We start from the raw sequence: 43,598 nt of genomic DNA, 5'->3' as shown, positions 1-43,598 counted from the left end.
GAAATGGCGCAAACTCGACGGTCAAAACCGCCTCCCCGAGATCATCCAAGGGGTTGAGTTCCGGGATGGGATCCGCCAACTTCAAACCGCCGCCTGATCAAGCGTCACCAACTTTTGCCCATATCTCTGCGTGGAGACAAGACGGCGCAAGAGATTGCAGCCAAGCACAAGATCCACCCAACGCAGGGGATAACATGGAAACGGCAGGCGATTGACGGCCTGACGGGTAAGTTTTTGGTAAAGCTAGGTAGGTTGAGTCCGGCGATGCCGACGTCAAAGAACTCCACGCCACGATCGGCAATCTGGCGGTCGCAAACGGTACGGATGCTTGCGTGGCCCCCCCTGGGGCCACAGTCCCCCTAGCTTTGTCACACGGGCTGAAGCGATGAGCCCGGCCAAACAGTGCTATTTGCGGAAGACCAACCGGTCATCATTGTATTCCACGCCGGTCGGGATGGACGCTGAAACGCAGAAGCTGATGAACGCAATCGACCGGGTGTTCACCAAATACCCGGTCTTCGGTCACCGCCAGATCGCAGCATACCTGCCTAGGAGCGGTGTCCATGCGGACCGCCACCGGGTGCGGCGGCGGTCCGCAGGCCATCTACAAAGGCCCTAACACCAGTGAAAAACACCCCCAGCAGCTGATCTATTCTCACCAGCTGAGGAAGCGCCGATCACACGCTCAAACCACGTCTGGTGTAGCGACATGACCTACAACTCGGTGTGGCGTGGCGGCGATCCAACAGGTCTGCATAAAGCCGCTTTGGTGCCGAGGGCCATGGCGGACGGACGCGCGCTTTTGCGTTGAGGCGTTGAACGAAGCCATCGCCAAATACGGCGCACCCGAGGGTATGACTGCCGATAGAAATAGTGTGAGGGCCGGCGTCACACCGTTGCCCCGAGCACTTGCCAAATTGGGTCAACAGGCCCTAACCGGGATACATCTTAGCTGAGCCGCAAACCTGCCCAGAAAAGCAAGACCAGTTCAGGCTGAGATTGCCACATAGACACAACCGCTAGGCTCCGGCCACAAAGTCTCGGCTGTAAGGGCCGACCCAACGCATCACAAACTGTCGTCGCTGATCCATTCTCCTTATCGCTTCTTCGCTGCACGGGCGGCATTCCTGCAATTCGTCAAAATCATCGGCGACCGGCCCTCAAATGCAGGTCCTTCCACCGACACATTGACGCCTATCACCTTGCAGACCATTCTCACATTGGGCGACAAGCGTTTATTAAAGCTCAGAGGTCCTCTTCATGTTCTCCACTTTCGTACTTGTGGTCGCCGGACTGTTGGCAGGCGGCGTGAACGCTATCGCTGGGGGCGGAACGCTGCTCAGTTTTCCGGCGTTGGTCTGGCTTGGCGTGCCGCCCATCATGGCCAACGCCACAGCAACGCTAACGGCCCTGCCGGGCTATATTGGAAGTGCATGGGCATACCGGGACGACATCAAAGCAGAGGGGGCCTTGCGTCTTCGGACGATCGTGGCGGTCGCGGCTGGTGGCGGGTTGATCGGTGCGGGGCTTCTTCTGGCTACGCCCGGGGATGCGTTCATCGGCATCGTGCCTTGGCTTCTGCTTTTGGCAACGGCACTGTTCGCGCTTGGGCCTCGACTGATCGCGCATTTGCGCGCCAAGGGGGGCGGAGTTGCCGGGCCGGTTCTTTCGGCTGTCGGTATTGCCATTGTGGCGGCCTACGGCGGCTACTTCAACGGTGGCCTTGGCATCATGCTGCTGGCGGTCTTCGGATTGATCGGCTTCCGGGATCTGCATGGCATGAATGGCTTAAAGAACCTGCTTTCCGCAGTCTTGTCACTCGTGTCCGTGACCACTTATGCAACCGCCGGATTGATCGCATGGGAGTCAGCAGCCGTGCTCGCTGTTTCAACAACAATCGGCGGCTATATCGGCGCAAAATATGCCCGGAAGATCAAGCGCACCGAGCCCTTACGGGTAGCAATCATCATCGTGGGTGCTGTTTTGACCGTGGTCTTCTTTCTTCAGTGACGGGCTGAACGCTCAAAGCTTTACCTTTGCGTCGAGGTCGAATGATCCCGGCGGCATCGTCTTTTCGCCTTATTCCGTCTGCTCAATTCAATCCGTCTGCGGGTGAAGCCTTCCGTCCACCGCGCTTAGAACGCTGATGAAAGTTGCGAAATGTCCGTAATATCACATTTCGAATTTGATCCGCGGGGCCGATCAAACCGCAAAAATGGCGGCGTAATCTGTCCAACGCCAGAACCTAAAAGCCGCGATCAACAATTTGGCGATATCTTTGGGACAGCAAAATTGGATCATTTCGCACGTGAAAAGCGACTGGAACCAAATCTAAGTTGTCGATAAGAAATAACGATGCTTCTGCCCACGCTGTTTTCTGTCGGGCTTTGCTGCGATAATTAATGACGATCGTCGGGGACTTCAATGCGGGTGCGATGAAACACGGTCCCATCGAGCCAAAGCCAAAACAACTCGAACAGCTAGGAATCACAGAATGAACGAGATTACCGGGAAATGGGCCGAATTTACGGCCTCCCCCTATTTCTGGGATTTTATCACCCTAGGCTGCGGGTTCGTATCGGTGCTGGGGGGATTGTGGCTGGTCGTTTTGGTCCTCGGACTGCCGGGCAGGATTGCCATCGCGCGCAACCATCCGGACGCTGAAGCGATCTATGCCATGGGCTGGGTCGGATTTGCGGCGATTGTCCCGTGGATTCAGGCGCTGATTTGGGCGTTCAAGCCGACGGACAAGGTCGATATCCGGTACTTTCCGCAGGCCGAACGGGTCTCGGAACAACAATCCATGGAGCATCTCACTGCCTATGCATATGGCAAGAAAAGGCGGCCCCCCGAACGAGACGCCGCAATTGATGCGGCCATCGATCGCGAGGCGGGATTGGCGCGGGCGACAGAGGCCGCTCCGACGCAACACGAGCCAAATTCAGCCCCACGCACCCCTGATGCGGACCCAACCAAGCAAGGGCGCGAATAGATGCTTTTTGTTGTCGTTGTAACGGTCGTCTACGCCATTTTTGTTCGGTTGGTGTTCTTCAAGTTCAAGTTGTTGCGCTTAACGCCGGCATGGGGCGTCGTCACCGGCTTTGTGTTCCTGCATCTCGTGCTGGTGCCGCTGGTGGGATCCCGGTTCATCGCGCCGATTTCTGAGGAACTTATGGTCGTGCGCCCGACCGTCCAGTTGATCCCGCGCTTGCCAGAGCCGACCTTGGTCGAGCAAGTCGTCGTGAAGCAGAACGTGCCGGTGAAAAAGGGCGATCCGCTGTTTGTGTTCGACAAGCGCCTTTACCAGTATCAGGTGAACCAAGCCCAAGCGTCATTGGCCGCCGCCGTACAGAATGTGGCGATCCTTGAAGCCGATGTCGAAGTCGCCGCCCAATCGGTCAACCGCGCCAAGGCCGCCCTCGCGTTTGACAAGGTTCAGGAAACGCGCTTTGTCGGCCTTGCCGCCAAACGCGCCGCGCCGCAAGAAGAGGCGCAGGAATGGACCGCGAAGGTGGTCGAAGGTGACGCCGCTGTTTCAGCCGCCGTCGCGGAATGGAACCGCGCCAAGATCGCCTTCAACTCGCAAATCGACGGCGTGAACACCTCGGTTGCAGAAGCACAGGCGCAACTGGATCAGGCGCAGTATTACCTCGACCAGACGGTGATCACCGCACCCGGAGACGGCATGATCATCAACTTGCAGGTCGAAGAAGGCATGGTCACGGGCATTATTCGCGCCGGCGCAATCGCCAGCTTCATTCTGGACGATCCCTATATCCTGGCGACCTATCGACAAGAGAACCTGAAATTCGTCGAGGCCGGTCAGCCGGTGGTCGTCGCGCTGAATAAATATCCCGGCAAGACCTTTAGCGGCAAGGTGGATGACATCTGGTGGGCCAGCGGCAAAGGTCAGTTCTTGCCATCCGGGGACCTGCCGATTTTTCCCGACGGTCCGTCACCCGAAGTGCGGTTCCCGGTACGGATCAGCCTAGATGACGCGTCGGTCCATTTGCCAATCGGGGCCGAAGGGGCGGTGCTGATCGCGACGACCGAAGACAGCCCGTATACATGGGTCAGCCAAATTGCGCTTCGCGCCTATACATGGGGCCGTTGGCTCTATCCGCTTCCATTCTGAGGTACCTGCATGGATGATCAACCGATGGGTTCGGGCTTACGCTTTCAGCGTCTCGCTATTGTGGTGGTCGCCATCGCGCTGACCGGCTGCGCGCTGGCGACGCCTCCCGAGGACGCAGCCCTGATCGACGCGGCGCTGCCAGCAGGGACCGAAATCCCCGCAGCGTGGTCATCTGACGGGGCGCCAACAAGTGTGGTTGGCGGCCCTTGGGTCGCAAGCTTTCGGGACCCCAACATGACCAGCTTGGTCAACGAAGCCTTGCGCAACAACGCGGACCTGAAGGCTGCGGCCGCGCAGGTGGATGCGGCATTGCAGGTGGTGACAATCGCAGGCGCGCCGATCTTGCCAACCGTAGGTGCCACCGCAGGTGGCCAGCAAATGCGCGATTTGACCGACAGCCGGACCTCCCGCGCAAGTGGCGCCGAGTTGATGGTGTCATGGGAGGTCGATCTCTGGGGACAGTTGCGATCAGGTCAAGCCAGTGCCGCCGCCAGCGCGGCCGCGGTGGCGAACCAAGCCGCATTCGCCAATCAATCCATTGCAGCCACCGTCGCGCGCACTTGGGTGTCCAGCATCGAGATTGCCAAACTCATCTCTGTGGCGCAGCAAACGGCCGCGTTTTACGAGACCCTTTTGGTGCTTGCCAAAGATAAAGAGGCCGCGGGCCAAGTTTCGGATTTCGACGTGGTGCAGGCGCAGGCCCGGCTCAGTGGGGCACGCGCCGCCATCCCGCAACTGCGGATTCGTGCCAATGAGGCCACCGCCGCTTTGGAAGTTCTCGTGGGCCGTTATCCCAACCTCAAACTGAAATCCGGGACCAGCTTTCCGCGTATGCCGGGACGCGTTTCCGCAGGCCAGCCCCTGTCGCTTCTTGACCGGCGTCCTGACATTATTGCCGCCCGCAATCAGGTGATCGCTGCCTTCTACAATGTCGAGGTGGCCAAACTTGCGCGACTGCCTGGGGTCTCGCTCGCGGCGAGCGGCGGAAGATTGTTTGACCCGAACATCGCACTGCTTGGCGCAAATCCAGATTTCTTGCGCGCCGGTATCGGGCTGTTGCAGCCGATCTTCGACGGTGGGGCGCTGAACGCCCAAGTGATCCAAATGACCGCCAGTCAGGCTGCGGCGACATCGCTTTACGGTCAAACGGTTCTAGAAGCCTATGCCGAGGTTGAAACCCGCATGGCCAACGAAAAGCTGTTACGTGAAAGCCTTGCCAGTCTTCAGGCTGCGCTGGCGGATGCCGAAGCCGTGGTCGCCCTCGGTCAGGAAAACTATGTCGCCGGGGTGATGGACATGACCCAATTGTTGACGCTGCAACAGTTCGTCAACGGCGCGAAAGTCGAAGTGGTGCAAAGTCAGGCCGCGCTTCTGACCAACCGCATCGCGCTGTACCTCGCGTTAGGCGAGCCGACCTGAACAGGCCTTTGCCCCACTCAAGAGGATAGTGTTCCTGTGCCCCGGATGGGCCTGGCAAAGACGGACCCGTTGTTAAACCGAAGCGACTGACGAGGGACAGAAGTGGTCGTAGGAATTTGGGCCAGTCGCTAGGATTTCGTGACGGCATTGCTAGGGTGTTCGGTCGTCTTTTGACATCAGAAGTCTGTAACTGGACCCGGTCACCCTCGCAGATGTTTTAGGATCGACGCTTGGCTTGCGACCAACGAGCCCACCCCAGATGTCACAATCATGGTTAGACCGATAAGCGAGTACGCGTCTGGCAAGTCGCCAAAAACCAACACCCCAAAGACCGTTGCCGGTATAAGTTGACTGTAAATAAGTGGCGCAACAAGGCTTGCTTCTGCTGTTTTGCTTGCAACAACCAGTAAGTAATTCCCGACCGCTGATCCGGCTGCGCTGATGATCACGAGACCAGACAGGTTAAGGTTCATGTTTGGAAATTCTGAACTGAAGCCTAACGGCGTCAAAATCACTGTGCCGATCAACAGTTGCGAAATCAGAAGAAAGCGGGGCCGAAACTCGCCAGCCACCGTTCGCGTGGCGACGAGGAACGTGCCGTGAAAGACTCCTGCCGCCAGCGCAAATACCAATCCTATGGACATATCAAAGCTTGGCTTCACCACCAGCATGACGCCAAGAAAACTCACGGCCAGCAATGCACTGCGTAAGCGCGATGGGTGTTCATTCAAAAAGATGATTGCCAGCACGTAGGACACGATGGGGCCGATAAAAAACGCACCAAAAGCATCTGCCATAGGGGCGGTCTTTAGGGCTGTCAAAATACAGATGACGCCACCGACGACGCAAACGGCCCGGAAAAAGATCCGCCGATCAAGCAGATTAGGCAGTTCTTGACGTTTTAACCCGCTGAACGGAACGAGTATAAGGGCTGCCAAGGCAAATCTTAGCCATGCCACTAGATAGGGGCTGACGCCCCCAGCGGTCAGAAGTTTTCCCGCCACATCGCCGATCGTCAAACACGTCACAGCCGTAAAAACGACCGCGACCAACCGCAGCAAGCCAGCTTTTTGCATGTGCAGTGGGCCTTCGGTGAAAAATAGCGTCAGGAATTGGCTCCATATACGTGATGTGAAACGAGTAAAAGATTGATTTTTACTCGAGATTTTTTCAAACGCGTGAAGCGACTGCGCACTGAGTTCAGAGGTGGCTCGGTTGATCTGAACAGGTTTGCGGTTCAGCTAAGATGCATCCCAGTTAGATTTCATGCCGCTGGGTTCATCTGTCTCGGGTCAAAGTCCGCGTCGTCGGGCGGTCGTTTATCGAAGGCGGTGTGCGGCCTCTCGGCGTTGTAAAATCCGATTTAACTGTCGATGGAGCGCTTGGCTTGAATGCCGGCGGATCCAATCGTTCGCTCAAAGGGCAGAGCAAACAGCGCTGCCCCTTGGCATGTTGTAGGCTAAATCAAGCCGTCTTCATGATTACAGGAACAGATCCGCCACGAACGCTGAACCAACATAGGTGCCGGTCATCACCAGCAGGGCGACGATGAAAATTTTCCAGCCCGAAGTTTTGGCGATTTCGATCTCGTGCCGGGCTATCGCAATGCCCGCATAGGCCAGACAGGGCGTTGCAAGCGTCAGAAAATTCACATGCTTGACCTGTTCCAGAATCCAACCGCTGCCCGGTGTCCACGGCAGAGTGGCAATAATTCCGACCAGCGAAATCCAAGCAACCGACGGCAATTTCAGCGGCACGTGGCGGGTCAGGGCGACCCCGATCATGCAGATGACGTAGATGACGATCAGGCCGACAAAGCCTTCGGCCAAGGTGTTGTCGGTTGCGACGGTATTGCCGATAAGACCGATGAAGCAAATGATGATCAGCACCAAGGCGTGGTCACGCAGGCTCAGATGGCGCTGTTCGGTGGGGTCGGTATAGGTTTCGGTGTTGCTCATGATCATTCCCCGGCTTTCACGGTAGTGTCCTTGCGGCCCAGCAGGTCGTAAAGTTTCTCGGTCACCGGAAGGGCAACGAAGATGCACAGATACATGCCGGTGGCATACGTCAGCACGTTCGATGCGGCGGCCAATGCCAGAATCTGATCCTGCATGTCCGGCACAGAATGGGCCAGCGCGCCCGAACAGGCCGCCATCATCGATCCCGAGCCGATGCCACACGCCATTGCCAGTGCTTCGATCGAAAATATTCCGGTGTTTGCCAAGACCGAGGCAAGGATCGCGAAGATAAAGGTGCCGAACAGGGTGCCGATCACATAGACCCCCATGACGCCGGTGCCTTCATCGCTTTTCAGGCCGTATTTGTCGGCGATAATGGCGATGTTTGGTTCGCGGGCGACCGAGAAACACGCCCCGATGGATTCGCGCCCCATGCGCAGGACCAGAACCGCGATGGGAAAGGCGATAACGATCGTGCCCAGGTTGCCCAATTCTTGCAAGATCAGCGCGGGGCCCGCATCGATGATTTGCTGTATGGACGGCCCAATGATGGTCCCGAACTTGGCGATGAATGGCATGATCGCAATGACGATCAGCGGCGAGGCGGCGCGCACGTCGCGGTCTTTCAGCCACCCACCGGCTTTTTTAATGACGTTCGGGTTGATCAGTAGGCCCATCACGAAGGCGTAGAGCAGCGGCAAAAGCAGGATCGATCCGATCCCGATTGGGATGGCGATCACGCCGATCATCTCGCATAGAATGGTGATGACAAGCACACTCAGATGCAGTCGCCAGTCAAGGATCAGATCCTTTATGTCTTGCATTGGTTTCCCTCTCTGTTGTGGTGCCTCATGGCACCCGGATGGCCACGGATTTTTGTGATGTGGCCTTATGACGTAAAAGCTGGGGTAGGGCGATACCGCCCCGCACAAAGATCAGCCCGGGGCATAACCAAAGCCGATTGCAGGGGTCTCGGCGGTTTCGACCCAGACGGATTTGGTCTGGGTATAGGCGGCCAAGGCCTCGCGGCCTGACGAGCGGCCATAGCCCGACCGCCCAAAACCGCCGAAGGGCGACATCACGTTGATTGTCTTATAGCTGTTAACCCAGAAGGTGCCCGCCCGGACCTGCGCCGCCATGCGGTGCGCACGACCAACATCCTGTGTCCAGACCGCCCCTGCCAGCCCATAGGGGGTGGCGTTGGCAATCGCCACCGCTTCGGCTTCGTCGTCGAAGGTTAACACAGACAGAACCGGGCCGAAGACCTCGTCGCGGGCGATGGTCATGTCTTGGCGGACGTGATCCAGAACGGTGGGGGCAAAGAAGAAGCCGCCACTGTCGGACAAGGCATCGGGTTTGCCGCCGCCTGTGGTAAGGACGGCGCCCTGATCCACGGCATCGCGCACCATCGCGTCGATCTTGGTCCATTGCGCCTGATTGTTAACCGGACCGATCTGGGTCGTGGGGTCCATTGGCATTCCGACCGGAATACGCGCGCTGGCCGTGGCCAATTTCTCGACCACTTCCGCGTGGACCGAGCGATGCACCAACAGGCGTGATCCGGCGACGCAGCTTTGGCCGCAACTGGCGAAAATCGCGGCCTGCGCCCCAATCACCGCGCGGTCGATATCCGCGTCTGGGAAGATGATATTGGCAGATTTCCCACCAAGTTCCAGAACCGATGGCATCGGCTTTAGTGCCGCACGCGCGGCAATCGCGCTGCCTGCTGCGGCGGAACCGACGAAGACGACCAAACCGGTTGCAGGGTGATCGACCATCGCTTGGCCGGTGGTCGGACCTGCGCCAGCCAAGACGTTGACCAGACCGCGCGGCACACCCGCTTTTTCGCACAGAACCCCGATCACGATTGAGCTGAGGGGGGTCAGTTCCGACGGCTTCAAGATGACCGCGTTGCCCGCGCAAATCGCAGGGGCCACTTGCCAGCAGCAGGTGAACAACGGTGCATTCCAAGGCGTGATTTGTGCCACAACGCCGATGGGTTCGTGGCGGGTATAGTTCAGATGCGTGCTTGGCACCGGAATGACGTCGCCGGTGATCTTGTCGCACCAGCCCGCGTAATATTCGAACATCTCGGCCATGCGGGCTGGCTCGCCCCCTGCATCGCGGATCGGTCGCCCGGTCGAAAGCGCTTCGAGTTGCGAGAGCGGTTCGGCATGGGCGCGAATTTGGCGGCCGATTTCGAACATGATGCGGCCACGCTCGGACGCGGTTTTAGCCCACCATTCCTTCTGCGCAGCCTCGGCGGCTTGGCCTGCCTGCGCCACGACGTCGGGGCCGGCATCGCTGTATTGCGCGAAAACCTTGCCCGTTGCCGGGTCGGTCAGATCAAGCGATTGGCCCGCGCCGGACACGAACGCGCCGCCGACATAGCTTTGGACGGCCTGCGTGCCCAGAAGGGTTTGCAAAAGGTCGGTGACGCGGTCCGAAACGTCACCCCGTGGTGCTGCACCATCAGCCATTGGTTGTCTCCTTCGTCGTAAAGCGCGCCGCTTGCGGGTCGCCCATCAGCATGAAATCGTCGCTGTCTGTCAACTCAGACCGCGGTTCGGACCACATCTCGGCCACAAGGTCGGCAACCGGCATTTCGCAGCCAAGTTGCGCGGCCAGTTCACGGGCGAGGCGGACATCTTTGCGCATCAGGCCTGCCGAAAAGCCGCTGTCAAAGCTGCGCGGAAGCACCCAGTTCGGGAAATGAATTTCGCTGATGGCGCTGCGTCCGGTGGCGGAATTCACCACCCGCAGGGCATCTGCTGCGCTGACGCCAGCGGCCTCGGCCAAGCGAACGGCTTCGAGCGTGGTTATCATGTGGCTGGCCACCAGCATATTGTTCACCAGTTTGGCGACATTGCCCGCGCCGCTGGGTCCGACAAAGATAATCTTGGCGGCGATCGCTTCGAGCACCGGCAGCGCCATGGTGAAATAGGTCTCATCCCCGCCAACCATGGTGGCCAGCGTGCCTGCCGCGGCGCCGGATGGTCCACCGCTGACCGGCGCATCCAGAAAGCCGTGGCCGGTCACATCCAAACGCGCAGCCAGACTGCGGCTGACCTCGACCTCCGATGTGGACGTATCAATCACGACCTTGGGCGGCACGCCTTTGGCAAGATGTCCGGCCTCTTGCGCCTCGGTCATCACCGCTTGAACGTGCTGTGCCGCCGGAAGCGACAGGACGACGACGTCAGAGACGGCAAAGACGTCGGCCGCGCTGGGTGTGATGGACGCCCCCCCATCTTCGGCTTTGGCCAAGGCGGCGCCCGACAGATCAAAGGCGGCGACGCTGAACCCTTTTGACGCTAGGACAAGCGCCATCCCCAGTCCCATAGACCCAAGCCCGACGACCCCGACCTTGATCTTTTGCGCTGCTGACATAGTGCCCTCATTCTTCCAGAAGTGTTGCTGACGTCAGTATCGGCGGCAACACGTCACGCAAATAGTGGGGGATTGTTGCACACCGCGTTGCCTGACGGGCAACACCTAGCCGCTGAAGGCAACCATGCGGTCGGACAGGAAGCTTGCCGTCAGGTCCACCGATTTTGGCAACCGTCTGCGGGCGCGGATCATCAGGTGGGCGCTGACTTGCTGCAAGGACGGCTCGTCGATGGGCACGATGGCCAGTTCGCCCCGCGCGGCTTGAACGGCGGCGGCAAAGCGCGGCAGGAACGTCACCCCCATTCCCGCACAGACATAGCGGATCAGCAGCATGATCGACGCGGTTTCCACATGCGGGCGCAGGGCCAGCCCGTGATCGCTGGCGGCCCGAGCGACAAGCAGGCGGATCGCGTGGCGGGCATCAAGCATCGCAACGGGATGACGCAGCACCTCGGCCAGCGTGACCGAGGCTTCGCCGGCAAGGTCGGAGGCAACAGGAACAATGGCGCAGAGCGGCTGACGCCCAACGGCAAGCGAGCGAGTGGCCTCGGTGACAATCGGATTATAGGCGATGCCGATATCTGCCTCACCTTCAATCACGCGGCGCTGCAATTCGTCGGTGCCCGCCTGATCGATGCTGAACTGAAGATGGGGTTGCAGCTTGCACAAATCCGCCAGACCATTTTGCATCAGATCGGCGGTAAACCCTTCGCCCACCGCGATCCGCACCAGATGGTTGCCGCTATCGCGGAACTGCCCGATCTGGTCTAGCACGAAGGTCTGCTCGTCCTGCATATGCATCGCGTGGGCACAGACCAGTTTGCCCGCCTCGGTTGGACGAACCCCTTGGGTGCTGCGGTCCAGCAGCGGGACACCCAGCCGGTTTTCCATCGCCGTGATTTTGCGGCTGATGGCCGAGGGCACGACGCCCAACCGTTGCGCCGCCCGCCGGATCGAGCCCTCTTGCGCGACACATAGAAACTCACGCAAAAATCGGGCGTCGAGTGCGTCCATCGCCCCTACAGCACCCGTTCCGCCAGCCGGACCCAGAATTCCGCGCCCACCGGTAGAACCGCGTCGTTGAAGTCGAAGGTCGCGGCGTGGAGGCCCGGATTGTTCCCGTCCCGCCCGGCGCCCAGCCAGATATAGGCGCCCGGAACCTGTTCCAGCATGAATGAGAAGTCCTCCGACGCCATGCTGGGGGCGGCGTCCGCTACATCAAGGCCCATGGCGGCGCCGACATCGCGGGCCAAGGCGGCCTCGGTGGCGGTGTTGATTGTGGCGGGATAGCGGCGTTGATAATCGACCCGGGCTTGGCATGCTTGCGACGCGGCGATGCCGGTGGCAATCTGGTTCAGGCGGGTTTCCAGCACATCGCCTGCTGCGGGGGCGAACCATCGCGCCGTGCCGCGCAGGACGGCGGAATCGGGGCAAATATTGTAGGCCGAGCCGGTGTGGATCTGCGTCACTGACATGACGCCAGTATCCAGCGGCGACAGGCTGCGCGCGGGAACTTCTTGCAAACCCGATGCGATGCGGGCGGCTGCGGCGACCACGCCGTCACTTTGTTCAGGCATCGCGCCGTGGCCGCCTTTGCCGGTGATTTCGATGTCGAAGACGGCGAACGCGGCCATCATCTGATCGTCGCGCGCGACCAACCGGCCCGGTGCCAGCCCCGGCCAGTTATGAATCCCATAGACCGTGTCGCACGGAAATTGCCGGAACAGGCCGTCATCGACCATCACCTTGGCGCCGCCCTCGCTTTCTTCGGCCGGTTGGAAAATCAGCCGGAGACTGCCGCCGCGCACACCGCGCTTGGCGATTTCACGCGCCGCCAGAAGCAGCATCGCCGTGTGTCCGTCGTGGCCGCAGGCATGCATCTTGCCCGCAATGGTCGACGCATAGTCTAGCCCGGTTGCCTCGTGGATCGGCAGCGCGTCAATATCGGCACGCAGCCCCAAACGCGGGCCGCTGCCATCGCCCAAGGTCGCGACCACCCCGGTTGTCGCCATCCCCTGATGGACGTTCCAGCCCCAGTCTTGCAACAGGCCTGCAATCATTGCCGAGGTTCTGACTTCCTCAAACGCCAGTTCGGGGTGACGGTGCAGGTCGTGGCGCCAAGCGATGGCCTGTGCCAAATGCGCGGTGTCGAACATCGCAGTGTCTTTCTTTCAAAGGGCTGTGCAGAAGGAAAGAAAGACCCCGCACAGCCTGTCGGTTTCGGTCAGAACGATTGTGCTGTCGACGGTCCGCTGGCCACATCCGCCCAAGGCGAGGGTCGGGCGGATGTGGTCTGCATCGTCAATTCTGAGGCCCAAAGATAGGACACTGGGCGCGGCCAGTGCAACCAAGGATATGGGCAAAGGCCAGCGTCATCCGGCCAATAGACACCAGTGCTAGCCCACAGATTTTGCGACAGGCCCCCCGACCTGTTCGGCGTGATGGCACATGACGTGGTGTCCGTCGCCGATCGAGCGCCAGAGGGGAACCTCGGCCTGACAGCGCGCCGTCGCCAAGGGGCAGCGGGTGTGGAAATGACACCCGGGCGGTGGCGCAAGCGGGCTGGGAATATCGGCCTGCTCGACGGGTTCGCGGGCGAGGTCGGGCACCTTGGATTTGCGAAGGCGGGGCGACGAGGCCAAGAGAAGCCGGGTGTATGGGTGCCGCGAGCGGTTGAAAATCGTCTCGCTATCCGCAAGTTCGACCATCCGACCCAAATACATCACCCCCACCCGATCCGATACATGACGCACCACTTGCAGGTCATGGGCGACAAACAGAACCGTCAGTCCAAGATCCCGTTGCAAGTCCTGCAGCAGATTGACGATCTGGGCTTGAATAGACAGGTCCAAAGCCGAAACAGGTTCGTCGCAGACGAGGAATTTTGGATGTAGCGCCAAGGCCCGCGCGATTCCGATCCGTTGCCGCTGGCCGCCCGAGAACTGGTGTGGATACCGCTTGGCGTGTTCGGCAGATAACCCCACAAGGCCAAGCAATTCGGCCACCCGCGCCTTGCGCTGCGCGGCGGTCATTGAGGTTGATGTGATCAGCGGTTCGGCAATCACCTGTTCGGCTGTCATGCGCGGATTGAGGGACCCGAACGGGTCTTGGAAGACGATCTGCACATCATGGCGAAAATCAAACAGCGCGGACCCTTGGCGGGGCAACAGCGGCGCGCCGTCATAGTCGACCTCGCCCGAGGTTGCGTTGAGCAACCGGATCAAAAGACGGCTAGTGGTTGTCTTGCCACAGCCGCTTTCGCCGACAAGGCCAAGGGTTTCGCCCCTGTGGATGTCGAAGGTCAACTTGTCGACCGCCCGCACAACCTTTGGTGGTCCGCTAAAGGGCAGGGTTCGTTTCGCAGTGAAATGCTTGCTCAGGCCGCGGACTGAGAACAAAATGTCATGGGCGGCAGGTTGGGCTGTCATCACGAAGTCACCGTCTGGAAATGAGTGTGCCGAAAACAGGCGGATAGGTGATCGTCGCCAACGGGTATTTTGGGCGGGACCAAATTATGACACATGTCCCGAACATGGCTGCAACGGGTGGAAAACCGGCAGCCTTTCGGAAAGTGAGATGGGCTTGGGACACGGCCTTCGATGGTCGGCAACCGGGTGACATCGTCCTCCAACCCAAAGGCGCAGTGCATCAGGCCTTCGGTGTAGGGGTGGTTTGGGGCATTGAAGACCAGATCGGTCGGTCCGGTTTCCGCCAGTCGACCAGCATACATCACTTGAATCCGCTCCGCGAAGCTTGCCACAAGTGCCAAGTCATGGCTGATGAAAACCACCGCGACGCCGGTTTCGGCCCGCAACCGCACCAAGACATTCATGATTTGAAGCTGGATCGTCGCATCCAGCGCCGTGGTTGGTTCGTCCGCGATGATCAGCTTGGGTTTGCAGGCCAGCGCCATTGCGATCATCACCCGCTGTCGCATCCCGCCAGACATCTGATGCGGATAATCGTTGAACCGCTCGGCGGGGGAGGGGATGCCGACTTGGCGAAACAATTCGATTGTCCGGTCTCGGGCCTCGGATTTGGACATGCGGGTGTGCCGCTGTAAAACCTCGACCAACTGGGCGCCCGTGGTGAAAACCGGGTTCAAAGCGGTAGAGGGCTCTTGAAAGATCATCCCGATCTCGGCCCCGCGCAAACGCCGCATTTCGGCTTTGCTTAAGGCTTGGATTTCGCGTCCTTCGAAACGGATTGTCCCGCGGGTGATTTTCAGGGCTTTCGGGAGGAGGCCCATGATCGCCAAGGCGATCATGCTTTTGCCGCTGCCGGATTCACCGACGATCCCGATCGGCTCATTCGCGCCAACCGTGAAACTGACGCCATCGACAATGTCGACACGCGACGCCCCGGAACCGAGTGAGATGGTGAGGTCTTCGACCTCTAGAAGTGGCTGTGTCATGGATCAATCCAATCTCTTGAGGCGCGGATCAAGTTGATCGCGCAGGCCGTCGCCAACCAAATTCAACGACAGAACCGTGAAGAAGATCGCCAGACCAGGAAACAGCGAAATCCAAGGGGCGGAGAAAAGATAGCTTCTGCCATCTGCGATGATATTTCCCCACGTCGGCGAGGGCGGCGGCGGGCCAACGCCAATGAAACTTAGTGCGGCTTCGGCCAGAACGGCGTCTGCAAAAACAAAAGTCATTTGAACGATCACCGGGGCCAATGCATTGGGGATCAGGTGTTTTGCAATGATCCTCAGGTGGCTGGCGTTGCTGGCGCGCGCCGCTTCGACGAACTGCTGCTGGGACAAGATCAGAACTGACGCGCGCACAATCCGTGCGGTGCGCGGGGTATAGGCAATGCCCAAGGCCAGCACGACATTGACAACACCTGGGCCAAGCACAGCGGCCAATGCGATGGCCAAAAGCAGGGTTGGAAAGGCTTCTCCGGCGTCCATCACCCGCATGATGATATTGTCGAGTTTGGGAAAGTAGCCGGCAATCGCGCCGATCACGATGCCGAGCGACATCGTAATGATCACGACAGAAAGGCCAATCGACAGCGATATATGGGCGCCATCGATCACCCGGGTCATCACGTCCCGCCCAAACGCGTCAGTCCCGGCAAGGTGCGCCACACTGGGCGCTTTGAAGCGGTCCATTAGCGATGTGTCTTCGGGACCATACGGCATCACGAACGGCCCGATTACGGTTATCAAAACGATGCAGGCCAAAATGGCGCCGCCAATCGTGAGTGGAAGGTTCCCCCGCAGAAGAAGTTGCATCTGACGGGCCTTGGAAGCGGTTGCGGGAAAAGAGGATTCAGTCATAGCGCACCCGTGGATCCAGCCAAGAATATAGGATGTCCACCAGCAGATTGATGAACACGAACGAAAAGGCGATGACCACCAAGCCACCTTGCAGCACCGGATAGTCGCGGCGGGTGACGGCATGCAGCATCAAGCGGCCAAGACCGTTCAGGGAGAAGACAGATTCAATGACGATCGCCCCGGCCATAGTCAGCGAAAAGGTGATGCCGATGACGGTTAAAATCGGGATCATGGCGTTCTTCAACGCGTGCTTTCCGATGACTTGCCGGGCCAACAGGCCTTTCGCTTCGGCAGTGCGGACATAATCCTGCCCCAGTTGCTCTAGCATGACAGAGCGCGTGAACCGGGAAATCAGGCCCATCGTGCCGGTGCCAAGCGTGATTGCCGGCAGGGCCATGGACTGCAACCAGCCCGTGATCGACTCGGACGGTGGGACAAACCCGCCGCTTGGGAACCAGCCCAGACCGACGGAAAAGACCAGGATTGCGACCAGGCCAAACCAGAAATTTGGAACGGAAACCCCGACCAGTGACAGGCTCATCACGCTCGCATCGATCCATGTGCGATGAAACACGGCGGCAAGTGTCCCGATCAGAACCCCGAAGACGGATGCGAAGGCGATCGACAGAAACGCCAACGACAGGGTGACAGGCAACCGTTCGAGGATCGCCGACGCAACCGGACGCTTAAGCATGTAGGAATAGCCCAGATCGCCATGTAACAGACCGGTCATCCAGCCGCCCAACCGCAGCGGCCATGGCTCATTGAGGCCCATCTGATTGCGGACAAATTCGATTTCTTCAATGGAGGCGTCCTGCCCCGCAATGACCGAGGCCCCGTCGCCGGGGACCAGTTGGATGATCACAAAGGCGATGACGCTGACGATCAGCAAGACCGGGATCGCACTGAGCAATCGTTTCAGAATATACAAAATCACTTCGTCACCTTTTGCGCACGCCCCTCGGGGCGCGGTTCAAACTGCTCGGGGTTTCGGTCGCTTGAAATGCTGCGCGCCACGTCCATGATGAACTGCATTCCCGGCACCACCCGATTTTTGCGCCAGATCATTCCGGTGCCACGCGGCCGCTGAATCCGCTGCCCCGAGACGAGGACAACATCACCGTTCGTCAATGCCGGGGAATGAACCGGTTCGAACGCAAGCAAGTCGGTGTTGCGGATGAGTTCGACCATCAGATGTTTCTGATGGGTTTCCAGAACCACTTTCGGCAATGGGCACCCCAGTTTCTTGGTCGCGTCCTGAAGCCAAGTATAGGCCAAGTCTGTCTGGATTTTTTCGCCGATGATCCAGCCGTATTCCAGCATCTCTTCTATGGTGCAGGGCCGTCCCAATTGGGTGAGGGGATGGTCCGGGCGCGCGATCACGCTGAGTTGGTCCCGTAGCAATTCTTCACTGCAAAGGTCGTCGGACAGCGGGACGGTCATCGACACAAAGGCAAGGTCGATGCGACCGGCGAGCAGTTCGTCGACCAATCCCGGAACTGATCCGGTCACAACACTGAGCGAGAGATTAGGCCGCGCACAATGGACCTGCTGGATGATGGCTGGCATCAGGTTGTGGATCCATGACTGACCTGCGCCGATACGGAAATGACCGCTTTCGCCTTTGCGCATCGCCAGCGCAGCCGAGGCAAGGTCCCGTGTTTCCCGTTCGATGACTTCGGCATATTCAAGGAAAAGATGGCCGAACGGGGCCAAGCTGGTTCCTTGCGGGCCGCGTGTGAACAGCGGAACGCCAAATTCGTCTTCGACCCTTTGAACGATTTTTGTAAGGGCCGGTTGGCCCAGTCCGAGGCGCTCTGCCGCTAGCGAAAATCGTCCGGTTTCCGCAATGACTCGCACCATTCGGGCGTGTCGTGTCTCCATCCGTCTAACCCTCCCGTTGACTTCAAGTTACCGGACGCTAGCAGCCGCTATTATTCCAATCAACCGAGATAAGGGCCTTCTGTTATTCCGAAATGGAATGCTTTGGGTCGTGCCTTCGTATTGCGGAACCGGCTGACAAATGCGGTGATGGGCATAGAAAAATGCACTTGGGAGGACACCATGCATCACAATTTTCCATTCGGCGTCACGCTTGTCGCCGCCATCGGTCTGCTGGGCGCAAGTGGCAGTATCGCCATTGCGCAGGACCCCGTGATCGGGGGGGAGTTGATCATCGCAAGCGCCAGCAACCTTGGCGAGCTGGACCCACAGGCTTCGACCAGCGGCGAGACGCGGGACATTGCCTCGAACATCTTCGAGGGTGTCATCACGGTGGGGGAGACGGGCAATATCATTCCCCAGCTTGCGGAAAGTTTCGAGGTGGCGCCCGATGCGATGAGCTACACCTTTCATATCCGCGACGGTGTGCCGTTTCATAACGGCGACATTATGGATGTGGATGATGTGATCGCTTCTTGGACCCGGATGAAAGAAACTGGGATTGATCGCGAAATTATGGGGCCGGTGGCCTCGTTCGAACGGGTCGATGATACGACCATCGTCGTCCACATGTCGCAGCCCTATCCGACCTTTCTTGAAAACCTCAGTTCGCCGCGGGTCATCGTCGGCATTCTACCGGCCGAGATCGCCGTCAAGTCGCGGGATGAATTTGAACCGATTGGCACGGGGCCGTTCAAGTTCGTGGAATGGGTGCCCGATAGCCACATCACGCTGGAGCGGTTCGCCGATTATGCCCCAAGCCCCGGATTTGACGGGCCGGACGGCTTCGGCGGCAAGCGCACAGCCTATGTGGACAGCGTGACCTTTCGCAATGTGCCAGAGCAAGGTGCCAGACTGGCCGGGATGCTGACCGGTGAGTATCATGTCGCCAATCAGATCGCCGCAACCGACGTGCCGCAACTGAACGCCAGCGGTGTTGCCACCGCTGAAAAGCTTCTGCCTTGGATGATGCTGCACCAGACCTTCAATGTCTCACGTGCTCCGGGCGACAACTTGGATTTCCGCCGGGCGGTGCAGGTGGGGTTGGACTATGGCATTCTGCTTGATTTCGCCACGGGCGGGAACTTTGAGCTTGGCCATGGCTGGCAGTACGAAGGCTACCCTTACTACTCGGATGCTGGGAAAGAGTTTTATAATCTCAACGATGTGGACCGTGCCAAGGACCTGTTGGCCAAAAGCGGCTACGCGGGCGAAGACCTGACCATTCTGGTCACTGGTGATCAGCAAGTTCCGCGTGATTATTCCATTGCTCTGCAAGATCAGCTGAAAAAACTAGGGGTCAATACGACCATTAATGCGGTGGACACCGCGACCTGGACCGCGATGCTGGGTCAAAAGGACAAGTGGGACATCCTCATCGGTGGCTTCGGTCTGGCCCCGTCAATCGGTCCGTTCGGGATGCTGCGCCACTTCGCCGGTGCCAACAATCTGCAAGGCTATATCGACCCCGAACTGGAAGACGCTGCCGAACGCACCCGGACCGGCTTGACCTTTGCCGACCGCAAACAGGGCTTCGAGGATTATCAGGCTGGCGTGTTGAACAATGCCTATTCGATCCGTGTTGGTGCGACCGGTCTTTATCTGGCGGTGCGCAACGAGGTTCACGACTTCAAACCCTACCGGGTGTTCCGCGCTTGGGATGTTTGGGTCGATCCAAAAAGCTGATCCCACCCAATTTTCCGGTGCTGTCAACGTGTGGCGGCACCGGTGCACGCCAATTTTCAAAGTGAGAGACCCATGAGTCAGCAACCCGATTTAATCCTGATTGTCGGAAACCATCATCGGGGCGACTTCCTGCAATGTGTTGGAAACGCGCTTATCAAGACGCCGCATCTGGATGGATTGGCAGCGGCTGGCGCACGGTTTGACCGGGCCGTAACCGTATTTCCCGACGCCGGACCGGCAGGTGCCGCGCTGTTGTCCGGCACCTATCCCGACGAGGGCGCTGCCGGCATCCCGCCCTTCAACGACAGTCCGTTGGGCAAAGCCCTTGTCGCCGTTGGCTATGCCTTAGAGCAGGTGGTCCCGGATGGGGGGCTGGCCCAGACAACGCAGGCTGCCGTCGAGATCCTTGAGAAACCCACCCCTGCACCGCGGGCTGTGCTGATCCAGATGCCGTCGATCTGGGATTTCGATGACATCCATGTTGACCACCTGAAGCCATATCGCGGCAATGGCGTCCCGCTTGCCAGCTATTTTGCCGCGATCACTGCCTATGACGCCGCCGTCGGGCAGATGATTGCCGCGTTGGATAACAGCGGTCGCCGGGACCAAACGGTTCTGGCCTATACGTCGCTCAGCGGTGAGACCTTTCGCTATCGCGATTTCGTTAATCATGCCAACAGTTGCCACGATGAAAGCGTCCGCGTGCCGCTGTTGATCTCGGCACCGGGGCGGATTGAAGCGGGGCGGATTTGTGATGCGCTGGTCGGGCTGCACGACCTTGCCCCGACACTGGCACGATTTGCAGGTGCCGCCATTCCGGCAATTCAGGGACGTGATCTGACGCCGTTGTTGCAGAGCGAGGTTGATGACGCGCAGTGGCGCGACCGCATCTATCTGCACAACATCTACCGTCGCCATATCGACGTCACCTTTAAGGACGGCCTCGCACCGTTTGCCGTGTTCCCCGACTGGGCGCAGCGGGCAATTTGGGACGGACGGCATAAGCTGATCCTCAGTGCCGATGGTGGGGAATGCCGCCTGTATGATCTGCGGATCGACCCAGAGGAAGAGTTCAACCTGTTCAACCTGCCAAGCCCGTCACCGCAGGGGCTGGTCGATCAATTCGCAAGCCGACGAGATCGGGTGGTGGCCATGGCCGCACAACTGAAAGAGTCCGCTCACGACTTGGGCGACACTTTGGGTCAGCATCTGGCCGATCTGGTCATCGCCGATGCCACCTATGGGACCCAACCCCAAGGCGAGTTGATCTGAGACCAGCCTCTGCTGTTAATCTAAAATGAATTGGAGACGAAAATGGGCAAGCGGCCGAATATTCTGCTGTTGTTCAGCGATCAACAACGTGCCGACACATTGCCATTTTATGGCAACGACTTCGTCGATGCGCCTTATCTCGAAGGGATGGCGGGCCAAGGCACGGTGTTTTCCGAGTGCCGGACCGTCTTTCCGGTCTGCACACCGGCGCGGACATCGATGTGGACTGGAGTCTATCCCCATACCCACAATGTGATCCGCAATGCCTATGGTGTTGATGACCTGTTGTCAGACGCGGGCCTTTTGGAACAATCAGTCTTTTCGTTGATGAAATCCGGCGGCTATCAATGCGCGTATTACGGCAAATGGCATCTGGGAACCCGCAATCCGGGGCCGTTCGATGTGTTCAACGCCTTCAACTCGTGGGGCGGCCATTGGGTTGATAGCAAGCAGAACATGCAAGGCGGGACATGGGTGCCGGACCGGGACACCGATGACATGATCGACTGGATCCGTACCCGTGATCGGGAGACATCGTTCTTCTCGGTCATGTCGTGGTATCCGCCCCATGATCCGTTCTCGTCCCCGCTGGATACGATGGATCACTATCGCCGCATGAAGGTGCCGTTTCCGGGCTATTACGGTTCGGTCACGGCCTTGGACCGCTGTGTTGGCCGGGTGTTCGCAGCGCTTGAGGAATGCGGAGAGTTGGAGAATACCATCGTCATCTATTACTCGGATCACGGCGAAAACTTTCACTTGCGCGACGGCACGACCAGCAAATTCATGTGCACCGAAGAAAGCGTCCATGTGCCTTTCGTCATTTCAGGGCCGGGGATTCCATCGGGCGAAACCTGCGATGCGTTCATCGGCATTCAGGATCTGATGCCGACGGTTCTGGACTATGCGGGTGTCGAGGCCCCCGATCATTTGCAAGGTCGCAGCATTCGTGGCCTTCTGGAAGGGACAGCACAGGATTGGCGCGATTGCTATTATATCGAAAATGAAACCTACGATGTTCTGACCACAAGCGATGCCGAGCTGAGCCCGCGCCTGCACGAACGCGGCCTCAGAACGCGCACACATAAACTGATCCTCTCCGAGGGTGGCGTGAACCCACGGCTATTCGATCTGACGACCGATCCTGAAGAGCGGTTGAACCTGATGGCTGGGGCAGGGGGCTCAGAACATCCGGATATATTCAGTGATCTTGTGGCGTGTCTGGAGGCAGAGGCCACTGCCCTGTCCGATCACATGGGACTGCAAATCGTGCAGGCAAATCAAACGGCCCCCAATGTGTCTCGGTCCGAGACATCTGTCGAAGCATTCGCTTAACGCGGACCTTTTTCACGACGAAGACGTGCCAGTGTGACCCCGAGAAACGGTTGTCTCGGTGGCACCTTGGGCGTGCCTGACACACTCTGACCACTCTATACAGGAAATTAACATGAGCCGCATTGAAGGCATCGAAACATTCGTCATCCGCGTCGGCACGCGCAACCAAATGTTGGTGCGGGTCCAGACCGAAGATGGCGTGGTGGGGTGGGGCGAATCCGGCCTGTCGTCGCGTGAAACTGCGGTGGCCGCGGCGATTGACTGTTTCTCCAAGGTCCTGATCGGACAAGATTCCCGCCGGATCGGGCGCATCTGGCAAGAGCTTTATCGCAGCCAGTATTTCGAAGGCGGCCGGGTTCTGACGGCGGCGCAATCGGCGTTGGATATCGCGCTGCATGACATCCTTGGCCAATCGTTGGGGGTGCCGGTCTATCAACTTTTGGGCGGGCGCCATCGTGACCATGTGCCAAGCTTCGCCAGCGCGCCCGGCGCGACCATCGACGACTCCTTGGCCGAGGTCCAATCCCTGATTGCGGCGGGTTGGGACTGTGTCCGGGTTGTGCCCAGCTATGAAGAGTCACATGGGGTGTTTTCGCCGCGGATGTCGATTGCCCGCACCGCCCAGACCTTGATCGCATTGCGGGCCGAAATCGGCCCCGAACCGGTTCTGGGGATCGACTATCATCATCGTCTGTCGGTGGCAGAGACCGCCAGCTTCTGTAATATGTTGCCTCCCGGCACGCTGGACTTCCTTGAAGAACCGATCCGCTGCGAAGACCCGTCGGCCTATAAGGCCTTGCGCGGCATGACCGATATTCCCTTTGCCGTCGGCGAAGAATTTGCCTCAAAATGGCAGGCGGCCCCCTATGTTGAACAGGGGCTGACGCAGTATATGCGGCTAGATATTTGCAATATCGGCGGCTTCACCGAAGCGATGAAAATCGCGGGCTGGTGCGAGCTGCACTATGTGGACCTGATGCCGCATAACCCATTGGGGCCGGTCTGTACGGCGGCGACGGCGCATTTGGCCATGGCTGTGCCGAACCTGAGCTGGGTGGAAACCCGGCAGGCCCCAACTGAGGCGCTTGGGTTTCACTGCCCCAAGTTGTTTCCGGGGCAGGTTGACCTGCAAGGGGCGAATTATATCGTCACCGAAGCACCGGGGTTGGGCATCGTCGTCGACGAGGACGCGATCCGTGCCGCCGATGGGGCCGACCCGATCGAATGCCCGCATCTGACGCGCGCGGACGGGTCCGTGACAAATTGGTGATCCACCTGAGGGTGGGGATGTCGCTTTTGTCAACGCTGTTGGGCCGCGTTGAATGGGCCGACAGCGCGATGACCCTGTTTTAGTTCCGCACGCAGGCAAACCTTGATCCCAGACCGGGCCATGTCGTCTGACACGATGGACCCCAAAGGAAATTCTCCATGACCAACCGTCACACGCCGCAGAACCTGCTGTTTATTCTCTCGGACGAACACAACCGTAAGGTCTCGGGATGCTACGGGCACAGGCTGGTGCAGACCCCGAACCTTGACGCCCTTGCGGCGCGTGGGACCCGCTTTACCAACGCTTACTGCAATAGCCCGATTTGCGTCCCGTCGCGTGGATCGCTGGCAACGGGCCTCTATCCGCATCAGATCGGGTGTTGGGACAATGCAACCCCGTACACGGGGGCAGAGCCAAGTTGGCACCATATGCTGCGGGACGCTGGGGTCGATGTGGTGTCGATTGGCAAGCTGCATTATCGGGGCGACGACGACTATGGCTTTACCGAAGAGTTGATCCCGCTGCATGTGGTGGACGGCAAGGGCGATCTGAAAGGCTTGTTCCGGTCCGATCCGTTGCCGAAGGCCGGTCTGGATGACATAGCCGTCACGGCGGGTCCCGGTGACAGCAGCTATGGCCGGTACGATCACCGCATCGCCGACACTGCCACCGAGTGGCTGAAACGGCGCGGCGCAGATCCTGAAGGCCGGCGATTTGCGTTGTTCCTCAGCTTTGTGATGCCGCATTTCCCGATGATCGCGCCACAAGCGGATTACGATCTGTATGCCGATTACGGGTTGGACCAACTGCGCGAAGGGCTGACCAGCCCGTCGCCGGATCATCCGGCCCTAAACTGGACGCGCACCCAAATGAATTACGATCGTCACTTTGACGATGCCCAACGCGCCGTTGCTCTGCGGGCCTATATGGGGATGATCACTTGTCTGGATCGCCTGATCGGTCAGGTTCTGACCGCCCTTGAGGATACTGGACTGTCGGGTTCGACCCGGGTCATTTACACGTCGGACCATGGCGACAATCTGGGCAACCGCCAGTTGTGGGGCAAATCGGTGATGTATGAGGATTCCCTAGGTGTGCCGATGATCATCGCCGGTCAGGGCGTGCCAGAGGGCAAGGTGTCCGATTGCCCGGTGTCGCTGATTGATATCGCGCCGACGGCCCTTGCTGCCACCGGCGTTGCCACGGCAACCAGCCTGCCCGGTGCGTCATTGATCGATTTGGCCAACGGCGCGCAGGACCGTGCCGTTTTCGCGGAATACCATGCCATTGGGTCCAATTGCGGCGTGTTCGCGCTGCGGAAGGGGCCGTGGAAATACGTCGAATATGTCGGCACGCAGCCACAGCTGTTCAATTTGGACACCGACCCGAATGAAGAGTGCGACCTTGGCACCGACCCGAATTATGCGGTGGTTCGATCCGACCTTGCCGCCTGTTTGCGTCAAGTCTGCGATCCGGATACGGTGAACGCGCAGGCATTTGCCGCGCAAGCCGAGGTGATCGCCGCCAATGGGGGGCGATCCGTTATTGCCGGGGCCAGTGATATCCCCTTCACGCCGGCGCCGGTTTAATGTGCCCGCGCCGCCTGCTTTCCTAAATAGCGGCAGAAATATGACCGGATGGGTGCGCCCATGATTGGTCGGACTACAACCGTCGAAGACGAAAGCCGGCACCGGAGGACGGTGTGTGGTGAACGCAGCATGTCGGAGACGAATTGCTGAAGAAAGCCCTTGGAACCCGTATGGTTCGTCCCGCTATTGCAAGGTTCTCGCGGAAGACGCTTTAACCTGCGCCGACGAACCCGACCTCTGATCTGTCCGTTGCTTTTGTCGACCAGTGCTTTGGCGCAACCCTTCGCGGCCTAGCACTGTTTGGGGGAAGCGCGATCTCGTCCACGTCGGACATTCACCGCAGAGCCCTTCCTACTTAACGATATGCGGTCTCAGGCGGGTTGCGAATGCACGCATTTTGTATGCAAGCTGTCTTTAGGTATTTGATGCCATGAGCCATAGTGTTCCTGCCAGAGCCGCGGCCCGATTACGTCTCGGCGGTGCCACTACAGTTAGAAGGGTTTTCAACGTGCAAGAGGTCGATCCGGTCGTTGAGGGTGGTACGATTGTGACGGCCTCTGACAGCGTCGTCTGCGATTTATGTCTCTGCGATGGAACGATTGCGGCGCTGGTCACCGATCTCACCAAAGATGACAAGACTGAGAAGATTCACGATGCCAATCTTCGTGACGGCGCCGACTATTCCCCTTACGAGGGACTGGAGATTAAAGGCTGGCCCGTCAGCAATAATCTCCGACGTAATATTGTGATCCGCGACGGGGTGCACAAGGCCGCTGGGCCTGCTGACGCCTATATCCGGCGCGTCTAAGGAAGACATTTTTAAGCGATGCCTATTCAAAAAGATTCCAAACCTGCCGGCGCTCTTTCGGATCGTGCCCACCGCCAGATCACCGAGTTGATCCAAAAACGAGAGCTTCGGGGCGGTGAGACGATTCTGGAACAGCGACTGGCTGAAAAACTGGGGATCTCGCGCACGCCCTTGCGCGAGGCGCTGCAGCGACTGGAGGGGCAGGGCATGATTTCCCGGTCCTCGGGGCGATCCTATTTGGTGCGTCGCGTCGAGATGACGGAATACCTCCGAAGTTTGAAAGTGCGCTATCTGTTGGAGCCCGAAGCCGCCGCCAACGCAGTGGGCCGGTTGGACCGCGCCGCAATTCAGGCCGCGCGGGACGAGATCGCAGACCTGCGGCGTCTGCCCCGTGTTCAAACTGACGCCCATTGGCAGTCCGATGATACGGTGCATCAGTTATACGGCAATTCAGACGGCAACGACGTGATGTTCGGAATCATCGAAACGCTTCGCGTCACAACGCGGCTGTTCGAAATCGCCGGACTTGAAGCCCGGGTCGAGGCGGATTTCGAAGAGCACGATGCTATTCTGGATGCCTTGGAAGCAAATGATGCGTCCCTCGCGCGCAAGGCGGTCAGGACGCATCTTCGAAGCCTGATGACCTATTCTCTAAAACTGTTACGCTGACCCGCCGTCCAGCGGATCACGGTTCCAGTTTTTGTAGATCAAATATCGCGCATTTTCGCGACCGATCGCGCCGAACCATTGCGGGCAAAACGGCCCCATCCAAATGGCATCATCGGCTTCAACCGAATACCACTGATCGCCCAACCGGTAGATTCCGCCACCGTTCAGCATGACAAGGCCATGCTCCATAAAATGGGTTTCGACGTAGGGCAGCGAGGCGCCCGGAGCGAAATCCATGATGTTGAGTTCCATGTCGAACTCTGGACCGCCCGGCAGGAGTTTTTGCAGTTGTAAGCGTTCATCGCCTTTCATGGCGGTCTTTGGCAGTTTGGATATGGACGACACCACAACTTTCGGCGTGCCACCGGTCGGGGCCGGGCGATAGGGCCGCTCTAGAACGATCAAGTTCGCCTCTGCTGACGCGCGCAATTGGTGCGGGACACCAGCGGGGAGATAGGCGTAACCGTCCGCATCCAAGGTATGCGACTGACCGTCGACCGTCAGGTCAATCCGACCGCTGCGCACCAGCACAACCCGTTCGGCGTGGTGGGGCGGTTCGTCCGCAGACAGCCCGCCTGTCGATGTGACCAGAAACAACGAAAAACGCGCCCCGGCCTGCGGTGTGATCAGAAAGATCGTCTCTGCGCCGGACCAATGGGGCAGCGTTGTGCGTTCGTGGCTATCCGGGCTTACGAGGGCATGATCGCGGGCATAGCGTGACCGGCTTTCGCCAAGGGATTGTCGCATGTTCAGATCCGTTCTTTTAACATCAGGCCGGCCGCTTCAAGGACCGCTTGTAGGCGGGATACTTCGTCGGCGCGAAGCGGGCGGATCGGCGCTTTCGTGGTGTCATGGCCGATCCGACCCAGCAATTTCAGGCAGGTTTTCAGGCGCGCGGTCGCCAAATATCCCGGTCTATCGCGGTAGATCGCCGTCGACAGGGGGTAGAGAACGTCGTGCAATTGACGCGCCTTTGCCCAATCACTTGCCTCTGCCGTGTTGAAAAGGGCGGTGATCGTATCGGGGATGATCGCTGCCAGTGAGACTTGGCTGCCATCGCTGCCGATCATATAGGAGGTCAGAAGGTGCTCATCGCCTGAGCCCATCACGGAAATGTCTGGCCGCGCGACTTTCACATGCCGCCACAATTCTTCGTAGGCCGCGACTTCCCAACTTCCTTCTTTGATGCCAGCGACCGCATCAATCTCTAGCAATTTTTCCATGACGGCCATGTCATAGGACAAATGCCCGGAAATCGGAGCGCGGTAGAGCACCAGTGGCAGACCCGACGCGTTCGCGATTGCCCGATGATGCGCGGTGACAATCGCGGCGTCGCAGCCCCCAGCCCAGTGGTTCGGCTGAAAGACAAGCACTGCATCTGCACCCGCCTTTGCGGCGTCTTCGGCCTCAATGCAGGCCGCAGCAGTGCTTTCCGACGTAATTCCGGCGGTCAGGACGCAATCGGACGGTGTGCAGGCGCGCGCGGCTGAAAGGACTAGATTGCGTTCCTCGCGGGTCAGAAGGTGGCCTTCGCCCGCGTGACCATTCAACAAAAGGCCGCGTATGCCGTCTGCATGGGAAATATCATTCAGATGCTGGGTCAGTTCGCTCTCGACGATCTGACCGTCGGCGTCCATCGGGCAAATGGTGGCCGCGTGGATGCCAGTTAGTGCTTGGGCGGCCGGAGACAGGAAACTGTTCAATGGGTGCTCCTTTGAGGATCCCGCAACGGGGCGGTGAGAAGTCGATCGATAGGGAATAGCGGCATGTCGGGTTCACCCCCGAGAATAGCCTGTGTGAGGCAGTGTGCCGTGTAGGGGGCGCTGGTATAGCCGGAATGCACGGCGCCGCATATCCATGCGCCCTCGAAGCCTGGGATCGGACCAAGTGCAGGAAGGGCGTCGGCGGTTTCGGATTCAAACCCGGTCCAACTGCGGACGATTCTGGTTTGACGCAAACGTGGAATGGCATGTACGGCCAGCCGGACGTTTCCGATCATACTTTCTGTGGTTGCGCGGTGACTGTTGGTGTCACGGTCGCCCGTGCCTTGCCATCCTCCGCCAATGACGACGGTGCCATGTGGAAACTGCTTCAAAGATAGCAGCCCGCTTGCGATGCACACGACAGTGCGCATGAGGGGGGCAGCGCGCTCTGTCACGGCCAACTGGTTCACCAGTGTTTTGATCGCCAGTCGGAGGCCGAGCATTTCCATCATCGGCTCAAGCCAAACGCCACCCGCAAGGACGATTTGGCGCGCGCTGGCCTTGCCGTCCCGCAGTTTCAGATCATAACCTTGGCCGGTCGGCTCCAGTCCGATGACAGGCGTATATTCTCGGATCGTGACGCCTGCCTCCAGCAGGGCGCGGCGAAAGGCGATGCCGGTGAGATAGGCGTTGGCGTACCCATCAATCGCACAATGGCTGGCCATGCGAATTCCCGGGTTTGCATTGGGTTCAATCTTCAACGTCTCTTCCGGCGTGATCAGCCGGATCGGTGCGCCCGCAGCGCCCCGCGCCGTCGCGCGGTCGGACAAGATTTGCTCTTCGCGCTCGGTAAAGGCCAAAGACAGCCCCTCGCACGCAACAACGCCGACGTCATGGCCAAGCCAGCGCGACGCATCGGTCCACATTTTGTGGGCCTCCATCGCGTACGGGATAAGCGCGGCACGGGTCATTTGCATGGTCAGCGTCCCGGCATTGGTCCCCGATGCGGCGCGGCACAAGGCATCCGCGTCAAACAGGGTGACACGCAGTCCTGCCCGTGCGGCAAACAACGCTACGCTTGCGCCATGCACGCCGCCGCCAATGACGGCCAGATCACAGGTTTCGGTGCTCATAGCGGTGCCGGTTTCGGAATAGGGATGTCAGAATAGCCAAACTCGCCAATCAATTGCGCTGTCTCCAGTGGGCGGATTGGTCCGCGCGGGGTCAGACGTGTGGAATTGACTGCGGCACCGGTTTCCTGACGGATGATCTCTGCCGCGTTGACCGCGCAGATACGGCCCTGACACGGTCCCATCCCTAGTCTGGTAAAGTGTTTAAGTTGATTGATATCGACCGCCCCCTGGTTGATGGCCTTGCGGATGTCGCCAGCGCGGACATCTTCGCACCGGCAAATGATGGTGTCGTCGGGCGCCGCCGCGACCCGCTGCCCTGACAGGCGCATCAAGCGGCAGGACGCATCCGCAAAGGGCTGCAATTGCGTCAGCGCGCGCGACGACGACGCGAGTGCGGCGCTAAGCGCGGCACCGGAGAGGGCACCCGCATCATGGGCCGCAGCAAGGCCTGCGATCCGTCCCTGATGCAGGGCGGGAAGGGCCCCGCGGATACCAGCGGCGTCGCCCGCAGCATAAAGACCCGGAACAGAGCAGCGCCCCAATTCATCGCAAACGACGCGCTGTGTCCCGCTGATCGGGCAAGGCTCTTGATCGGCACCAAGCAGGCGGAACACCTCATCGGCAGGTGTCAGTCCGTTGCCGACAAAGAGTGTGTCAACGTCGATAGTGCGCGTTTCCCCGCTTTTCAAAGAGCGGAGGGTCACGCCTGCCAAGCTGTCCGCGCCGGTTGCTGAGGACACTTCATGTTGTCGATAGTACGGCACGCGGGCGCGGGTCAGTTGCGCCATCCATCTCATGCCGCGTGCCAGCTGTCGTGGCTGACGGGCATATCCTGCGAGGCTCTTTGCCCAATCCGCTCGACTGGCGGCGTCAACGATCGCAACGGGCCGAAGTCCAAGGGCCACCGCCTGCGCCGCGACCGCGATCAGCAACGGCCCTTGGCCCGCCACGATGATCCGGCGCCCGGGCAGGGTTTTCTCGGCCTTCAGCAGTGCAGTTGCCGCCGCCAACCCGAACACGCCCGGAATGGTCCAGCCGGGGAATGGCAGAATGCGTTCGTACGCACCGGGGGCGGCGATCAGCCTGGGCGCACGCAGGAACACAGTGCCAGCCTCACCGATCGTCCCAACTTCGAACCCTTCGGGCTGCCGGTCCGCCGACCAGACCTGCGTATCCGTCAAGATGTGGATGTTGGCGGAAACCAGTTGCTGACGCAGGGCATCGCCCATCTTGCGGTCAATGTCTTTGACCGGCGATTGCTTTGCTTTGGCGGTGATAGGTGCGCGCCAGACTTGCCCGCCTGGTTGGGCCGCTTCATCGACCAGCACAACTTTTAGCCCCGCATTATGGGCGGCAAGGGCGGCGTTCGCGCCGGCAGGGCCTGCGCCGATCACAATGAGATCTGCGATTTCAGTGCGGGGCGTCATGCCGAGGCCCCTTTGAGGCAAACGCGCATCCCTTCGGCCACTTCCGTTTGGCAGGCGCGTCGAATTGATCCGTCAATTAAGATCGCGCATTCCTGACACGCGCCCATCATGCAGAACGGGCCGCGCGGCAGGTGGTCATTCGGGCTCGTGCGGAAGCGATAGATTCCCTGCGCCAATAACGCGGAGGCGACGCTCTGGCCTGGCTCACATCCGATGGTTTTGCCGTCCACTTGGATCGACAATTCCCGGGCCGCCATTTTTCTGTGCATTGCGCCGTCCTTACTGCCAACTCGCTGTGCGTCTTTAAGATAGACGCTGATTTCTTGCTTGCTTTGTGTAACTTTTGTATACAAATTATAGACACGTCGGCAACAGGAAATTGAATGACAGCCACAGTACTGGCCGTCGCAATAGAGGAGCCGAAATGTTCGGAATTGCTTGCAAGTCAAAGACGTTATCCCTGGCCACACCTATTGAATCCCACGGTGTCCTTTCGTGGAATGCGCCTGAATTGCGCGAGTGTTTTCGTGCCTAAGCTGACGATTCACCGGCAGTATCTGGCGCGAGTCCAAAGAGTTTCTCCGGTTGCGAGTTCGATGGTCAAGCCGAGCGGAACAGCCGGAGGGGCCAATAAAATTTCGGATACTGCCGAGAAATAGTCATGAAGCGTGAGGTCCTGCTGAAGCCGCAGGCCCACAATTCCAAAGAAGGTGACCTAAACTTTGATTCGAATATGCTCCCGCGTCCTGACGTTCATCCGTACAATCGTGAATATGTCGGCCGTTCTGCTCATCACGCTGATGATGGCATTGATTTTTGCGCAGATTTTAGGACGCTATGTCTTTAATTTCTCGATCGCTTGGTCCGAAGAAATGGCCACGTTTGCGCAGGTCTGGCTGGTAATGCTGGGCGCAGGTATCGCGATGCGGCGCGGGCAGCACGTCGGCATTGACATGATGATCCTGTACTTTCCGATGTGGGCGCAGCGACTGGTGAAGGTTGCAGCATTCGCCCTGGTCGTCTGGTTCCTTGGGGTCGTGATTGTCGGCAGCACCGGGTTGATTGCCATCGGTTATATCGTGAAATCGACCGCACTGCAGGTTCCGATGGCAGCCGTCTATTATGCGCTGCCGATCGGAATGAGCTACTTTTTGCTGGAATTCGCGATCGCGACGTTGCCGCAAATCTTTGGATCACAGTCTAGCGATACGGAGGCGGCGACATGAGTGTTGTCTTTGGTGGATTTGTGCTTCTCGTCTTCTCGGGAATGCCCATCGTGTTTGCTTTGGGTGTCGGGGGCTTGCTTGCCATCCAGTTGATGACCGATGTGCCGCTTTCGATTGTGGCACAGCGCATCTATGGAGGGGTGAATTCCTTTACGCTTATGGCGATCCCGTTCTTTGTCACTGCTGGCGTGGTGATGGAAGCGGGGGGGATCGCGCGCCGGTTTGTCGACCTTGCAGCCGCGTTGGTTGGCTGGATTACAGGCAGCCTTTACCTCGTTGGCATCGTCACCGGGACGGGCCTTGCGGCGATTTCCGGCTCAGGTTCGGCAGATACAGCGGCGGTGGGGTCAATCTTGATGCCGGAAATGAAGCGCCGGGGGTATGACGTCGATCTTGCCGCTTCGATCATCGCCGCCTCCGGAGCATTGGCCCCGATTATCCCGCCAAGCATCATCATGATTATCGTTGCCGTCACGGCCAATGAATCGATCGGCGCAATGTTCCTAGGGGGCGTGGTCCCTGGCCTGATGATTGCTGTGGCGATGGGGGTCACCTGCTGGCTGATTGCCCGTCGGGGTGGCGAAGCCTACCGTGATCACACCGCATTTTCCGGACGCGCGCTGTGGCAGGCCTTTATGTCGGCCTTGCCGGCACTCACCCTGCCGGTCATCATCGTCGGCGGCATTGTGGGCGGAATTTTCACCGCAACCGAGGCTGCCTGCATCGCGCTAATCGTAACCCTGTTGGTGTCGCTGCTCATCTATCGCGAAATTCGATTGGTTGATCTTCCCGCACTCTTTGTAAAATCCGTCGGTCTGTCTGCCGCCGTCCTGATGATTGTTTCTACGGCAAGTGTGTTTTCGTGGATCATCGCGACCTTGGGCGCACCTGAGATGTTGGACACGTGGATGCGTAGCATCACCAGTTCGCCGATCATCTTCCTGTTAATCGTCAATATTTTCCTGCTGATCATCGGCATGTTCATGGAAAGCATTTCTGCGATCCTGATCATTGTTCCGGTCCTTATGCCGATCGCGGTCAGTTTCGGTATTGATCCAGTTCAGTTTGGCGTGATGACCACACTTAACCTCTCAATCGGACTGATAACCCCCCCCTATGGTATCTGCCTGTTCGTTTCAGCCGTTGTCGCTGAGCGCAGGATTGAACAGGTCTCAAGGCGCGTATGGATCCCGTTGATCCCAATGCTGATTGTCCTTGGTCTCGTCGCTTATGTTCCCGAAGTTGTGCTGACGCTGCCACGGATGTTCTTTCCATGAACGTCACTCCGGGGGCCACTTTCTCGACCCGAACAACACTCACCTCAACCCTTCTTGATAGGAAATTCCAAAAATGAAAAACCTAATGAAAGCCACGGTAGTTTCGGTTTTGGCGATCGCGCTTCCGACTGTATCGATGGCCGCGGACATCGTCATTAAGGCTGGGCATACCAATGTCGTCGATTCCATTCAGGCACAGGGTCTGCAAAAACTTCGCGACCTGTTAGAAGAAAAGACCGATGGCCAAGCGACAATCGAAATCTTCCCGAACGGGCAGATTGGCGATGAGGCACAATTGGTTGAAGGCGTCATTCTTGGCACCGTCGATATGGCGCAGGTTTCCAACTCCACGTTGAGTAACTTTGTCCAAGATCTGCGCGTGCTTGATATGCCGTTCCTGTTTTCGGACATCCCATCTCTCAGCGTCGCACTTGATGGACCGGCCAAAGAGTTGATGCAGCAATCGGCCCAAGGGTCTGGCTTTGAATTGATTGGCAGCTATTCCTCTGGAATTCGCCACCTGATGACCAAGAAAGACATCAACACGATTGACGACCTCGCCAATCTGAAAATCCGCACGATGCAACAGCCAATGCACGTTGAAGCATTCCGGGCCTATGGCGCCAACCCAACCCCGATGGCCTATTCGGAACTCTATGGCGCGCTTCAAAGTGGGGTCGTCGACGGCGCAGAGGGTGCCACCTCTGACTATAACGCGCAGAAATTCTATGAAGTTGCCGACCACTTCTCTTTGGTTGGATGGCTGAACCTCACCTCGCAAATTGTCATGAAGCAGTCCAAATTTGACGCGCTGCCTGAGGATGTCCAAGTGGCCCTTCTTGAGGCTGGCACTGAATCGGCCACTTGGCAGCGTCAGTACGTGGTCGAACAGGAAGAGCCGCTTCTGCAAGAGTTGGCTGACAAGGGTATCTCGGTTGTGAAGCCTGACACCTCGGGTTTTCGCGCAGCGTCCAAGCCGCTCTATGACGGTTTTATCGAAACGGATTCGCAGCGTGTGCTTTTCGAAGCCCTGACAAACTAATCAACCTCATGTGCCGGGGCGGCGATCACGTCTGGCCCCGGCGCGTTATTTCGACGACATTATCCTAAGGGCGAAACATGCCGACCACACTGCCCACTGAGAGAAACCATCCCCGCGAAGTCACAATTCCGGGCCAATCCATGCTGGTGGGAGCTGTCGACAGTCACGTTCATTGCTGCCCGCATATCAACCGTCGAACCGTCTCGCTGTTCGATGCGGTTTATCAGGCCGCAGAACACGGGCTTGTAGGTCTCGGCCTCATGGACGTGTTCGCAAATACATCCGGCCTTGCGGCTTTGGCGAACCGGGAACTGGGCCATCTGGGGGTCGATGTGTTCGGCGGCGTCATCCTAGAGCCTTACGCTGGCGGGCTTTCAGAGCGTGTGGTGCAAACCGCTTTGAAAATGGGCTACGCCGAGGGTGATGGCGCAAGGTTCATCTCGCTTCCCTGTCATCACACCGCCTTTGTGGCAAAGTCCGAAGGACGCAGCCCAGCCTATATCGAAACCTGTCTGGCTATTCCCGAGACCGGACCGCTGCCGGATCCGCTGCCCGCCATCATCGACGCGTGTGTCGAAGCCGACGTGGTGTTCAACCTTGGCCACCTGTCTGGGGGGGAACACGTCAGAGTTGCTGAGTTTGCGGCACAACGCGGGTGCACACGAATGTTGTGTCCCGCTGGCTATCTTGATCAAGACGAAGCGCAGGCCATTGCGGCAACCGGCGCAAAATTAGAATACTCTTTTTTCGTCTTCAGCCATGCAACGGATATCCCGCAGACCATGGTCGATCGCGAGCGGCATAAATTTGCCCGTGCGGACTTTGGTCGTGCTGTTTCTATTCTTCAACACATTGGCGCGGACAGTTTCGTGCTGTCCAGTGACAGCGGTGCATTGGTGTTGCCGCCTCCCGTCGAGGCATTCCGCGGATTTATCGCGATGTTTGCCAGTTGCGGCGTGTCGGACGCGGACCTCCGCAAGATGACGGTGGACAATCCAATTGATCTCTTCAAAGTGGGGCTCCGGTAATTCGGACGGAAAAAATGGTCGTAAAAATAGGACTTGCAGCCTGCGTGCTTCATAGCCTTGAGATCCTTTCGGTGGCACGCGCCAGCGGGTTCGATTTTCTGGTTCTCGATATGGAGCATACCCATGTGACCCTCGAAGAGGTCGCACAAATGTCGATTGCGGGGCTTGAAAGCGGATTTCCGATCCAAATCCGGGTTCCCCATCCCCGATCCGAGGCGCTGACGCGGGCCGTGGATTGCGGTGCGCAGACGTTGATTGTTCCCCATGTCGATAGCGTGGAAGACGCCCTTTGGGTTGCCGACAAGGTTCGGTTTCCGCCGGTGGGCCGACGGTCCATTCCCAGTCCGGTGGCTGTGACCGGCTTCCGCCCGGTGCCGGTCGGCGATCTGACCGCCCGGTCTGAGGCGCATTTGAAGGTCACCGTCATGATCGAAAGCAAAGAGGCGCTATCGGCTATTTCGGAAATCGCGGCGGTCGACGGGATAGATACGCTGATGATCGGTATGAATGATTTCCTTGCCTCCATTGGCCACCTCACGGCACCGCGACACCCAGACGTTCGTGCCGCATTTGCCCGGGTTGCACAGGCAGCGCATGCGCACGGCAAGACCTTTGCCGTAATCGGGGTGCCAGAAGATTTAATCGGCCCATACGCCCTTGCAAACGGCGCGGCTGAGATCGTCGTCACGAACGAAATTAACTTGCTCTTTGATGCAAGTGTTCGGTGCGTAAACAACACGCGCAGCTTGATCGCAGGAGCAGGCGTGGCGCATAGCGGTTGATCCGAAAAAGGTCTTGCCGCAGGGATCGTCCTGCCGCGGCTGTGTCGCACATGTCTTGGGGGAAAATATTTCCCCTTTTGTAATGGGACGCAGCCGTGGGTTTTATGCGGCCAGTTTCAATGTTATTGCGGGTGCCCAGCCCCCCACGCGAGCAGTCGAACGCTCGTTGCCGTAGCAATGCCATAATCGGAGTTGATCCGATTGTGCGATGGCGTAAGTTAACCCGGTGACCGGAGGACTTCGCCATGCGTTGCGGGACACGAATTGAACTGGGAGGACTGACATGAAAAGCATCGTTATGGGCGCGGTGGCCATGGCCACGACGGCGCTGGTGCCGCTATCGGCGGCTGCGCAGACTGAAATCGAGCTTTGGCACGCGTTCAGCGGCCGCTTGGCCGAACTGGTTGACGCACAGGTTGCGGATTTCAACGCAAGTCAGTCCGACTATTCTGTCGTCGCCACCAGCAAGGGTAACTACTCCGAGACGCTGAATGCTGGCATTGCCGCGTTCCGCGCCGGCGAACAGCCCGACATCCTGATGGTGTTCGAGGTTGGCACGGCCACGATGATGGCTGCGAAGGGGGCAACCAAGCCAGTTTTCGAATTGATGGCGGATGCGGGCGTCGACTTTGACCCAGACGCCTATATCGGCGCGGTGAAGGGATACTACACCACCACCGACGGCCAGATGCTGTCATTGCCGTTCAACTCGTCCACGCCAGTTCTATACGTGAATCGCGATGCGTTCACGAAGGCGGGCCTTGACCCCGACATGGACCTGTCGACGTGGCAGAACGTCGATGCGGCCCTGAGCCAGTTGCAGGACGGGGGCCAAGATTGTGGCATCACGACCGCGTGGCAAAGCTGGGTTCAGCTTGAGAACCTGTCCGCCTATCACAACGTGCCGTTCGCCACGCAGGAAAACGGGTTCGCCGGTTTTGATACGGAACTGGCCTTCAATGGACCGCTCCAAGTCAAACATATCGATATGATGGGCCAATGGGCCAAGGACGGCAAATTCCTGTATGCTGGTCGCCGCAACGAAGGCGGTGCCAACTTCCGGGCGGGCGACTGCGCCTTGTTCACCGAAAGCTCTGCCGGTTACGCGGGCGTGAAGGCCGAGGCGCAGTTTGACTTCGACATCCGCGCATTGCCCTATTACGCCGATGCCGAAGGTGCGCCGCAGAACACCATCATCGGCGGGGCATCCCTGTGGGTCATGGCGGGTCAAACCGATGAAGAATATGTCGGCGTCGCCCAGTTCCTGAATTACCTGTCCTCGCCCGAGGTTCAGGCGCAGTGGCATCAGGACACCGGCTATCTGCCCATCACCACGGCGGCTGCGGACCTGACCCGCGAGCAAGGCTTCTATGACGAGAATCCGGGCACGGATGTCGCTGTGGTGCAGATGACGATGAACGCGCCGACCGCGAATTCCAAGGGCATCCGTTTAGGGTCGTTCGACCAGATCCGCACCGTCATCGACGAGGAGTTGGAGGCGGTCTGGGCCGGTGACAAGGACGCGCAAGCCGCCCTCGACAGCGCTGTGTCGCGCGGCAACGAGTTGCTGCGCCGTTTCGAGCAGACCGCACGCTAAACACCAGTTCGCGCCCTGACCTTTGCGGGGAAGGGCGCGCATCTGCCGGGGGGCACTGTGGAAAAACGGGTGACGTTCAAGGGCTGGATATTGCCGCTGCTGCTGATCGCGCCGCAGGTGCTGATCTCTGCCGTGTTCTTTTTCTATCCGGCCGGGCAGGCGATCTGGCAGTCGCTTTTTATTCCGGACCCGTTCGGTCTGTCCATGCAATGGGTGGGCCTAGGGAATTTCGAATACCTACTGGGGAACAAATACTATCTTGCGTCCTTTTGGACGACGGCGGTGTTTTCCACGCTTGTCACTGTCACCTCCATGGTGCCCGCCCTGTTTCTCGCCGTGATTGCGGATCGGCTGATCAAGGGGGCCGGAACCTACCGCACGCTGCTGATCTGGCCCTATGCCGTGGCCCCCGCCGTGGCAGGCGTGCTGTGGCTGTTTATGTTCAACACGCGCGTCGGCATCGTCTCGTGGTATCTGGGGCTGTTGGGCTATGACTGGAACCACGTTCTGGATGGCACCCAGGCCATGGGCCTTGTCGTCGTCGCCAGCTCGTGGGGGCGGATCAGCTATAACTTCCTGTTCTTCTATGCCGCCCTGCAATCGGTCCCGAAATCGGTGATTGAGGCCGCGGCGATCGATGGGGCCCGGTTCTGGCGCAGGTTCTGGACCATTGTCCTGCCGCTGCTGTCACCGACGACGTTCTTTCTGCTGGTCGTTAACATCATCTATGCGTTTTTCGAAACCTTCGGCGTGATCCACACCATCACGGGCGGCGGTCCGCAACAGGCGACGACAATCCTTGTCTATAAGGTCTACGCCGATGGCTTCGTCGGTCAGGATCTTGGCTCCTCCGCCGCGCAATCCGTGATCTTGCTGGTGGTAGTGGGTCTGTTGACGGTCCTGCAATTCAAGTTTGTGGAAAAGCGGGTGCATTACTGATGGCCGAGCGCACAGGCATGGTAGAAAAGCGCGGCTGGGGCTTATGGGCTACCCATGCGATGATGATCCTTGGTGTCTTGGTCGTGTTCTTTCCGATCTGGCTGGCCTTCGTCGCCTCGACAGTCACGCAATCCGAAATCACCCAGCCGCCAATGCCGTTAATGCCCGGCGACCAGTTTCTGAACAACTATCGCGAGGCACTGTTCGAGGGCGTCAACGTACCAGTGCTGACAATGTTGGTGAATTCCACCATCACCGCACTTGGCATCGCCATCGGCAAGATTGCAATCTCGCTTCTGTCGGCGTTTGCCTTCGTCTACTTCCGCTTTCCGGGGCGGGGCATGTTCTTCTGGTTGATTTTCCTGACGCTGATGTTGCCGGTCGAAGTGCGGATTGTTCCCACCTATGAGGTGGTGGCGGGCTTCGGAATGCTCAACAGTTATTCCGGTCTGATCTTCCCGCTGATCGCCTCCGCCACCGCGACCTTCCTGTTTCGCCAGTTCTTTCTGACCATCCCGGACGAGTTGGCAGAGGCCGCACGCGTCGACGGTGCCAGCCCGATGCGGTTCTTTTGGGATATCGTCCTGCCCATGAGCCGGACCAACATCGCGGCGCTGTTCGTGATCTTGTTTATCTATGGCTGGAACCAATATCTGTGGCCGCTTCTGGTGACGACGGATCCTGAGATGAACACGATCGTCATGGGCATCCGTCAGATGTTCCCCTCTGGCGACGATCTGGCCGACTGGCCGGTCATCATGGCCGCCTCGATCCTTGCGATGGTCCCGCCCATCGTTGTGGTCCTGTCGATGCAGCGTCTTTTCATCCGCGGGCTCGTAGACAGTGAGAAATAATGGCAACCGTTGACCTGATCGATGTCCGCAAACGCTTTGGTGCCACCGAAGTCATCAAGGGGGTGAACCTCACCGTCGCAGACGGCGAATTCATCGTGATCGTCGGGCCGTCTGGCTGTGGCAAATCCACCTTGCTGCGCATGGTTGCTGGCTTGGAAACTGTCAGCGATGGCGAGGTGAGGATCGGCGACCGGCGGGTGAATGATCTGGAGCCGATGGATCGCGACATCTCGATGGTGTTTCAGAACTACGCGCTTTATCCGCACATGTCCGTGCGCCAAAACATTGGCTACGGGCTGAAGATCGCTAAGATGCCGAAGGATCAGATCGCCGCCAAGGTGGCCGAGGCGGCGGCGTTGCTGCAACTGACCGACTACCTTGACCGCCGTCCCCGCGATCTGTCCGGGGGGCAACGGCAGCGGGTCGCGATGGGCCGCGCGATCGTGCGCGAACCTAGCGTGTTTCTATTTGATGAACCCCTGTCGAATCTTGATGCCAAACTACGGGTCCAGATGCGTCTGGAGATCAAGGAGCTTCAGGCCAAGTTGGGCATCACCGCGCTTTACGTCACACACGATCAGGTCGAAGCAATGACCATGGCCGACCGCATGGTCGTGATGCACGCAGGGGTCGCCGAACAGATTGGCACCCCGCTAGAGGTTTATGAAAGTCCCGCGACCGTCTTTGTGGCGCAATTTATCGGCAGCCCCTCGATGAATATTCTTGAAGCGACGCGCACAGCGGGAGGGGCGCAATTGGGCGATATGATGCTACCCGGCCCGGGCGGCAGTGGTTCCGTTCAGTTGGGGATCCGGCCCGAACATCTGAGCCGCGATGAAGCCGGTCCTCTGCAGATGCATGTCAATCTTGCCGAACCGCTTGGCGCCAATACGTTGTTGCACGGTTGGCTTGCTGGGACACAACTGCCGTTCACCGCCAGTGTCCCTGGGGTCTGGCGCATGACCGGTGGAACCGAGGAATTGCAACTTTCGGTCGATCCCGAGCATCTGCACTTTTTCGATAAGACGACCGGTCGTCGGCTTTAGGATGATATGGGTTGGCTGGAGCTGACACATAAACTGAACATGGTCTGGCCGGCCACGATGAAGATAAAGACCACGCGCGGCGAGAGCCGCCCAGTCGCCTTTCCCAAAACGAGAGCAAACGATGCAGGGGGGCGGTCTCTGGCCCGGAAGCGGAAGTTCGCAGAAGTGGAATCCACCTCATACCCCGGGATCGTGAATGACGAGAAGCTTGGCGTGAGCATGCAGCCCATCGAAAGCGACACATAAATCAGGATGCGCCGCCGTCAGGCACGACTAAATCAGGATGCGCGGCCTTCAGGCGCGACGGGCGGCAATCGCTGATCCCATGCACTGCCGCCCGTCAATAGCCAAGGTTTCGAAAAAGTTATGCCGCCATCTGCGCCAGCAGCGCATCGATCCCTGCCTGCGCACAGGATTGGTCTTGAGCGGGCGTGCCTGAGCTGACCCCGATGCCACCTACGACCGCGCCATTGACGATCACCGGCAGGCCGCCGCCGACCACCATAAGACGGCCGCCGATGGCCGATGCGATCCCGTAGGCCGGCGCGCCGGGCTGGCTGGCCGCACCGTACTCATGGGTCGGTTTTTTGGCAGCAGACGCGGTGAAGCTCTTGTCGATCGCGATGGTGGTCGACGACACCTTGCCGCCATCCATGCGTTCAAACGCGATAAGATTGCCGCCTTCGTCGGTAATCGCGATGCACATCGGCACACCGATTTCAATCGCATGCGCCCGCGCACCGGCGATCAGGGTGTAGGCATCGTTGATATCGAGGCGTTCAATCGTAAGCATTTAGTTTCCTTTTAACGACTTTGCGGCGCGTTTTGCCGCGTGACTAGGGTATTCAGTATCGTTTGAAGGTCGTGCCGTATACGCGATTTTCAAATTGAAATCACAGAAGTCGGCAACGTCGGGCCGATAGGCCAGAGACGTGAGGAAAAAGCGTTTGCCCCAAAGTAGGGAAAGTGGCCCGTTCGGCCCAATGGTCGATTCCTACAACATGGCGGCAACGATCGGGTGCTCATTGACATGCGACTCAAGCGTTCCTTGATCGCCGCTGGAGTGGGGCTTTGGCGTGCGTCCCAATCAGGCCGACAGGTCCCATATGCTGGTGTGGCAATGACAGATCTCGGGAAGTTCTGAATCGGACTTGTAAGGAAACGCCTTAAAAAGTCGGGGCTATCCACAAAGGGCATAGCCATATAATTCCATATAAAATACCGTCGATGGATCGTTTTTCCAATCGGCTTCACATAATCTCGACGTCAGCATTCTACCTCATGCATTCTAGGAATTACTGTGATTGAACATTTGCGCGCCTTGGCGGCGCTGTCACCGAAAAGCGATCATTTGCAGGCGATTGCCACCCTCGTCGCGTTGGTAAACCCTGGTGTATCCGCGATGATCTTCATCAATACCGGTCAGGGACAAAGTAAAGCGTCCGCAGTCCGCGCGGCCTCCCTAGCCATGTTCACCGTTTTAGTTATCTTACTCACCGCCGCGCTTGTGGGCGCGTCAATTCTAAAGCTTTTCGGGATTTCTCTTGACGCCTTCACCGTGACCGGTGGCCTTGTCCTGATGTTCATTGGGTTTTTGATGCTGCGCGGCCCTGTCGCGCCATCGGCTCCGGCCACCTCTCCAGATGGTGGCGCTGGAACCGGGAACCTCGGGAAACTCATTCTGTTCGCAGCCAGTCCCGGAACAATCACCGGCGTCATCACGATTTCTGCGGCGCAGAGCCCTGACAAGTTTCCGATCACGGCTGTAGTGGCAGTCATGGTTGTTCTGCTCGTGACTTGGTTGCTGCTGGTCGGGCTTGCCATGCGGGGAAGTTCTGCGACCCGTCCAGGAATGGCGCGCGACATGCTGAGCCGTTATATGGGCCTGATAATTGTCGCGATGGGGGTCCAGTTCGCCCTTACTGGCTACAAGGCGTTCATGGGCTAACGCGGGGCGGCTCTGTCGCGAACTTTCGAGACGGTGCGCCGGTCGTGGCGCCTGTGATGATCGGATCCATTGAGGTTTCAGTTAGAGGCCCGGACGTGGTGATTGGTGTCTAAGACAGCGGTTACAGCATCACGCCGTCTTGAATTATTGCGCCATGCGTCGTATCTATTGCGACACGTGGCGTAAGGAGGCATTTCCATGGCGACAGCTTCAGTACTTCCGCTAGATATTCCAGTCGGACCAGAGAATGATGCGATCAGGGCGTACGATCTTCTTGGAGGGGATCGGATAATGAAGCGATCCGTCCGCACGGCGCTGGACGCTCACGATCTGATCGTTGCAGGTCTTCCATCCCGATCGTTACTGTATCTCGTTGAAGGGGTGCAATTTCTTGCGGCGGGGGATGCTCTCAACAAGGCAATCGGGATCAGCATCCGCACGCTGCAACGTCGCAAATCGGATACCCCTGACAAGGCCCTTTCGATCGAGCAAAGCAGCAGGGCATGGCGTTTTGCGGAAATCATCGCAAAGGCGACCGATGTCATGGGCTCACAGAAGGCAGCGGAAGCCTGGGCCCTTGAGCCGGCAATCGGTTTGGACAACCGCCGACCGATCGATCTTCTTGCCTCCTCCGCAGGTGCCGAAGCTGTCGAGGATTATCTGACCCGCCTTGAGTACGGGGTTTATACGTGACGCCACTCCCGCCACCTTGAACCGCGCCAGGTTTGCCGGAGGCTCCAACTCATGAGTAGGATGGAGCATCATGAACAAAACAACGAACAAATATTCACCTGAAGTGCGCGAACGTGCCGTGCGGATGGTTTTGGATGGCGCAGG

The 43,598-nt window shown here is 58.8% G+C and carries 40 protein-coding genes and 1 pseudogene; 22 read left to right on the top strand and 19 right to left on the bottom strand.

The genetic code is table 11. The features are described from left to right. Positions 1 to 1,260 precede the first annotated feature (1,260 nt). The 4 genes from BV911_RS14915 (at position 1,261) to BV911_RS14900 (ending at position 5,554) form a co-directional block, all read left to right on the top strand. Positions 1,261 to 2,010 (top strand): sulfite exporter TauE/SafE family protein, encoded by a 750-nt coding sequence (locus BV911_RS14915; RefSeq protein WP_086054421.1) that lies wholly within the window; start codon positions 1,261 to 1,263, stop codon positions 2,008 to 2,010. A 484-nt stretch (positions 2,011 to 2,494) separates the two neighbouring features. After that, positions 2,495 to 2,992, top strand: a complete 498-nt coding sequence (locus tag BV911_RS19210) for a superinfection immunity protein (protein ID WP_139840102.1) — start codon at positions 2,495 to 2,497, stop codon at positions 2,990 to 2,992. Beyond that, on the top strand, positions 2,993 to 4,135 hold the full coding sequence (locus BV911_RS14905) for an HlyD family secretion protein (RefSeq protein WP_086054420.1): 1,143 nt from the start codon (positions 2,993 to 2,995) through the stop codon (positions 4,133 to 4,135). It begins immediately after the preceding gene. Between the two features lie 9 nt (positions 4,136 to 4,144). After that, on the top strand, positions 4,145 to 5,554 hold the full coding sequence (locus BV911_RS14900) for an efflux transporter outer membrane subunit (protein ID WP_086054419.1): 1,410 nt from the start codon (positions 4,145 to 4,147) through the stop codon (positions 5,552 to 5,554). 200 nt (positions 5,555 to 5,754) lie between these two features. Here BV911_RS14900 and BV911_RS14895 read toward each other — a convergent pair whose 3' ends face one another. The 13 genes and pseudogenes from BV911_RS14895 to BV911_RS14840 all read right to left on the bottom strand — a co-directional run bounded on the left by BV911_RS14895 (position 5,755) and on the right by BV911_RS14840 (position 18,073). Next, positions 5,755 to 6,630, bottom strand: a complete 876-nt coding sequence (locus BV911_RS14895; RefSeq protein WP_086054418.1) for a DMT family transporter — start codon at positions 6,628 to 6,630, stop codon at positions 5,755 to 5,757. A gap of 405 nt (positions 6,631 to 7,035) precedes the next feature. Continuing rightward, entirely contained in the window at positions 7,036 to 7,512 is a 477-nt protein-coding gene (locus BV911_RS14890; RefSeq protein WP_086054423.1) for a hypothetical protein, read from the bottom strand. 2 nt (positions 7,513 to 7,514) lie between these two features. Continuing rightward, positions 7,515 to 8,336, bottom strand: coding sequence for a DUF3100 domain-containing protein (locus tag BV911_RS14885; protein WP_086054417.1), 822 nt, complete (start codon positions 8,334 to 8,336; stop codon positions 7,515 to 7,517). 111 nt (positions 8,337 to 8,447) lie between these two features. Next, positions 8,448 to 9,992 (bottom strand): aldehyde dehydrogenase family protein, encoded by a 1,545-nt coding sequence (locus BV911_RS14880; RefSeq protein ID WP_086054416.1) that lies wholly within the window; start codon positions 9,990 to 9,992, stop codon positions 8,448 to 8,450. Beyond that, a complete protein-coding gene (locus BV911_RS20255) occupies positions 9,985 to 10,434 on the bottom strand; it encodes an NAD-binding protein (RefSeq protein ID WP_256388264.1) in 450 nt (149 codons plus the stop codon). Before BV911_RS20255 ends, BV911_RS14880 begins: the two co-directional genes overlap by 8 nt. Then, positions 10,408 to 10,914, bottom strand: a pseudogene (locus BV911_RS20250) (NAD(P)-binding domain-containing protein); the annotation flags it as partial. The gene BV911_RS20255 and the pseudogene BV911_RS20250, both read right to left, overlap by 27 nt. A 93-nt stretch (positions 10,915 to 11,007) precedes the next feature. Continuing rightward, positions 11,008 to 11,916 (bottom strand): LysR family transcriptional regulator, encoded by a 909-nt coding sequence (locus BV911_RS14870; RefSeq protein ID WP_086054414.1) that lies wholly within the window; start codon positions 11,914 to 11,916, stop codon positions 11,008 to 11,010. A 5-nt stretch (positions 11,917 to 11,921) separates the two neighbouring features. Next, a complete protein-coding gene (locus BV911_RS14865) occupies positions 11,922 to 13,058 on the bottom strand; it encodes a M20 aminoacylase family protein (RefSeq protein ID WP_086054413.1) in 1,137 nt (378 codons plus the stop codon). A 240-nt stretch (positions 13,059 to 13,298) separates the two neighbouring features. After that, positions 13,299 to 14,330, bottom strand: coding sequence for an ABC transporter ATP-binding protein (locus BV911_RS14860; protein WP_086054412.1), 1,032 nt, complete (start codon positions 14,328 to 14,330; stop codon positions 13,299 to 13,301). Next, complete coding sequence (locus BV911_RS14855) at positions 14,330 to 15,316, bottom strand: ABC transporter ATP-binding protein (RefSeq protein ID WP_086054411.1); 987 nt, start codon at positions 15,314 to 15,316, stop codon at positions 14,330 to 14,332. The genes BV911_RS14860 and BV911_RS14855 overlap by 1 nt, the downstream gene beginning before the upstream one ends. A gap of 3 nt (positions 15,317 to 15,319) precedes the next feature. Further along, the gene (locus BV911_RS14850; protein WP_205963865.1) at positions 15,320 to 16,144 is read right to left on the bottom strand and encodes an ABC transporter permease; all 825 of its coding nucleotides are present in this window, start codon (positions 16,142 to 16,144) and stop codon (positions 15,320 to 15,322) included. A gap of 37 nt (positions 16,145 to 16,181) precedes the next feature. After that, complete coding sequence (locus BV911_RS14845; protein ID WP_086054409.1) at positions 16,182 to 17,126, bottom strand: ABC transporter permease; 945 nt, start codon at positions 17,124 to 17,126, stop codon at positions 16,182 to 16,184. Then, positions 17,123 to 18,073: a LysR family transcriptional regulator gene (locus tag BV911_RS14840; RefSeq protein WP_086054408.1), complete on the bottom strand. Its 951-nt coding sequence runs from the start codon at positions 18,071 to 18,073 to the stop codon at positions 17,123 to 17,125. Before BV911_RS14840 ends, BV911_RS14845 begins: the two co-directional genes overlap by 4 nt. Positions 18,074 to 18,253: 180 nt before the next feature. On the opposite strand from BV911_RS14840, the gene BV911_RS14835 reads away from it, so the two are divergent. The 7 genes from BV911_RS14835 (at position 18,254) to BV911_RS14805 (ending at position 26,759) form a co-directional block, all read left to right on the top strand. Further along, positions 18,254 to 19,816 (top strand): ABC transporter substrate-binding protein, encoded by a 1,563-nt coding sequence (locus BV911_RS14835; protein ID WP_168184097.1) that lies wholly within the window; start codon positions 18,254 to 18,256, stop codon positions 19,814 to 19,816. A 72-nt stretch (positions 19,817 to 19,888) separates the two neighbouring features. Continuing rightward, positions 19,889 to 21,088, top strand: coding sequence for a sulfatase (locus BV911_RS14830; RefSeq protein ID WP_086054406.1), 1,200 nt, complete (start codon positions 19,889 to 19,891; stop codon positions 21,086 to 21,088). 42 nt (positions 21,089 to 21,130) lie between these two features. Then, positions 21,131 to 22,423 carry a sulfatase gene (locus BV911_RS14825; RefSeq protein WP_086054405.1) on the top strand — a complete coding sequence of 431 codons (1,293 nt, stop codon included), beginning with the start codon at positions 21,131 to 21,133 and terminating at the stop codon, positions 22,421 to 22,423. 112 nt (positions 22,424 to 22,535) lie between these two features. Further along, the gene (locus BV911_RS14820) at positions 22,536 to 23,693 is read left to right on the top strand and encodes a mandelate racemase/muconate lactonizing enzyme family protein (RefSeq protein ID WP_086054404.1); all 1,158 of its coding nucleotides are present in this window, start codon (positions 22,536 to 22,538) and stop codon (positions 23,691 to 23,693) included. Between the two features lie 158 nt (positions 23,694 to 23,851). Continuing rightward, a complete protein-coding gene (locus BV911_RS14815) occupies positions 23,852 to 25,282 on the top strand; it encodes a sulfatase-like hydrolase/transferase (RefSeq protein ID WP_086054403.1) in 1,431 nt (476 codons plus the stop codon). Positions 25,283 to 25,790: 508 nt separating this feature from the next. After that, positions 25,791 to 26,090, top strand: coding sequence for a hypothetical protein (locus BV911_RS14810; RefSeq protein ID WP_086054402.1), 300 nt, complete (start codon positions 25,791 to 25,793; stop codon positions 26,088 to 26,090). 18 nt (positions 26,091 to 26,108) lie between these two features. Next, positions 26,109 to 26,759: a GntR family transcriptional regulator gene (locus tag BV911_RS14805; protein ID WP_086054401.1), complete on the top strand. Its 651-nt coding sequence runs from the start codon at positions 26,109 to 26,111 to the stop codon at positions 26,757 to 26,759. Here BV911_RS14805 and allE read toward each other — a convergent pair. Genes allE through BV911_RS14780 form a run of 5 tightly spaced genes read right to left on the bottom strand, consistent with a single transcriptional unit; the run spans position 26,751 to position 31,291 of the window. Continuing rightward, positions 26,751 to 27,506 (bottom strand): (S)-ureidoglycine aminohydrolase, encoded by a 756-nt coding sequence (gene allE / locus BV911_RS14800; RefSeq protein ID WP_086054400.1) that lies wholly within the window; start codon positions 27,504 to 27,506, stop codon positions 26,751 to 26,753. The genes BV911_RS14805 and allE overlap by 9 nt on opposite strands. A 2-nt stretch (positions 27,507 to 27,508) precedes the next feature. Further along, entirely contained in the window at positions 27,509 to 28,462 is a 954-nt protein-coding gene (locus tag BV911_RS14795; RefSeq protein ID WP_086054399.1) for a dihydrodipicolinate synthase family protein, read from the bottom strand. Next, positions 28,459 to 29,595, bottom strand: a complete 1,137-nt coding sequence (locus BV911_RS14790) for an FAD-binding oxidoreductase (protein WP_086054398.1) — start codon at positions 29,593 to 29,595, stop codon at positions 28,459 to 28,461. Before BV911_RS14790 ends, BV911_RS14795 begins: the two co-directional genes overlap by 4 nt. Further along, positions 29,592 to 31,022 carry an FAD-dependent oxidoreductase gene (locus BV911_RS14785; RefSeq protein ID WP_086054397.1) on the bottom strand — a complete coding sequence of 477 codons (1,431 nt, stop codon included), beginning with the start codon at positions 31,020 to 31,022 and terminating at the stop codon, positions 29,592 to 29,594. The genes BV911_RS14790 and BV911_RS14785 overlap by 4 nt, the downstream gene beginning before the upstream one ends. Next, entirely contained in the window at positions 31,019 to 31,291 is a 273-nt protein-coding gene (locus BV911_RS14780; protein ID WP_086054396.1) for a (2Fe-2S)-binding protein, read from the bottom strand. Before BV911_RS14780 ends, BV911_RS14785 begins: the two co-directional genes overlap by 4 nt. A 504-nt stretch (positions 31,292 to 31,795) precedes the next feature. Here BV911_RS14780 and BV911_RS14775 point away from each other — a divergent pair. The 9 genes from BV911_RS14775 to BV911_RS14735 all read left to right on the top strand — a co-directional run bounded on the left by BV911_RS14775 (position 31,796) and on the right by BV911_RS14735 (position 40,813). Next, positions 31,796 to 32,248 (top strand): TRAP transporter small permease, encoded by a 453-nt coding sequence (locus BV911_RS14775; protein WP_086054395.1) that lies wholly within the window; start codon positions 31,796 to 31,798, stop codon positions 32,246 to 32,248. After that, complete coding sequence (locus BV911_RS14770; RefSeq protein WP_086054394.1) at positions 32,245 to 33,525, top strand: TRAP transporter large permease; 1,281 nt, start codon at positions 32,245 to 32,247, stop codon at positions 33,523 to 33,525. Before BV911_RS14775 ends, BV911_RS14770 begins: the two co-directional genes overlap by 4 nt. A 73-nt stretch (positions 33,526 to 33,598) precedes the next feature. Then, complete coding sequence (locus BV911_RS14765; protein ID WP_086054393.1) at positions 33,599 to 34,567, top strand: TRAP transporter substrate-binding protein; 969 nt, start codon at positions 33,599 to 33,601, stop codon at positions 34,565 to 34,567. A gap of 77 nt (positions 34,568 to 34,644) precedes the next feature. After that, positions 34,645 to 35,595 carry a DUF6282 family protein gene (locus BV911_RS14760; RefSeq protein ID WP_086054392.1) on the top strand — a complete coding sequence of 317 codons (951 nt, stop codon included), beginning with the start codon at positions 34,645 to 34,647 and terminating at the stop codon, positions 35,593 to 35,595. A gap of 14 nt (positions 35,596 to 35,609) precedes the next feature. Further along, entirely contained in the window at positions 35,610 to 36,377 is a 768-nt protein-coding gene (locus BV911_RS14755) for an HpcH/HpaI aldolase/citrate lyase family protein (RefSeq protein ID WP_086054391.1), read from the top strand. A 283-nt stretch (positions 36,378 to 36,660) separates the two neighbouring features. Further along, entirely contained in the window at positions 36,661 to 37,974 is a 1,314-nt protein-coding gene (gene ugpB, locus BV911_RS14750) for a sn-glycerol-3-phosphate ABC transporter substrate-binding protein UgpB (RefSeq protein WP_086054390.1), read from the top strand. Between the two features lie 57 nt (positions 37,975 to 38,031). Then, positions 38,032 to 38,913, top strand: coding sequence for a sn-glycerol-3-phosphate ABC transporter permease UgpA (ugpA, locus tag BV911_RS14745; protein ID WP_086054389.1), 882 nt, complete (start codon positions 38,032 to 38,034; stop codon positions 38,911 to 38,913). A gap of 17 nt (positions 38,914 to 38,930) precedes the next feature. Then, positions 38,931 to 39,767 carry a sn-glycerol-3-phosphate ABC transporter permease UgpE gene (gene ugpE / locus BV911_RS14740; RefSeq protein WP_086054422.1) on the top strand — a complete coding sequence of 279 codons (837 nt, stop codon included), beginning with the start codon at positions 38,931 to 38,933 and terminating at the stop codon, positions 39,765 to 39,767. Beyond that, positions 39,767 to 40,813 carry an ABC transporter ATP-binding protein gene (locus BV911_RS14735; protein ID WP_086054388.1) on the top strand — a complete coding sequence of 349 codons (1,047 nt, stop codon included), beginning with the start codon at positions 39,767 to 39,769 and terminating at the stop codon, positions 40,811 to 40,813. The genes ugpE and BV911_RS14735 overlap by 1 nt, the downstream gene beginning before the upstream one ends. Before the next feature lie 364 nt (positions 40,814 to 41,177). Here BV911_RS14735 and BV911_RS14725 read toward each other — a convergent pair whose 3' ends face one another. Further along, positions 41,178 to 41,606, bottom strand: a complete 429-nt coding sequence (locus BV911_RS14725) for a heme-binding protein (RefSeq protein ID WP_086054386.1) — start codon at positions 41,604 to 41,606, stop codon at positions 41,178 to 41,180. Positions 41,607 to 42,113: 507 nt separating this feature from the next. Between BV911_RS14725 and BV911_RS14720 the strand changes: the two genes are divergently transcribed. Both BV911_RS14720 and BV911_RS14715 read left to right on the top strand, forming a co-directional pair. Next, positions 42,114 to 42,761: a MarC family protein gene (locus tag BV911_RS14720; RefSeq protein WP_168184096.1), complete on the top strand. Its 648-nt coding sequence runs from the start codon at positions 42,114 to 42,116 to the stop codon at positions 42,759 to 42,761. Positions 42,762 to 43,052: 291 nt separating this feature from the next. Beyond that, positions 43,053 to 43,454, top strand: coding sequence for an antitoxin Xre/MbcA/ParS toxin-binding domain-containing protein (locus tag BV911_RS14715; protein WP_240512264.1), 402 nt, complete (start codon positions 43,053 to 43,055; stop codon positions 43,452 to 43,454). Positions 43,455 to 43,598 lie beyond the last annotated feature (144 nt).

This window comes from Pseudoruegeria sp. SK021 (genome assembly GCF_002119405.1).
Lineage (GTDB): Bacteria > Pseudomonadota > Alphaproteobacteria > Rhodobacterales > Rhodobacteraceae > Meridianimarinicoccus.
Note: the sequence above shows the minus strand (reverse complement) of the source record. Positions and strands in the feature narration are given on the sequence as shown.

What these genes read in the sequence shown, in the direction of transcription:
- BV911_RS14880 (WP_086054416.1), bottom strand. Translation starts at nt 9,992, where the DNA reads ATGGCTGATGGTGCAGCACCACGGGGTGACGTTTCGGACCGCGTCACC.
- BV911_RS14890 (WP_086054423.1), bottom strand. Translation starts at nt 7,512, where the DNA reads ATGAGCAACACCGAAACCTATACCGACCCCACCGAACAGCGCCATCTG.
- BV911_RS14760 (WP_086054392.1), top strand. Translation starts at nt 34,645, where the DNA reads ATGCCGACCACACTGCCCACTGAGAGAAACCATCCCCGCGAAGTCACA.
- BV911_RS14775 (WP_086054395.1), top strand. Translation starts at nt 31,796, where the DNA reads ATGTCGGCCGTTCTGCTCATCACGCTGATGATGGCATTGATTTTTGCG.
- BV911_RS14850 (WP_205963865.1), bottom strand. Translation starts at nt 16,144, where the DNA reads ATGCAACTTCTTCTGCGGGGGAACCTTCCACTCACGATTGGCGGCGCC.
- BV911_RS14815 (WP_086054403.1), top strand. Translation starts at nt 23,852, where the DNA reads ATGACCAACCGTCACACGCCGCAGAACCTGCTGTTTATTCTCTCGGAC.
- BV911_RS14715 (WP_240512264.1), top strand. Translation starts at nt 43,053, where the DNA reads ATGAAGCGATCCGTCCGCACGGCGCTGGACGCTCACGATCTGATCGTT.
- BV911_RS14840 (WP_086054408.1), bottom strand. Translation starts at nt 18,073, where the DNA reads ATGGAGACACGACACGCCCGAATGGTGCGAGTCATTGCGGAAACCGGA.
- BV911_RS14820 (WP_086054404.1), top strand. Translation starts at nt 22,536, where the DNA reads ATGAGCCGCATTGAAGGCATCGAAACATTCGTCATCCGCGTCGGCACG.
- BV911_RS14805 (WP_086054401.1), top strand. Translation starts at nt 26,109, where the DNA reads ATGCCTATTCAAAAAGATTCCAAACCTGCCGGCGCTCTTTCGGATCGT.
- BV911_RS14770 (WP_086054394.1), top strand. Translation starts at nt 32,245, where the DNA reads ATGAGTGTTGTCTTTGGTGGATTTGTGCTTCTCGTCTTCTCGGGAATG.
- BV911_RS14825 (WP_086054405.1), top strand. Translation starts at nt 21,131, where the DNA reads ATGGGCAAGCGGCCGAATATTCTGCTGTTGTTCAGCGATCAACAACGT.
- BV911_RS14735 (WP_086054388.1), top strand. Translation starts at nt 39,767, where the DNA reads ATGGCAACCGTTGACCTGATCGATGTCCGCAAACGCTTTGGTGCCACC.
- BV911_RS14855 (WP_086054411.1), bottom strand. Translation starts at nt 15,316, where the DNA reads ATGACACAGCCACTTCTAGAGGTCGAAGACCTCACCATCTCACTCGGT.
- BV911_RS14865 (WP_086054413.1), bottom strand. Translation starts at nt 13,058, where the DNA reads ATGTTCGACACCGCGCATTTGGCACAGGCCATCGCTTGGCGCCACGAC.
- BV911_RS14915 (WP_086054421.1), top strand. Translation starts at nt 1,261, where the DNA reads ATGTTCTCCACTTTCGTACTTGTGGTCGCCGGACTGTTGGCAGGCGGC.
- BV911_RS14860 (WP_086054412.1), bottom strand. Translation starts at nt 14,330, where the DNA reads ATGACAGCCCAACCTGCCGCCCATGACATTTTGTTCTCAGTCCGCGGC.
- BV911_RS14870 (WP_086054414.1), bottom strand. Translation starts at nt 11,916, where the DNA reads ATGGACGCACTCGACGCCCGATTTTTGCGTGAGTTTCTATGTGTCGCG.
- BV911_RS14780 (WP_086054396.1), bottom strand. Translation starts at nt 31,291, where the DNA reads ATGCACAGAAAAATGGCGGCCCGGGAATTGTCGATCCAAGTGGACGGC.
- BV911_RS14765 (WP_086054393.1), top strand. Translation starts at nt 33,599, where the DNA reads ATGAAAAACCTAATGAAAGCCACGGTAGTTTCGGTTTTGGCGATCGCG.
- BV911_RS14905 (WP_086054420.1), top strand. Translation starts at nt 2,993, where the DNA reads ATGCTTTTTGTTGTCGTTGTAACGGTCGTCTACGCCATTTTTGTTCGG.
- ugpE (WP_086054422.1), top strand. Translation starts at nt 38,931, where the DNA reads ATGGTAGAAAAGCGCGGCTGGGGCTTATGGGCTACCCATGCGATGATG.
- BV911_RS14835 (WP_168184097.1), top strand. Translation starts at nt 18,254, where the DNA reads ATGCATCACAATTTTCCATTCGGCGTCACGCTTGTCGCCGCCATCGGT.
- BV911_RS14830 (WP_086054406.1), top strand. Translation starts at nt 19,889, where the DNA reads ATGAGTCAGCAACCCGATTTAATCCTGATTGTCGGAAACCATCATCGG.
- BV911_RS14900 (WP_086054419.1), top strand. Translation starts at nt 4,145, where the DNA reads ATGGATGATCAACCGATGGGTTCGGGCTTACGCTTTCAGCGTCTCGCT.
- allE (WP_086054400.1), bottom strand. Translation starts at nt 27,506, where the DNA reads ATGCGACAATCCCTTGGCGAAAGCCGGTCACGCTATGCCCGCGATCAT.
- ugpB (WP_086054390.1), top strand. Translation starts at nt 36,661, where the DNA reads ATGAAAAGCATCGTTATGGGCGCGGTGGCCATGGCCACGACGGCGCTG.
- BV911_RS14785 (WP_086054397.1), bottom strand. Translation starts at nt 31,022, where the DNA reads ATGACGCCCCGCACTGAAATCGCAGATCTCATTGTGATCGGCGCAGGC.
- BV911_RS14725 (WP_086054386.1), bottom strand. Translation starts at nt 41,606, where the DNA reads ATGCTTACGATTGAACGCCTCGATATCAACGATGCCTACACCCTGATC.
- BV911_RS14885 (WP_086054417.1), bottom strand. Translation starts at nt 8,336, where the DNA reads ATGCAAGACATAAAGGATCTGATCCTTGACTGGCGACTGCATCTGAGT.
- BV911_RS14755 (WP_086054391.1), top strand. Translation starts at nt 35,610, where the DNA reads ATGGTCGTAAAAATAGGACTTGCAGCCTGCGTGCTTCATAGCCTTGAG.
- BV911_RS19210 (WP_139840102.1), top strand. Translation starts at nt 2,495, where the DNA reads ATGAACGAGATTACCGGGAAATGGGCCGAATTTACGGCCTCCCCCTAT.
- BV911_RS14790 (WP_086054398.1), bottom strand. Translation starts at nt 29,595, where the DNA reads ATGAGCACCGAAACCTGTGATCTGGCCGTCATTGGCGGCGGCGTGCAT.
- BV911_RS14895 (WP_086054418.1), bottom strand. Translation starts at nt 6,630, where the DNA reads ATGCAAAAAGCTGGCTTGCTGCGGTTGGTCGCGGTCGTTTTTACGGCT.